49 protein-coding genes and 4 pseudogenes (1 of these 53 only partly in view) are annotated in these 56,379 nt (G+C 69.0%); 19 read left to right on the forward strand and 34 right to left on the reverse strand.

The genetic code is table 11. The annotated features are described in order from the left end of the window. The 5 genes and pseudogenes from ACIQ8J_RS31260 to ACIQ8J_RS31280 form a co-directional block, all read right to left on the reverse strand. Window positions 1–731, reverse strand: a pseudogene (locus tag ACIQ8J_RS31260) (hypothetical protein); the annotation flags it as partial. Continuing rightward, the gene (locus ACIQ8J_RS31265; RefSeq protein ID WP_403277343.1) at window positions 724–1,116 is read right to left on the reverse strand and encodes a DUF6507 family protein; all 393 of its coding nucleotides are present in this window, start codon (window positions 1,114–1,116) and stop codon (window positions 724–726) included. The gene ACIQ8J_RS31265 and the pseudogene ACIQ8J_RS31260, both read right to left, overlap by 8 nt. Window positions 1,117–1,198: 82 nt before the next feature. After that, on the reverse strand, window positions 1,199–1,510 hold the full coding sequence (locus tag ACIQ8J_RS31270) for a pore-forming ESAT-6 family protein (protein WP_403277345.1): 312 nt from the start codon (window positions 1,508–1,510) through the stop codon (window positions 1,199–1,201). A gap of 20 nt (window positions 1,511–1,530) precedes the next feature. After that, window positions 1,531–1,866 (reverse strand): hypothetical protein, encoded by a 336-nt coding sequence (locus ACIQ8J_RS31275; protein ID WP_403277347.1) that lies wholly within the window; start codon window positions 1,864–1,866, stop codon window positions 1,531–1,533. A 361-nt stretch (window positions 1,867–2,227) separates the two neighbouring features. Beyond that, window positions 2,228–2,440: a DUF4287 domain-containing protein gene (locus ACIQ8J_RS31280; RefSeq protein WP_403277349.1), complete on the reverse strand. Its 213-nt coding sequence runs from the start codon at window positions 2,438–2,440 to the stop codon at window positions 2,228–2,230. A 165-nt stretch (window positions 2,441–2,605) separates the two neighbouring features. On the opposite strand from ACIQ8J_RS31280, the gene ACIQ8J_RS31285 reads away from it, so the two are divergent. Then, a complete protein-coding gene (locus tag ACIQ8J_RS31285) occupies window positions 2,606–3,886 on the forward strand; it encodes a hypothetical protein (RefSeq protein WP_403277351.1) in 1,281 nt (426 codons plus the stop codon). A 726-nt stretch (window positions 3,887–4,612) separates the two neighbouring features. Continuing rightward, on the forward strand, window positions 4,613–4,861 hold the full coding sequence (locus ACIQ8J_RS31290) for a hypothetical protein (protein ID WP_403277353.1): 249 nt from the start codon (window positions 4,613–4,615) through the stop codon (window positions 4,859–4,861). Window positions 4,862–4,928: 67 nt separating this feature from the next. Here ACIQ8J_RS31290 and ACIQ8J_RS31295 read toward each other — a convergent pair whose 3' ends face one another. The 9 genes from ACIQ8J_RS31295 to ACIQ8J_RS31335 form a co-directional block, all read right to left on the reverse strand. Further along, a complete protein-coding gene (locus tag ACIQ8J_RS31295; RefSeq protein ID WP_403277355.1) occupies window positions 4,929–5,687 on the reverse strand; it encodes a helix-turn-helix domain-containing protein in 759 nt (252 codons plus the stop codon). Window positions 5,688–5,948: 261 nt separating this feature from the next. Further along, entirely contained in the window at window positions 5,949–6,788 is an 840-nt protein-coding gene (locus ACIQ8J_RS31300) for an extensin (protein ID WP_403277357.1), read from the reverse strand. After that, window positions 6,785–7,720: an NlpC/P60 family protein gene (locus ACIQ8J_RS31305; RefSeq protein WP_403277359.1), complete on the reverse strand. Its 936-nt coding sequence runs from the start codon at window positions 7,718–7,720 to the stop codon at window positions 6,785–6,787. The genes ACIQ8J_RS31300 and ACIQ8J_RS31305 overlap by 4 nt, the downstream gene beginning before the upstream one ends. A 2-nt stretch (window positions 7,721–7,722) precedes the next feature. Next, window positions 7,723–8,691, reverse strand: a complete 969-nt coding sequence (locus ACIQ8J_RS31310) for a replication-relaxation family protein (protein ID WP_403277361.1) — start codon at window positions 8,689–8,691, stop codon at window positions 7,723–7,725. A 21-nt stretch (window positions 8,692–8,712) separates the two neighbouring features. Continuing rightward, window positions 8,713–9,375, reverse strand: a complete 663-nt coding sequence (locus tag ACIQ8J_RS31315) for a TraM recognition domain-containing protein (RefSeq protein ID WP_403277363.1) — start codon at window positions 9,373–9,375, stop codon at window positions 8,713–8,715. Continuing rightward, on the reverse strand, window positions 9,375–11,429 hold the full coding sequence (locus ACIQ8J_RS31320) for a helicase HerA domain-containing protein (protein ID WP_403277366.1): 2,055 nt from the start codon (window positions 11,427–11,429) through the stop codon (window positions 9,375–9,377). The genes ACIQ8J_RS31315 and ACIQ8J_RS31320 overlap by 1 nt, the downstream gene beginning before the upstream one ends. 386 nt (window positions 11,430–11,815) lie before the next feature. Beyond that, window positions 11,816–12,118 carry a pilin gene (locus ACIQ8J_RS31325; protein WP_403277408.1) on the reverse strand — a complete coding sequence of 101 codons (303 nt, stop codon included), beginning with the start codon at window positions 12,116–12,118 and terminating at the stop codon, window positions 11,816–11,818. Between the two features lie 373 nt (window positions 12,119–12,491). Further along, on the reverse strand, window positions 12,492–13,250 hold the full coding sequence (locus ACIQ8J_RS31330; RefSeq protein WP_403277368.1) for a hypothetical protein: 759 nt from the start codon (window positions 13,248–13,250) through the stop codon (window positions 12,492–12,494). A gap of 453 nt (window positions 13,251–13,703) precedes the next feature. Further along, a complete protein-coding gene (locus tag ACIQ8J_RS31335) occupies window positions 13,704–13,925 on the reverse strand; it encodes an IS3 family transposase (protein ID WP_403277370.1) in 222 nt (73 codons plus the stop codon). Between the two features lie 623 nt (window positions 13,926–14,548). On the opposite strand from ACIQ8J_RS31335, the gene ACIQ8J_RS31340 reads away from it, so the two are divergent. Both ACIQ8J_RS31340 and ACIQ8J_RS31345 read left to right on the forward strand, forming a co-directional pair. Then, entirely contained in the window at window positions 14,549–15,955 is a 1,407-nt protein-coding gene (locus ACIQ8J_RS31340; RefSeq protein ID WP_403277372.1) for a protein kinase, read from the forward strand. A 155-nt stretch (window positions 15,956–16,110) separates the two neighbouring features. Next, window positions 16,111–16,691 (forward strand): annotated as a pseudogene (locus ACIQ8J_RS31345) (ISAzo13 family transposase); the annotation flags it as partial. Window positions 16,692–16,765: 74 nt separating this feature from the next. Here the strand turns inward: ACIQ8J_RS31345 and ACIQ8J_RS31350 are convergent. Continuing rightward, window positions 16,766–17,611, reverse strand: a complete 846-nt coding sequence (locus tag ACIQ8J_RS31350) for a class I SAM-dependent methyltransferase (protein ID WP_403277374.1) — start codon at window positions 17,609–17,611, stop codon at window positions 16,766–16,768. 700 nt (window positions 17,612–18,311) lie between these two features. Between ACIQ8J_RS31350 and ACIQ8J_RS31355 the strand changes: the two genes are divergently transcribed. Next, a complete protein-coding gene (locus ACIQ8J_RS31355) occupies window positions 18,312–19,550 on the forward strand; it encodes a TnsA-like heteromeric transposase endonuclease subunit (protein WP_403277376.1) in 1,239 nt (412 codons plus the stop codon). 367 nt (window positions 19,551–19,917) lie between these two features. Beyond that, window positions 19,918–20,499: a hypothetical protein gene (locus ACIQ8J_RS31360; RefSeq protein WP_403277378.1), complete on the forward strand. Its 582-nt coding sequence runs from the start codon at window positions 19,918–19,920 to the stop codon at window positions 20,497–20,499. A 248-nt stretch (window positions 20,500–20,747) separates the two neighbouring features. Here the strand turns inward: ACIQ8J_RS31360 and ACIQ8J_RS31365 are convergent, their stop codons facing one another. From ACIQ8J_RS31365 to ACIQ8J_RS31380, 4 genes are read right to left on the reverse strand one after another with little or no spacing between them, the layout of a single operon-like run. Further along, window positions 20,748–21,728, reverse strand: coding sequence for a C40 family peptidase (locus tag ACIQ8J_RS31365; protein ID WP_403277380.1), 981 nt, complete (start codon window positions 21,726–21,728; stop codon window positions 20,748–20,750). A gap of 19 nt (window positions 21,729–21,747) precedes the next feature. Then, window positions 21,748–22,221 (reverse strand): poly-gamma-glutamate biosynthesis protein PgsC/CapC, encoded by a 474-nt coding sequence (locus ACIQ8J_RS31370; protein WP_403277382.1) that lies wholly within the window; start codon window positions 22,219–22,221, stop codon window positions 21,748–21,750. Further along, window positions 22,218–23,420 carry a poly-gamma-glutamate synthase PgsB gene (pgsB, locus tag ACIQ8J_RS31375; protein WP_403277410.1) on the reverse strand — a complete coding sequence of 401 codons (1,203 nt, stop codon included), beginning with the start codon at window positions 23,418–23,420 and terminating at the stop codon, window positions 22,218–22,220. Before pgsB ends, ACIQ8J_RS31370 begins: the two co-directional genes overlap by 4 nt. After that, entirely contained in the window at window positions 23,420–24,517 is a 1,098-nt protein-coding gene (locus ACIQ8J_RS31380) for a HAMP domain-containing protein (protein ID WP_403277384.1), read from the reverse strand. The genes pgsB and ACIQ8J_RS31380 overlap by 1 nt, the downstream gene beginning before the upstream one ends. 164 nt (window positions 24,518–24,681) lie before the next feature. Between ACIQ8J_RS31380 and ACIQ8J_RS31385 the strand changes: the two genes are divergently transcribed. The 5 genes from ACIQ8J_RS31385 (at window position 24,682) to ACIQ8J_RS31405 (ending at window position 28,392) form a co-directional block, all read left to right on the forward strand. Beyond that, window positions 24,682–25,359 carry a winged helix-turn-helix domain-containing protein gene (locus ACIQ8J_RS31385; RefSeq protein ID WP_403277412.1) on the forward strand — a complete coding sequence of 226 codons (678 nt, stop codon included), beginning with the start codon at window positions 24,682–24,684 and terminating at the stop codon, window positions 25,357–25,359. Then, complete coding sequence (locus ACIQ8J_RS31390; RefSeq protein WP_403277386.1) at window positions 25,356–26,615, forward strand: sensor histidine kinase; 1,260 nt, start codon at window positions 25,356–25,358, stop codon at window positions 26,613–26,615. The genes ACIQ8J_RS31385 and ACIQ8J_RS31390 overlap by 4 nt, the downstream gene beginning before the upstream one ends. A 109-nt stretch (window positions 26,616–26,724) precedes the next feature. Further along, window positions 26,725–26,964: a DUF6461 domain-containing protein gene (locus ACIQ8J_RS31395; RefSeq protein ID WP_403277388.1), complete on the forward strand. Its 240-nt coding sequence runs from the start codon at window positions 26,725–26,727 to the stop codon at window positions 26,962–26,964. 346 nt (window positions 26,965–27,310) lie between these two features. Next, window positions 27,311–27,826, forward strand: coding sequence for a hypothetical protein (locus tag ACIQ8J_RS31400; RefSeq protein WP_403277390.1), 516 nt, complete (start codon window positions 27,311–27,313; stop codon window positions 27,824–27,826). A gap of 89 nt (window positions 27,827–27,915) precedes the next feature. Continuing rightward, window positions 27,916–28,392 (forward strand): hypothetical protein, encoded by a 477-nt coding sequence (locus ACIQ8J_RS31405; RefSeq protein WP_403277392.1) that lies wholly within the window; start codon window positions 27,916–27,918, stop codon window positions 28,390–28,392. Between the two features lie 91 nt (window positions 28,393–28,483). Here the strand turns inward: ACIQ8J_RS31405 and ACIQ8J_RS31410 are convergent. Both ACIQ8J_RS31410 and ACIQ8J_RS31415 read right to left on the reverse strand, forming a co-directional pair. Continuing rightward, window positions 28,484–28,818, reverse strand: a pseudogene (locus ACIQ8J_RS31410) (YnfA family protein). A 65-nt stretch (window positions 28,819–28,883) separates the two neighbouring features. Continuing rightward, the gene (locus ACIQ8J_RS31415) at window positions 28,884–29,657 is read right to left on the reverse strand and encodes a MerR family transcriptional regulator (protein WP_403277394.1); all 774 of its coding nucleotides are present in this window, start codon (window positions 29,655–29,657) and stop codon (window positions 28,884–28,886) included. Between the two features lie 179 nt (window positions 29,658–29,836). On the opposite strand from ACIQ8J_RS31415, the gene ACIQ8J_RS31420 reads away from it, so the two are divergent. Further along, the gene (locus tag ACIQ8J_RS31420; RefSeq protein WP_403277396.1) at window positions 29,837–30,079 is read left to right on the forward strand and encodes a hypothetical protein; all 243 of its coding nucleotides are present in this window, start codon (window positions 29,837–29,839) and stop codon (window positions 30,077–30,079) included. A 796-nt stretch (window positions 30,080–30,875) separates the two neighbouring features. Here ACIQ8J_RS31420 and ACIQ8J_RS31425 read toward each other — a convergent pair. From ACIQ8J_RS31425 to ACIQ8J_RS31435, 3 genes are all read right to left on the reverse strand, one after another. Continuing rightward, complete coding sequence (locus tag ACIQ8J_RS31425) at window positions 30,876–33,101, reverse strand: hypothetical protein (RefSeq protein ID WP_403277398.1); 2,226 nt, start codon at window positions 33,099–33,101, stop codon at window positions 30,876–30,878. A gap of 92 nt (window positions 33,102–33,193) precedes the next feature. After that, complete coding sequence (locus tag ACIQ8J_RS31430; RefSeq protein WP_403277400.1) at window positions 33,194–33,487, reverse strand: hypothetical protein; 294 nt, start codon at window positions 33,485–33,487, stop codon at window positions 33,194–33,196. A gap of 214 nt (window positions 33,488–33,701) precedes the next feature. Beyond that, the gene (locus tag ACIQ8J_RS31435; RefSeq protein WP_403277402.1) at window positions 33,702–35,102 is read right to left on the reverse strand and encodes a putative Ig domain-containing protein; all 1,401 of its coding nucleotides are present in this window, start codon (window positions 35,100–35,102) and stop codon (window positions 33,702–33,704) included. A 223-nt stretch (window positions 35,103–35,325) separates the two neighbouring features. Between ACIQ8J_RS31435 and ACIQ8J_RS31440 the strand changes: the two genes are divergently transcribed. Continuing rightward, the gene (locus ACIQ8J_RS31440) at window positions 35,326–35,577 is read left to right on the forward strand and encodes a hypothetical protein (protein ID WP_403277404.1); all 252 of its coding nucleotides are present in this window, start codon (window positions 35,326–35,328) and stop codon (window positions 35,575–35,577) included. A 919-nt stretch (window positions 35,578–36,496) separates the two neighbouring features. Here ACIQ8J_RS31440 and ACIQ8J_RS31445 read toward each other — a convergent pair. Together ACIQ8J_RS31445 and ACIQ8J_RS31450 are read right to left on the reverse strand one after the other, a co-directional pair. Beyond that, on the reverse strand, window positions 36,497–39,172 hold the full coding sequence (locus ACIQ8J_RS31445) for a glycosyl hydrolase (RefSeq protein ID WP_403608023.1): 2,676 nt from the start codon (window positions 39,170–39,172) through the stop codon (window positions 36,497–36,499). An 803-nt stretch (window positions 39,173–39,975) separates the two neighbouring features. Next, entirely contained in the window at window positions 39,976–40,269 is a 294-nt protein-coding gene (locus ACIQ8J_RS31450) for a hypothetical protein (RefSeq protein ID WP_403277899.1), read from the reverse strand. A 365-nt stretch (window positions 40,270–40,634) separates the two neighbouring features. On the opposite strand from ACIQ8J_RS31450, the pseudogene ACIQ8J_RS31455 reads away from it, so the two are divergent. Further along, window positions 40,635–40,877 (forward strand): annotated as a pseudogene (locus ACIQ8J_RS31455) (HAD family hydrolase); the annotation flags it as partial. A gap of 409 nt (window positions 40,878–41,286) precedes the next feature. Further along, window positions 41,287–41,616 (forward strand): hypothetical protein, encoded by a 330-nt coding sequence (locus ACIQ8J_RS31460; protein WP_403277900.1) that lies wholly within the window; start codon window positions 41,287–41,289, stop codon window positions 41,614–41,616. A gap of 199 nt (window positions 41,617–41,815) precedes the next feature. Here the strand turns inward: ACIQ8J_RS31460 and ACIQ8J_RS31465 are convergent, their stop codons facing one another. Both ACIQ8J_RS31465 and ACIQ8J_RS31470 read right to left on the reverse strand, forming a co-directional pair. Further along, a complete protein-coding gene (locus ACIQ8J_RS31465; protein WP_403277901.1) occupies window positions 41,816–42,460 on the reverse strand; it encodes a hypothetical protein in 645 nt (214 codons plus the stop codon). A 230-nt stretch (window positions 42,461–42,690) separates the two neighbouring features. Continuing rightward, on the reverse strand, window positions 42,691–43,896 hold the full coding sequence (locus tag ACIQ8J_RS31470; protein WP_403277902.1) for an MFS transporter: 1,206 nt from the start codon (window positions 43,894–43,896) through the stop codon (window positions 42,691–42,693). Between the two features lie 109 nt (window positions 43,897–44,005). Between ACIQ8J_RS31470 and ACIQ8J_RS31475 the strand changes: the two genes are divergently transcribed. Both ACIQ8J_RS31475 and ACIQ8J_RS31480 read left to right on the forward strand, forming a co-directional pair. Next, on the forward strand, window positions 44,006–44,908 hold the full coding sequence (locus ACIQ8J_RS31475; protein ID WP_403277903.1) for a LysR family transcriptional regulator: 903 nt from the start codon (window positions 44,006–44,008) through the stop codon (window positions 44,906–44,908). A gap of 494 nt (window positions 44,909–45,402) precedes the next feature. Then, on the forward strand, window positions 45,403–45,837 hold the full coding sequence (locus ACIQ8J_RS31480; protein WP_403277904.1) for an SH3 domain-containing protein: 435 nt from the start codon (window positions 45,403–45,405) through the stop codon (window positions 45,835–45,837). Window positions 45,838–46,389: 552 nt separating this feature from the next. On the opposite strand, the gene ACIQ8J_RS31485 is transcribed toward ACIQ8J_RS31480, so the two are convergent. After that, window positions 46,390–46,920 carry a hypothetical protein gene (locus tag ACIQ8J_RS31485; protein WP_403277905.1) on the reverse strand — a complete coding sequence of 177 codons (531 nt, stop codon included), beginning with the start codon at window positions 46,918–46,920 and terminating at the stop codon, window positions 46,390–46,392. A gap of 244 nt (window positions 46,921–47,164) precedes the next feature. After that, window positions 47,165–47,524, reverse strand: a complete 360-nt coding sequence (locus ACIQ8J_RS31490; RefSeq protein WP_403277906.1) for a DUF664 domain-containing protein — start codon at window positions 47,522–47,524, stop codon at window positions 47,165–47,167. A gap of 1,232 nt (window positions 47,525–48,756) precedes the next feature. Between ACIQ8J_RS31490 and ACIQ8J_RS31495 the strand changes: the two genes are divergently transcribed. Then, window positions 48,757–49,329, forward strand: a complete 573-nt coding sequence (locus tag ACIQ8J_RS31495; RefSeq protein ID WP_403277907.1) for a hypothetical protein — start codon at window positions 48,757–48,759, stop codon at window positions 49,327–49,329. Between the two features lie 79 nt (window positions 49,330–49,408). On the opposite strand, the gene ACIQ8J_RS31500 is transcribed toward ACIQ8J_RS31495, so the two are convergent. From ACIQ8J_RS31500 to ACIQ8J_RS31515, 4 genes are all read right to left on the reverse strand, one after another. Then, entirely contained in the window at window positions 49,409–49,726 is a 318-nt protein-coding gene (locus ACIQ8J_RS31500) for a hypothetical protein (protein WP_403277908.1), read from the reverse strand. Between the two features lie 60 nt (window positions 49,727–49,786). Next, window positions 49,787–51,040, reverse strand: coding sequence for an alpha/beta hydrolase (locus ACIQ8J_RS31505; RefSeq protein WP_403277909.1), 1,254 nt, complete (start codon window positions 51,038–51,040; stop codon window positions 49,787–49,789). 290 nt (window positions 51,041–51,330) lie between these two features. Then, entirely contained in the window at window positions 51,331–52,863 is a 1,533-nt protein-coding gene (locus ACIQ8J_RS31510) for an FG-GAP-like repeat-containing protein (protein ID WP_403277910.1), read from the reverse strand. An 82-nt stretch (window positions 52,864–52,945) separates the two neighbouring features. Beyond that, window positions 52,946–53,299, reverse strand: a complete 354-nt coding sequence (locus ACIQ8J_RS31515) for a hypothetical protein (RefSeq protein WP_403277912.1) — start codon at window positions 53,297–53,299, stop codon at window positions 52,946–52,948. Between the two features lie 618 nt (window positions 53,300–53,917). Between ACIQ8J_RS31515 and ACIQ8J_RS31520 the strand changes: the two genes are divergently transcribed. Further along, window positions 53,918–56,379: the 5' portion of an ALF repeat-containing protein gene (locus ACIQ8J_RS31520; RefSeq protein WP_403277913.1), read on the forward strand. The gene runs 784 nt beyond the window's last position; only the first 2,462 of its 3,246 coding nucleotides appear in the window; it begins with the start codon at window positions 53,918–53,920; the stop codon falls past the right edge of the window.

Consider the following 56,379-nt stretch of genomic DNA (forward strand, 5'->3'; position numbering starts at 1 on the left):
CCCTTGCAGCCGAGCAGGATGTCTATGCCGGTGACCGTGCCCCAGATGCCGTCGACGATGAAGCCGTCCCACACGAGGCTCTTGCCCTGGTGGTACAGCCAGCTGAGGCCGGTGTATTCGGGCTCCGCGTAGCTGCCCCAGGGGGCGTTGTCCAGGTGGCTGAGGTCGTCGGCGCTGGCTCCGTAGGCACTGGTGCCGTTGGGCAGCAGCTGTCCGCCGCTGAGTTTGCCCAGGACCAGGGTGGTGCCGCCCACCAGTGCGGTGATCTTGTTGTGGCAGGTGATCTCGGCTTCGTAGAACGCCTGCAAGGTGGCCTGGACCTCGTTCTTCAGGCCGTCGTTGCGGTCCCGCTTGGTCTCGTCGCGCCGCCAGTGGTCGTCGCCCTCGATGCTCGCGGTGAACGCAGACGCCTGGTGTTGCAGGTCTTCGAGCTTCTTCGCCAGCGGCCGCACTTGCTGGCTGTAGGCGCTCAAAGCACCGGACACCTTCTCCAGGTTGTCCGCGAAGGTGGCGGTCTTCGCGGCCACCGGCGCGGTCGTGGCGAACAACTGGTCCGCCTCCGGCGCCTTGTAGAACGCCGCCACACCCTGGAAGTTGGAGTGAATGCCCGCCCCCGCATCGCGAAACGCCCCGGCCTCCGTGCTCAGGAGCAGCGTGTCGATGTCCAGGCTGTCCAGGTCGCCGGTGAACTGGGGGATACCCGAGGGCACGATCGCTTCGGGCTCACTCACTGATGGTCTGCTTCCCCGAGAACCCCGGCGGAACAGGGGTCGGCTCCTGCGCCGCCGTGTGCTGGGCCTGCGCGGCCATCTTCAGATCGCCCTTGACGTACTCATTGGTCGCCTCCACCGCCCCGGTCAAGGACCTGCCCGTGCGCTCCACGACGTAGCGAAGGTCCTTCTGCCAGTGCTGCATGAACTCACCCAGCGCCGCCGCCACCGGACCCGTCGCCAGCGCCGGCCCGGTATACCCGGACGCGACCGTGCCCGCAGCAGTCGCCGTCCGCGGCAACGTGTCACTCAGATTCGTCCCCGCCGTCGACAACTCCCCAGCCGACACCGCCGTCTTCTGCAACGCACCCTGCACACCCGACGGACTCACATCCCACCCCGTCACCGCAAACTCCCCGCTCCCCGTTGCCCCAGCCCCCGCGCCCCGAAAGGCCCGTCCTGTCTCTACGTACGTCGCTTCTGTCGTGTCAGCCGATGGCGTCGACGGCGGCCTTCGCCTTGGACAGCGTCGACTGCGCGGTCCCGTCGTTCAGCTCCAGCGTGCCGCGCACGAGCCGGATGATGTCGCGGACCTCGCCCGCGGCCTTGTTCCACCGCAGTTCCTTGCCGTGGTACTCATCCGAGACACCGTCGGCGGTGAACTCGGCCATCGCGGCCTTCACCGCGCGGTCGCGGTCGGTGAGGACGCGCTCCAGGTGGCCGACGATCCCGGCGAGGCCGCCCTGGACCTCGGTGGAGGCACCGGTGTCGTAACTGCGCCGGTCCTGATTCTGACCCATGATGCTGTGTCCCCCTGGGGTTAGTGGCGTGCGCCGAAGCGGGCCGCGTCGAAGTTCGCCGACGACATGTTCTGGTGCGCGTTCGACTCCTGCTCGTGGTCACCGGACCCGAACGCGGAGTCCATCCCCGACTGGCCGCCCAGAATGTCCTGCAACGACCCGTTCAGATCATTGGTGATCTCGTCCGCGTGCGTCTTGAACGTGTCGAACGCGGCCTTCCCCGCCCCGTTGAACTTCCCCTCCAGCGGATCCGCCGCAGCGATCAACTGCCGGATCAGCACCCCGAGATCACCACTCGACCCCTCGGTGCTCTTCCCCAGATCGGACAGAGTCGTAGACCCCATGTCGAACTTCACGCACACACCCCCGCATCGTCATCTCCAGCGGGCCGGGCTTCCGCGAGCTGCCCCCTGCGCCCCATACGCCCCACAGGTCAAGGTCAATTTCTATCGAACGGGCGTTGCAGACGCAACGCGATTCCGAGCCAAGGCCGCGAAGTCAAGCTGCGATCCCGTGCCGGGCTCGCGAACTGGCCCCGTCGCTGGTGGTCATCGTGACCTCCACTTCGATGATGCCGATCTTCAATGCCCCATGCCGTCGTGGTGCTGCCTCGCCATGCGCCCCGACAAACCGGCCATCACCCGTCAGATCGCACTCCACCTCGTCGGCATCCTGATCTGGGTCCGCAGTTGACCGTAGATCCGGACGCCAGAACGTCTACTTGCCGCTGGCCTCCGTGAGGGTGTGGGCGACGAGGGCATTGGCGTGGCCGTGCCCCAGGCCGTGTTCGGTCTTGAGCCAGCCGACCAGCTCCATGTGCTTGGTCAGCAGTGAAGTACGGATGAGGTCCTTCCACTCGGCTATCGACCGGCCGTACTTCTTCTCGATCGACGGAAAGTAACTGGCAGGGCCCTTCACAGGTTCAGTCATGGCTGCAGTCTGGCACCCACCACTGACAACGCAGCCTGCCCAAGCATGCTCCTGTAGAACGGGGCTGCTGGCCGGACAATGGAGTCCCGCGTAGTCCCGTGGAGTCCAGGAAGGGCGGGGGTGGCGACGTGGCGAAGACCCCGGCGCTTACGGACCTGATCCGTCGTGCTGCCGAAGCGCGCGGCTGGGGCCCGAGCGATCTCACCCGAGCGGTCGGTGTCGCCGAGAGTCCTGTCGGAAGCCTCCGCAGGATGGCTCAACGAGACGGCCAACACGCTCACCACCGCGATGCAGGGCGCGGCGGACGATGCAAGGCAGCAGGGCATACAGGTGTGGTTCTCCGACCCGACGGCCGACGTCGCCGGCCAAGGAGTATGCGGTAATCCGGAGCAGATCCACGGACTCGTGAAGACCCTCACCAACTCCGACAACCCGATCAAGGACTGGTGGATCCTCAAGAAGTTCGCCTACGGGCTCTCCGCCCAATCGTTCCACCCGAAGATCGGGGCGCGCGCCTCTACGCCAACTCTCTTGAACGGACGATGGCGGGCATGGGCCTGTAACCAGAGACACCCGCAGCCGGGGGCGCCCCACCAGGAGCGCCTCCGGCCCCGCATGAGTACCTGCACGGATAGACGCCGCCAACTGCGCCACCAGAATGGATACATGACTGTGAAGTGGGCACTGCCCGCGTTATCCGCCGTGAGTGACGCCCTCGCACGAGCCCTCGGGCTCCTCCTCATCCTCGTACTCTCGGCATGCTCCTCTCAGGACCGCGCCACAAGCGCGGAAGAGGTACGCAAACTCGCGGGCAGCCCGCAGTCCCAACAGGCCCGGAAGGCAGCTGAGGAGCGGCTTTGGGCCGTCGTGAACGTGTACGCCCAGCACACCCCTCTTACCCTTGGCCTCGTCACAGTGAGCGACATATGTGCTGGAGGGAAAGCACGGGAATTGTTCTTCCAGACCGGCGACGACCAATACAAGGTCCGGTGCGATATGCGGATCACCGCCTACTACGGGGGCGACCCGCGCCATATCGGTGACGTCCTGGACGGCATCCTCACCGCCGGCGACCACGCTTCCTCCGACAGCGGCCTCAGCAGCGCCCTTCCGTTTCACCACAGGAACGGGAGCAGCCCCCTCGTTGCCTACTACCGAGGCAACGGACCGAACCCCAACGGCCCGAACTCGCCGGAACCAACTGTGCTGTTCGTCCCCGGGCAGACCCTGTCATGGGACAGCGTACGCAGCAGTCAGAAGACACTCATTGGGGAACCGGATGCGTGTCTTCTAAACAACTCACCCGTCACCCGCTGTCTGCGCGAACCGGCGTCGAAGACGGTGGCGGACCTCCGAAAACAGCATGGAATGGTGTTCAAGCCAGAAATCCCGGCAGTTACCTACTATCGGGTCTATAAAGACGGAAAGACCTCAGTCTCGCAGTAGCGGTAGCACCTGGCCGGCAACAACCGCAAGAAGCCTCCCCCGGATCAGCCAGCCCCTGCCTGGCCTACGCCGCCCGGCTCCTCACCGCCCAGGCCCGTCGACCCCAGCGGACAGCAGCTCCAGAGACATCGCTGCCGGAAGCATCCAGAAGGACCCACTTCAGGACTACGGCCACCGCTCCCAGGCCCCGGCCATGTCGGGGCCGCAGGTATGCATCCGGATTGAGGGACGCAACGGATGGAACGGCGTCACGGCGATCTGGGTCAATCCGCCGGGATCGGTGAGGACTCGGGCGGTCAGCCTCATGCTGAACGGTCATCAGCTTGGCCGGGCGGAGAGCGCCCGGCGCGTGGGGAAGACGATCAGCTACCACTGGACGGGGCTTCGAGACGGGCATTGGCACGAACGTCTGCGTGCGATTCGCCCAGATCAACCGGGTGGCCTGCGACACGACCAAGTACATCGGCAACCGGGCCTCCCTATAGGGATACTGAAAGGTCCGGAGCCGAGGCCGGTGCTGCCGGGCTCCCGCACCCCCACTGCTACGGCAGTCGTCGGGATGACTCGCCCCCGGCCCCCGGTCACAGCGCGGGAGGACCGCCTCGCCGCGCACGGTCACCCGAAGCGGTGGAACCCGGCCGGAAGCAGATCGTGGCTGAGCTGTAAGGGAAAGACTGGCGGCATCCGCAGCCTCACCTCGTCGAAATCCTGTGGAAGGAACGTCAGTTGTCCCGACGCTCCATCTCGCTGCTCACCATGGGCATGGTCGCTGTCCCGCTGGCCGGTCTGTCCGCTTCGGCGGTTGCTGCCGCGTCGCAGCATGCCGCTCCCACGCATGCGGCCAGCGCGGACTTCTGCCGGATCACTGGCTCCTCGGCAACGGTCCGTGCCGAGCCCCGCACTGGTGTCACGGGCTATGTGCTCTCGTCGCTGGTGGCCTGGCGCAAAGAGGATTTGACCGCGACCGGCCGGTGATCGCGTTGCATGACCGACGGTAGTCGGGCTGGCCCCTTCAGGGGCCAGCCCGACTGCGTGGTGGTTGCTACTTGGAGTCTGCCGCCGGGGTGGTCAGCCGGTAGGTGCGTGGTGTGTCGCTCGCCTGCTCGGCGATCTGCTGCTTGACGAGGGTGGTCAGGCAGTTGGCGATGGCGCCCGAGCTTTTCTCGATGGCCCGGCTGATGCGGGTTGCCGTGAAGGCTTCGTCCGGGTGAGCTGTCAGGTGGTCGATGACCATCTGCCGCAGGCCGCCCGGCGCGAGCCGCACCTTCTGTCCCGGGGCGGGGGCGGGCTGCTGTACCGGGGCTTCTGCCGGTGAGTTGCTCTCTGGAGCCTCTTCCGGTGCATCGCTCGCGGGCGCCGGTGCGTCAGGGGTGTCGGAGGCGGACGCGTCGGCCTCTGCCTCCGATTCCGGGGCTGTGTCCGTGGCGTCCCGTGTCGAGGCCTGGGTGGCCTCGGGCTTGTCACTCGTGGGCTCCCCATCCACCGGGGTCTCGGTGTCAGTGTCGGGGGTGGGGTTGGTGGTGGGGGTGGTCTGGACGCAGTGCCAGCGGTCGGGGGTGCGGCGGGGGCCGTCGTGTCCGCCGGGTTCGCGGAGGGCCAGGCCGTGCTCTTCGAGGGTGTTCAGTGCTTTGCTGGCGGTGGAGCGGCCGAGGCCTGCGGCGAGGGCGAGTTCGGCGGCGGTGGCCGGTTCGGTGAGACCGGCGAGCTCGGTGTAGACGGCGGCGGGTGCTCCGGTGAGACAGGCCAGCGGCTGAGGTTCGGGGACGGCGTGCAGTGTCCGGGTGTTGGTGGTGTCGGACATGGTGGGGCCTCGTTCCGCGATGGTGGTGGTTTGGTGAAGTCCCCGGCCGGGGTGCAGCCGCTGGGCGGTTGCGGGGGTGGCGGGCCGCGTGCGCAGCGCGGAGCTGTCCCGCCGGTCCGTCCGTCGGGCTTCGGGATCTGTGAACCCATGGGCTTCCGGGCGGACCACCATGGACGCTCTGGTTGCCGATGAAGTCAAGCCGCTCACGACGCTGTTCGGACCGGTTGCCAAGAGCGCCGATCGGATGCTGATCGGGGCTGGTCATGAGGGCGGTGGCGCGCCGTGGGGGCGGCGCTGGAGGAGCTGGGCGTGGATCTGCTTGGCCCGGTCGGGGCCGAGGCGCAGCTCGGTGCGCAGCCGCCACACGCTGGCCGGCCCTCCGGTCGCGGCGCGTACGGTGTCGTCGATCGCCTGGGCGTGTGCCCACAGCGCGGCGTCTGTCGCACCCGCCGTATCGCCGGGGCCCGTGGGCGCCGGCGGTGCCATGACGGGCGGCCCGTCGGCGACGTAGGGCCGTGCACCAACCATGACTTCGTGGTGATGGGTGGGCAGCGGCTTCAACCTGGCTGGCGGTGTTGCCGATTCGCTGGTTCGGTTGGATCTGTCGGGTTGCTCTTCGGGCGGTCTGGGTGCGGTTGTGGGATCGGCGGTGCCGATTGGGTTCAGGAGGGGGGTGATGGTTCGCCGGTAGGCGGCGATGGTCTCGGTGAGCAGGATCAGCAGAACGGTCGGGACGCCGTGCAGGACGATGCCGGCTGGATCTGGGTGGATCGGGGCGCGGATCTGGGCGTTGGGCCAGATCGAGTCCCAGATGTTCATCAGGGTGGCGGTGATGGCGGTGAACCAGCGCAGTGCCGCCGACCAGCGCGGTGGGGCGATGCCCCAGGCGGCGAGGCGGGCATCCGCGTAGAGGATCGCGGCGAGTGCGAGGGCGACCATGGGGTCGAGGAGGATGGCGATGGTGGGGTCGACGCCGCGGCTGGTGGCGAACAGGGTGACGTTCACGGCGGTGAAAGCGAGCGCGAGCATGCCGACTGAGGCCAGCGCCCGGGTCAGCGCGCTCAGCAGGGAGCGTGCCTCCGCCGGGGTCGGGTCGGTCACCCGGCACCTCCCCGGTTCGCGGGCCGGGTGGCGCCTTGGAAGTCGGCCCGGTGGCTGATGTCGATGGGGCGTTCGTGCACGACTGCTCCGGGGTGGGGTGCGTCGATCATGAGGCCGGGGCCGCTGTAGATGCCGACGTGGGTGACGTTGCCGGGGCTGGTGCCGAAGAACAGCAAGTCACCTGGTGCGAGCGGGGCGTTGGCGGGGATGTGGGGCCCGGCATCGTGTTGGGCCTGGGCGACGCGGGGGATGGGGATGTTGGCCGCGTGGTAGGCGGCCTGGGTCAGTCCGGAGCAGTCGAAGCCGCCCTCGGCCGGTCCGTTGCCGCCCCACACATATGGTGTGCCGAGCTGGCGGCGAGCGAAGGCAACTGCGGTTGATGCAGCCTGAGTTGGGGCCGGAGCGGCAATGGCGTACTGGCTGGCGATGCGCAGTACTTCGGCGGCGTACTGCTCGGAGTGGTTGTAGGCGAGTACGGCGCGGTGCAGGTCTGTGCCGTTGTGGGCGCCGTTTGTGCACAGCATGCGGGCGGCGGCGTAGACGGCGTCGATGGGGTCCCAGGGGGTGGGTGGGTTCTGCCCGCCGGGTGGGACCGGGTGCGCGTAGGCCGTGAAGGTGGAGGGCAGTAATTGCATCGGGCCGACGGCGCCTGCTGTGGAGACCATGGTGGGGTGGCGTGCGTGGTCGGTCTCGACTTTTCCGATGGCGGCCAGGATGGTCCATGGCAGGCCCGGGCATTCGGGGGCGGCCCGCTGGTACAGGGCCAGCATGGCCGGGGGGATGTCGGTGAGCGCGTGGCTGCTGGGTGAGGCTGCGGCGCCGCCGCTGGGCATCAGTGAGCTGAGCAGAGCGGCGACGATGAGGGTGGCGAGCAGCGGCAGGGCGAGGACAGTACAGCCCACTCCTCCCGCGGTTTTGGTGAGCGTGCTCACGCTCAGGCCGCTGGGGGCTGGGGTGGGACGGGATGCCAGGGCAAGGTGGTGTGGCGGCCCGGCTGCGGCATGTCCGTTTCCGGTGTGAACGCGGGGGTGAGGCCACTCCAGTGGGCGGCGAGCTGGGCCGGGGTGAGCCGTGTGCTCGGGGTGGGGCCGAGGGGGAGCCAGGCGGCGCCGGTCGGTTCGGCGAGCTGGGAGTTGCCGGTGGCGACGGGCAGGTCGAGGCGGTCGGCGCTGTCGGTGAGGCGGCGTCGCAGGGCAGTCTCACGGGCTGCGGTTGAGGTGTGGATGAGCAGTGGGGTGCGGGTGGCGGTGGTGGTGGCCAGTGCCGCGTAGCCGGGGAGTTTGGCTTCGAGTCGGGCGAGGTTGTAGGAGCCGGTGTCGTACTCCAGGAAGAACGGCAGGAGTTGGCCGTTGCCGCTGGTGTGGTGGGCGTAGGCGTCGGGGTGGATCCAGTCGCCCCACAATCGGGTCGCTGAGCGTTCGGACAGCCACACCGGCAGTCGTCCGGTGGAGGCGAAGTGGACGAGGAGGGTGTTGACGCCGAGGGTGTGCTCCAGGGTGGGGGAGAAGGCGGTGCGGGCGGCGTTGTCCTTGCGCCAGCCGGTGGCGGCGAGGTCGGTGCCGGCGCGGGCGGCGAGGAGTTCGGCTCCGGCTTTGCCGAGGGTGTAGTGCTCGGGGGCGGAGCCGGTCTGGCGCAGGGGGCGGAAGGAGTCGAGGACTCCGAGGAAGTACAGCTCGCGCAGGCGGCGGTTGGCGGTGCGGTGCCCGGTGAAGGCGAGATGGGTGATGTGGTGGGAGGTGAGGACCTTGTGTTCGTGGAGCATCTCGATGAGCCAGAGGTCGCGTTCGGTGAGGCGGGTGGCGAGGTGGGCCAGGTCGGTGCGGGCCCGGCCGGGTTGGACGGGTCGGCGTCGGCGTACGGCTGCGCGGGGGACGTATCCGGGGTTCGGGCTGGACGTGGGCACGACCTTCGCCTCCAGTAGGGCCTATAGGGGTAGGTGGGCGGAGCGGCTGGTGGTGCCGCCGACGCGGCGGGCTGCTGCGGCCCGTAGTTCGGCTGAGCGACCTGGCACGGGTGGGGTGAGGGGGCGGGTGGTGAGGGTGAAGGCCGCCGATTCGGTGCCGCCTGTGAGGAGGTGGGCGGCGGCCTGGTAGGGGCCGAGGTGGGAGAGGTCGTGGGCGGCGAGGGTGGGCAGGGTGTGGCGTTCCAGGGCGTTCGCGTCTTCGGGGGAGGTGTTGAAGAAGACCTTGTTGCGGGCGTTGGCGGAGATCCCTTCGCGTAGGTCGCGGGGGAGCTGGGCGAGGTGCTGGTGGGCGAGGACCATGGACAGCCGGTAGCCGCGGGCCTCGGCGAGCATGTCCTCCAACGGGTAGGGCAGGGTCAGGAAGTTGTGCGCCTCGTCGATGTAGAGGGAGGCGTCGATGCGGTCTTTCTCGGGGGTGCGGGCGCGGGCGGCGGCGGCCTGCCAGGTTTTGGCGACGATGAACGAGCCGAGGAGCCGGCAGGTTTCCTCGCCGAGGGCGCCTTTGGGGAGGCGGGCCAGGAGGATGCCGCCGTCGAGGATGTCGGGCAGGTGGAAGGTGGATTCGCCGGAGGCGATGGCCTGGCGGGCGAAGGAGCGCAGCAGGAATGCGCGGAGTTTGTTCATCACCGGGCCGACGACGGCGGCGCGGGACGGTTCGGACAGTGACTCGTACCACTGCCAGAACCCTTGAGGACGGGGTCTTTGATGGTGGGGATCATGCGCAGGCGGTAGGCGGGTTCGCCGAGCAGGCGGGGAATGTCGGCGAGGGTGACGAGGCGGTGGGTGGCCTGTGCGTGGCGCAGGAGGGTGAGGCAGGCGGCGCGCATGATGTCGTCGGTCCTGGGTCCCCAGAAGGCCTGGAAGATGCGGCGGAAGATGCCGGTGATGTTGTCGACGACGACGTCGATGTCCGCGCCGTCCAGGACGTTCAGGCAGGGCGGTGTGTGGACGTCGTCGGGGTCGATCACGACGAGACGCTCCGCGCAGGTGGCGGGGAGGCGGTGCAGGAGGTCGGCGACGAGGTCGCCCTTGGGGTCGATGACGATGGCCCCGCGGCCGGCGTCGACGTCGTCGAGGACCAAGTTCCCGATCAGCGTGGACTTGCCGGACCCGGTCGCTCCCATCAGGTGCAGGTGGTGGCGGGCATCGGGCACGGTGAGTCCGATGCCGCGGCGGATGCCGGTGTTTGCGGATCCGAGCGGTTTGGTGCCCGGGCCGGGCTGGGGGACGGCGGGCGGTGGGGCAACGGAGCGGGCACCCGCGCGGGCAAGACCTGGGGCGTCCGCGTCGGTGGGCAGGTGGGCCAGGGCAGCCAGTTCGGGCACCGAGAGCAGGTCGCCGCGGCCCGCGAAATACCGCTGGGCAAGCAGGGGGTGAGGGGTGCGCAGGCGGTGGCGGGCCAGCCAGTTGCGCGCAGCGTAGAGCGCGAAGGAAGAAGCGACGGCGTGGGCTCTACCGCGCAGCCTGGCCTGGGCGCCCTCCGTCTTCGGCGGGGAGGCGACGGCGTAGCGGATGCGGATGTCCCATTGGGGGCCGGTGAGTTTGCCGACGCTCTGACGTACTTCCGCGCCGTGCGCCGGATCCACAGGGGTGGCGGAGGTGCGCTGTGGGGCATGGGCGAAGATGCGGAAGACCGCCGATGGACGCGGAGCGGTGCGACCGGCCTTCAGGCGGCGGGCGGATCTGCGCGCCGTGCGCAGCCGGGCGCCGGTCGTGGGCCGGGCCAGGACCTGAACCAGGATGTGCTCGCCGTCCGTTAGACCGGTGGCTGCCTGGAGCAGGGCGCGCAGCGGATCACTCTTGTGATCGGTCCGCAGCGGCAGGACTTCCGGGCGAGCCAGCCGCAGACTGCCCGCCGTGCACAGGTGGGTGGCGGGGAAGGGGGTGGCGCGGAAGACGACGCGCAGGCACCAGCCGGGGATTTTGAACAGGAGCCAGAACAGGGCGAGTCCGGCGAGCATCGTGCCGAGCTGGCTGGGCTTGGGGAAGCCGAGCAGGGTCGCGCCCGGGGCGAAGAACAGTTTCAGCGCGACGATGAACGTCATCGACTGAGCGACCTGGATCGTCAGACAGCCGGCCAGGGCCCGCCACCACAACCGGGCCACCGGATCGGTCACCGGGTGCGCGTGGCAGGACAGTGCGAGCGGACCCGAGACGGCGATCACAGCGATCACCGCAACGCGCACGATGTAGCCGACCAGGACGGCCAGGGCCAGCACGATCGTCAGGATCACGATGAACAGCCCGTACAGCTTCAGCCCGGAAACACCGAACAAGGCGAACGGGATGACCCGTTCCACCAGGCCCTTCCCGGCATCCGAGGCATCGGTGCCCATCACCGCGTACGAGAGCGCGTTGGCCAGCGAGATGGCCTTGCCCATCACGGTCAGCGAGGTGGCGGCGGCGATGATGCCGATCAGCAGGCGCGGTGCGATCTGCTTCACCGCATAGCGGCTCTGCACGGTCTCGTATCCCATGACCGTGACGCCGCCCGCGGTCACGAACAGCACGTACATCCCGACGGCGATGGACAGGGAGCCGGCCCACAGGCGTTTGATGTCGGCCTGCTCGGTGACGTCGGGGGTCGACAGCAGGGTGTCGCCCAGCAGTTCCCGCAGCGGCTGCGTGATCTGGTCGACGAGCATCCCGAGGAACCCGGTGATCGCATTCACGACCATGGCGGAGACGTCGAGAAGCGTCCCGAAGCCCCAGGTGGTGCCTTTGTCACAGGGGAAGCCGGCCACCTCGCAGGCAGGAGGCATTAGACCCGGTGCCGGCTCGGGCGAGGAAGGGTGTTCCGGTTGGGGACTGGGGCGGTTCGGTGTGAGGGTTGGTCTGGGGGTGGGCTCGGGCTTTGGTTGCGGCCCGGGGGCTGGGAATGGCGCGGCGGGGCCGGGAGCAGGGTGGGGCTGGGGTTCGGGTTCGGCCGACTGCGGGGCAGTAGGGGGCCGGGCTGCCGTGGGCGGTGTGTGGGCCGAAGAGGACGGGGCGGGCAGCAGGACCAGGATGAGGATGGCCAAGGCGAACAGTGGGGGCAGGACGCCCAGGAGGCGCCGGGCGCGGGTCACTGCCCGCTCCCGCTGCCTGCGCCGACGATGCCCTGCAGCACCGTGACCAGGACCGGAGCGAGGATCGCCAGGCCGTAACCGATGGCGGCGGCCTTCAACGCCCGCTTCGCGGACTCGACTTCCCCCGGGTCGCCGCCGGCCATCAGATAACGCAGCCCGCCGAAGGTCAGGAACAGGGTCGCGAGACCGGCCAGCAGGCCGACGATCCAGTTCCGCAGATTGTTGATCACAGTCGGCACATCCGCGACCGCCCACGAGACCGGGGGATCGAACAGCAGCGTGGAGACCGCGACGACCATCACCAAGAACACCCGGACGCCGATGGGGTGCCGGGCCAGTCGGCGGTTCCCTGCCCGTAGCGGGCGCAGAGGTACGGGCACGGACACACCTCCTGGACAAGGCGCAGACGGCAGGCGAATGAGGAGAGGCAGCAGGATGTTGGGCGCCCTGTCCCCGGGGGTTCGGGCTGGCCCGCAACAGCGCTTCACCTCCTTACACAGGGAAGGCGAGCCGCTGAATGCGGGAGGGGGGTGGGTTCGAGTGTCAGCACGAGACGCCGTGCCCGAACCCCCAGGGACTTCAGGGGCGCGAGAGCAGTTACGGCACTGGAGGTGGCGCGAGCGCTCTCACTGTCCTAAGGAGAAAAACGGGGCCCGACCGTGCCACCAGACCTCAGAACTCCTGCATGGCCAGAGCAGCGGCCAGGCGCTGCTCGGCCGCTGCCCGGCGGCGGAACGCGGCGCGCACGCTCATCCCCACCGTCGCTGCGGCCTTGGCCATCACCTGGCGCTCCAGCCGGGTCTGCGCGATGAGTTCGGCCTCCTCATCGGCCAGGATCCCGGCCCGCACCGCCCGCTCCAGCACCGCGAACACCTCCGCCATACCGCGGACGGGAAGCGGCTGCGGCACCGCGTTCTCATCCACCGGCATGGCCTCGGTACGCCGGGTGCGCTGCGCGGCGTACAGCAGACGGTGCGCGGCCCGGTCACCGGCCCGCACCAGCCGCAGCCCAGCCTGCGGCTCATCCACGGTCAGGGCCGTGAGTTCGGCGGCAACCGCCGCCAGCACCTCCTGCTCCAGCTCGCACGCCTCGACCTCCGCCAGCCGCGGCAGCCGGGACAGCGTGCGCCGCAGCGCGGGAATGGTGAGGCCGACGGCGACGGTGCCCCACGGCTCCCCGTACAGCGCCCGACGGCGCAGGACTTCGCCCCACACCCGGGCGCGGTCCTGCTCGGTGCAGCTGGGGTGCACCATCCGGGCACGGACGAGAGAGACGGACAGTGAGTCCGTGACGTCCGTGCCGGCGGACAGCGTCACCGGCACGGTGAGTGGACTGGCCCCTGCGGCCAGCGACAGGAAAGCGGACTCAACCTGATCCAGGGGCGAGATGGACCAGAGCGAGCGGTGGGGACGAAGGGACGTGGGGCGCATGGCGGCTCCTTGCCTCGATGCGGCGGAACTGGGTCACCGCCCATCGCGCCAGCCACTCCTGCCACCGCCGTGCCGCCGCAGCACCCCGGCCCAGCCAGGCAACAGTCGTCGCCCTGCCCTGAGTCAGCCTTGCCGTGGCAGATCTGGCGCTGACCAGCACTTTGTTTCTCTGCTCGGCGTCAGAGAAATCACTGAAGAATTCTTTGAGAAGGTTCTGGCCCTGCCGTTGTCCTGCGCAGGCACGCCCGCGAGGCGCTGCGTTCACAAAACCTCCGCCCCACCTCACACGGTGGTGCTACCCCGTGGCAGATCGCGTGCTGACCAGCGCCCTTCCCGGCGCCCAACACCTGTTACAGGCGTGGGCGATACGAACAGGTCGCCGATCCCTCACCTTGCCCATGTCGTGGTAGCCCCATCACCGTTGAGGTTCCCCCGTTGCTCGGGAGGTGCTGATCAGCTGGTCAGAGCGGATTGACGGGTGTTCAGGTTCGCTTGTTCGGCCGTCGCCTGCTCGGTGTACTGCTTCTCCTCGAACTCGATCGGGCTGAGGAAGCCGAGCCGTTCCTGGATGCGCCGGGAGTCGTAGAAACCGTCGATGTACTCGAAGAGTGCGAGGTTCGCCTCGGCACGTGTGGCGAAGACACGCCCTCGCACGCACTCGGTCTTGATGAGCATCCAGAGATTCTCCGCGAGAAGACTGACAGTCGTAACTGTCCCCGACGGAGCCCATGGATGCCCCAACTCCAGCTCTTAGCAGGCGGGTTGTGAGCTTGATGGGCGTGTATTGCCCGCACTCAACCGGTCGTCGCAACATCGGTTCGTTGATCCAAGTGTAGGTGCTCACCGAGGACTTCTCCCGGCGTCCTCCAGCCGAGCGTCTTGCGTGGCCTGCTGTTGAGCGAGGCTGCGACTGCCCCAAGCTCCCTCTCGCTCCAGCGGGAGAGGTCAGTGCCCTCGGAAGTACAGTAGGTTCGTAAGACAGATGTCCCTTTCTCATTGCCGGTGGCCCGTGTCCGGCCTATGGGACACCCATGTGAGACAGACGCTGGCATTTTGTCGCGTTGAAGCAGTCAGGTTCTCACTGGCTCTCGTTCGTGCCGGCGGATTGACTCGTGGCAAAGACTGTCGCACGTCTACGAGACGGCAGGCCCGTGTGCGGATCGGACGGAAGAACTGGAACGTCGCCTTGCTGTTCGGAATCGCCGCCGCTATGAGGAACAGCTGACACGGTCCCCCAGCAGGCGCCCTGGTCCGCAAGCCCTGCCCTGCAACTACCAGGCAGCACTAAGGTGTTCGACGTGACAGAAGTGAACGGGGAATTGATCGGCGGCCGGTACCGACCGATCGAGCTGATAGGCCAGGGCGGCATGGGCCGCGTCTGGCAGGGTCGGGACGAGACGCTCGGGCGGGATGTCGCCGTCAAGGAGGTAATGCTCCCGCAGGGCATCACCGCCGAGCAGCGAGACGTCCTGCTCCAGCGTGTGACACGGGAGGCGCGCGCCGCAGCACGGCTCAACCATCCCGGGATCATCACGGTGCATGACGTGGTCGAGCACCGGGGCGCGCCCGTGATCGTCATGGAGTACGTGACCGGCATCTCCCTGGCTGCGTCGATCGCGCAGAGCGGAGGGCTGCCGGTCCGTACAGTCGCCGAGATCGGCGCGAAGATGCTGCAGGCGTTGAACCGCGCCCACGCATCCGGCATCGTCCATCGCGACCTCAAACCGGACAACGTCCTGCTGATGGACGACCGGGTCATCATCACCGATTTCGGCATCGCGCACATGGCGGACTCGACCCTGGCGCTCACCCACACAGGCACGATCATCGGCACACCGGCCTACATGGCGCCCGAGCAGTTGGCGGGCAAGACGCCCTCGGCCGCCACCGATCTGTGGGCGTTGGGGGCCACGCTCTACAGCGCCGTCGAGGGTCAACCCCCCTTCAGTGCCGAGACCTTCACCGCGCTGGTACTCGCCGTGGTCACCGAGGACCCGCGCCCTGCGCTGCGTGTAGGGGGCCTGGGGCCGGTTCTTGCGGCCCTGCTGACGAAGGATCCGGCGCAACGTGCCACGGCCGCGCAAGCGCAGGCCGCGCTGGAGCAGGTGGCACGGACCGGAGCGGCCGTTCCCGTTCCGATTCCCACTCAGGTCGAGTCCGCGCCGTCGCCGGCCTTCGCCCCCACGCCCGACGCCTTCACGGTCACCGCGCCTGCCCGTCCCAGCGCTCCGCCTCGCAGCAGTTTCCCGCCGCCGGCGGGGTCCCCCTACCCGCAGAGCACCGCTCCTGTCGGGCCCGGCACCCGAACGCTTCCGGGCCCTGCCGTGGCGCGAATCTGGCGATTCGTCGGCTGCCTCGCACTCCTGTGGATCACGGGCCTCGCGCTGCCGTGGAACGACCTGGCCAACACAGTGCGGTTCGGGTATCTCTCGCTGGACATCGTCTTCACGCTCGTGATCGCCCTCGTCCACGCCTTGCCGCGACCGGGCTGGCGCCCCGGGGCCTGCTGGGCGGCGGTCGTGGTCCTCGACACGGTCCTGCTCTTCCTCACCAAGCAGTTCGTCGCCCAGTTGCTCGGAATGCGACCGGAACACGTCACGATCGGGTTCAGCCTCGCGCCAGTGCCCCTCATCTTCAACGTCCTGATCCTCGCCACCGGCGCCTGGCTCCTGTGGTGGAAGGTCCCCGGCAGCCGCCCCGCCTGAGATCGCCCGCCCCGGTAACGCAGGGCGGCTTCCTCGCGAGATTGCCCTCCCTGCCAAGATCAACGCTCATGCACGGCGGGGGGTCCCCACCCCCAGGGAGCTGTCGATCAATAACTCGTTTATTTCTTGGGGTAGTTGACCCGTAGGGTTTGGGTGTGACGGAGGGGAACGAGGCCGGGCCGGCGGAGGCGTTCGGGCTGTTGCTGCCGCATCTGGATGAGCGGCAGCGGCGGCTGGTGCTGGGGGCCGCTGCCCGTGTGTGCGGGCACGGCGGGAGTCGCCGGGTGGCTGGTGCCGCGGGGGTGGCGGAGTCGACGGTGCCGCGCGGGCTGCGTGAGCTGGAGCGCGGTGTGGAGCCCGATGGCCGGGTTCGGGCGGCGGGTGCGGGTCGCAAGCGGCTGCGGGACGTTGACCCGGATCTGGTTCCGGCGTTGCTGGCGTGGTGGAGCCGGACCAGCGGGGAGATCCTGAGTCGCCGCTGCGGTGGACGGTGAAGTCCACCCGTGTGCTGGCTGCGGAGCTGTTCCGCCAGGGGCACCGGGCCGGCCACGACACGGTGGCCGCGCTGCTGAAGGCCGAGGGGTTCTCCCTGCAGGGCACTTCGCGCACCACCGAGGGGGCCCGCCACTCAGACCGGGACGCCCAGTTCCGCTACATCAACGACCAGGTCACGGCGTATCTCGCGGACGGGCAGCCGGTCATCAGCGTGGACACGAAGAAGAAGGAGACCCTGGGAGCTGTACTCCTCTGCCGTACCTTCACCGCCTGGCCCTCGAAGAGGGTGAAGTTGCCGGACGTGGCTGCGTTCGCTCAGGTGACCCGCGCGGCCACCAGGGTCTCGAAGGTATAGGGCCGCAGCCCATCGGTACGGCCGGCGAAGTACCGCTGCTGGAGGTCTGCACGTGCGGGATGGTCCACGACCTTCAGCCCGCACCGGCTGATCAGCCTCTCGATCTCGATTACCGGCCAGCCGGGCTGAAGAGGCTCGCCGGCAGAAGCCGCGATCGGCGTGTAGATCCGGGCGAATTCCGTCCCCACGTCGTCCAGCACACAGTCCTCGGCCCGGTAGGAGAACACCACCTCAGACCCGGGAGCAGCCGCCGCGATCGTGCGCAACGTCGACTCGATCGCCTGCGCCGTCAGATAGGGAGCGACACCCGTCCAGCAGAACATCGCCGGCTGCGCCCAGTCGAACCCGGCCGCGCCCAGAACACCCTGAACCGGTTCGGCCTCGAAATCAACCGGCACGAACACCCGCGAGTCGCTGAGCGGCAGGCCGAGCACCCTGACCCGCTCGAGCTTCCAGGCCTGGGACGCAGGATGATCAACCTCGAACACCGTCAGCGAGCCGAGCAGATCCGGCTGCCGCCACGCGAACGAGTCAAGCCCCGCGCCAAGAATCACGTACTGCGTGAAGGCGCCAGCAGCCAGCCGGTCCTCGGCGTACCGGCTGCGGGTGCAGACAGCCGCGCGGGACTCGCGACGGACCGGGCCGGGGAACAGCGGATCGAACCGGTCTCGCAGCTCCCGCCATACCGGGCCGACAAGCACCAGGGCCAGCGCATCATCCAGTACCCACGGTGACGCCGTCTCCAGGCGAAACAATCCACGCGACACGGCCGCAAACATCGCCGTCCTGCTCGGCGCGCTCTCCATGCATTCCTCCTCGCCGGCCAGAACCCACGCGCGCCCACTCTGCGCACTTCACAGGATGCGCCTGAAGCGCCCTGACGGCCACAGCCAGATCGCCTGCCGCCACGATCTGCTCGCCATCGGGATCCTCCAAAACGGCCGGGCACACCACCATCACAGCGCCCTTGCAGGCACCACACCCGGGACGCCACCAGGACCCTCGAGACCCTCCGACTCGACCCAGCATGAATAGAACGGACATAACGCGACTACGCCGAGGCCTTGCCCCAACCCCTGCCTTCGTGCTCGTGCAGAGAGTCGCTCAACACGGTAGAGACGGCGGCCTGAGGTGAGATTTCCCCGCCCAGCCCAGAACCGGGCAACGAGACGCTCCAAGGGACAAGAGCACGAGACAGATCGGCGTGGCCCTTGGATGAGACAGCCAAGAGAACCGCAGGTCGTCGTAACAGAATGGGACATTTCGAATGTGAACCCACACTATTTGTAGGTTCGCATTTCGCGTGACCCTTTCTCATTGACGATGGCTCTCGTCCGGCCCAAGGGACAACGCGGTGAGACGAACTCCCGTCTGATCGTTCACTCGTCGTAGTGCATTTCCCGGTCCCGTTCTATGCAGCGGTCTCCTCCCACCCGATCGTGGAGATGTCGCAGCTGGTCGAGATCGGGAGCCCTGCGCCCCGCTCTGGCTGCTCGGGGGTGGGGCATGTCGCGTGTGATTGGCGAAGTCTCGATGAGTCTGCGTCGTACGGACGGGAAGATCGACGAGGACCTGGTCTGGTCGGCGTCGGGCACGGATGTTTTCGAGCTCTCGATCCCGTGGCGTACGTTCCGCTGGCGCAACCGGCAGAAGCACTACTCCGGCACGTACTGGTCTTCCACGATGCGGGACTACGTCGTCTACGAGTCGCGGCTTGAGCTGACACGCCTGCTTTACGCCGACTTCGACCAGGACGTGACGGCCATCTACGCCCAGCCGTTCCTCCTGACCACCACAGTGGACGGACGAAAGCGTCGTCATGTCCCGGACTACCTTGTGCTGCGCGAGACGGACGTTCCACTGGTCGTGGACGTCAAACCGCGGCACCTGCTCACCCGGCCGAAGGTGAACTTCGCGCTCGCCTGGGCTCGTGAGGTCGTCCTGTCGCGCGGCTGGGACTTCGAAGTGTGGTCCGAGCCGCCGGAAGGCGAGTTGGCCAACCTGCGCTTCCTAGCGGGCTATCGCCGCGACTGGCTCTTCGACAAAGACCTGCTCACCGAGATTCGGGGGACGGATCTGCACGGGGCGACCCTGGGCGAGGTATTTCACGCCTTCCCTCGACATCCCGCCTGGAAGGTACGGGCCGCCGTGCTGCGGCTGTTGTGGACCCAGCACTTCGTGACCGGCCTGACGGAGGTCTTGTCCCAGCGGCATGTCCTGGGCCAGGGGCCGGCCGCGGTAGTCGGCTCCGGCCGACGCGACCTCCCCCACCCCATTGACGAGTCCGAGCTCGACGACGGTGACGACGAACCGGTCTATCGAATGCGGGGATCTCGTTCGGGAGGACATGTGAACGGAGCCGCGGTACGTGTCGGGGTGGGCACGAGGCTGAAGTACGACGGCGAAGTCGTCGTGGTGGAAGAGATGTTCGGCTCGGCCGCGGGCAACGAGCTCCTGGTCTGCGATGGGCCCGGCCGCAGGTTCCGGCTGTCTTTGCGGGTGGCGCTCTCCTCGGGCCGGGCCACGGTCATTGCGACCGGACCGGGGCCGGAGTCCGACGATGGCCGTGAGACGGCCTCGGTGCTGTTCGCTCTGCTCAGCGAGGAGGGGCTTGCCGAGGTCAGGGAGAGGGCCGCCCATGTCAACGAGGTTCTGACCGGCTTTCGTTCGGGCAGCGAGGAGGTACCGGCACCCGGCGAGCCACGGCCGCAGTACGCGGTCACGGTGCCCAAGCTGCAGCGGTAGGCGCCCGCAGGTGAACGCGGTCAATGCGAACGCGTTCAGGAGGGCGACGGCTATGACCGAGTCCATGGCCGGACCATGACCCGCGACCGTCTGCGCGCGTCACGGGCGGGTGGTGAGGGCGTGGCGGGTCGAGTGCCGCATCAGGTCGGTCATCGGGAGCTCGTCGAACAGTGCGGGGTTGTTGGGCCGGGCGCCGGGTGTCCGTGGTGGCGCGATGATCGAGGATCGCCAGCTCGGTGATTGGCGTGCGCGTGCGCCGAGAACCAGACATTCCGCGCCAAGCGTCTCCCGGGGGCGCGTTCTGCCCGCGAGTATTTCCCCGCAGCCCGGCTCGATCGGCCGGGCTCCGCAAAAGGAAGGAACTGTCATGCACACGGCAAGATCTCTTTCCATCCTCGGGGCGGTGTTCGCAGCGGTGGCCCTGTGCCTGGCGATGATCTCGCCGGCGTCCGCCGCGACGTCCCACACCTCGCGCCCCCTGTCACCCGCGACGGCCCAAGGGGTCGGTGTCGGCACCTGGGTGGACAGTGCCCAGACGCTGTACCAGTGCCCGTCGGGTGTGTGTAACCAGGGCCAGGCGTACCCCGGCAACGATCTCGCCGACGTATGCACCTGGAACGGCTGGGAGTTGGTCTACAACCGTGCCAACACCCACAGCGGCTTCATCCCGCGCAGCAGCCTCGGCAACGGCGCCCCCCACTCCGACCAGGACTGCAACAGCGTGGGCCGCGGCGGTGGCGTCACCGCCAACGAATCGATCTACCAGTGCCCCGACGGCGTCTGCAACCAGGGCCAGGCGTACCCGGGCAACGACGTCGCCTCGATCTGCTACATCAACAACGGCACCGGCACATGGGTCTGGGTGCTCAACCACGCCAACGGTCACGAAGGCTTCATCAACCTCGCGAACCACACCCTCTACTGGGACGGATCGATCGCTCCCTGCTGAGGCGACAACCGTGCCCCGGCCCCGCTGGGGGTGCTGACTGTCACAGACACGACCCAACGGCGGGAGTGGTGGCGCGCGAGGGCGCCGCTCCGGTGCGCTGGATCCCATCCTCCTGACCAGCGGCCCACCTGGACGTTCGGCCCGCGCGATGGGGGAGTTTCGCGGATGAGATGTCTCCGAAGCCGGTGATGCGCCTGTGCCCGCTGCTCCCTGACGGCCGCTGCGTGGTGGAATCGGCCCCTTGGCGGTCAGAGCCTCTTGGCGCTGCGGAAGGCGCGGGCGTACAGACCGGTGCCGTCGAGCAGGGACGCGCCACCGTCGTCGCCCAGGGTCGGGCCGTTGGCGGTCTTGCGGCTGGAGACGAATCGGTGGCGGCCGGTGGAGTCGAGGCCGAGGTAGATGCCGACGTGGTCGATCTGTGGTCCCGCGTCGGGGCTGGCGTTGAAGAAGAGGAGGTCTCCCGGTTGCAGTGCGCCGAAGTCGTTGGCCTGGCGGTGGGTGTTGGCGATGACCGTGGCGCCCGGGCCGTCCTCGGCCATCATGACGGCGCGACGTGGCAGTGCCCGTCCGGTCGGCGGCTTGAATTCGAGTGGGTAGCCGGAGCGGTAGCCGTAGACCATGCGGACGAAGCCGGAACAGTCGACGGAGCCGTAGAAGTCGCTGCGCGCCTTGCGGTGGCGTCCGCCCGGGTAGTCCCAGTCCACGCCGAGGTAGTCGTTGAAGTCGGCGGTTGCCCGGCGTTCGTCGTCTTCGCCCATGGGGCCGTAGGCCGCGGGACCGGCGTACCGGGTGCCGTGGGAGTCGCGCTGCTGGGTTGCGCTGGGAAGGTACTGGGCGGCGATGTCCAGGATGTCGGGGTCGTGGCTCGCCCGCGCGGCGGCGAACCATCGCTTGAACCACTCCTCGTCCGCGGCCCCGGCATGCCAGGGCCGCGGGGCGAGCCGGACCACGGCGCGGGTGGTGACCGAGGCCGTGGTCGTGGCGGGTTCGGTGAAGGTGCGTTCCGCACCGGTGAACAGGACGGTGCGGGCGCCGTCGGTGAGGACGGCGACGGCGGTGCCGTCGCCGTCCCGGATGACCGTGCGGGCGGGCCCGTCGAGTCGCTGATAGCCCGGTCCGTCCTCGCGCAGCAGAACGAACGCGATCACCGTGGCCAGAACGAGAAACAGGAGGGCGGCGAGTCGAAGGCCCCGTTTGTGGGCGGTCGGTGACGTGACGTCAAAAGGCATGGGATGGGGATCTCACGTGTCAGACCGCCAGGTGCAGCAGTAGGCCGCTGGCCAGGACGGCATAGGTGAGGCCGGTGACGGCGGTGGTGGCGGTGGCAGTGGCCAGGACCGGCTGCCGCAGGAACTGGTAGGCGATCAGGCCGGGGACGATGAAGCCGAGCGTCTGGTGGCTGAACAGCAGCGGGTACTCCTTGAGCAGGAACAGGGAGAGCGTCATCTGAAGGAAGACGCCGAGCATCACCACGCTCGCGAACAGCCGCTTGCCGTAGAGGATGATGATCTTGCGTGCGCCGGCCGCACCGGCCCAGGTGAGCAGGGTGACTGCGGCGATCAGCAGGAGCCGGGTCCAGTCCTCGACGAGGGTCAGTGCCAGCCAGGCCGGGGTGATCATGCCGCCGGGGGAGAGGTTGGTGGCCAGGTAGCAGCCGAGACCGAAGAGCAGACCGATGGCCAGGCCCAGCGTGGCCACCTCGGTGGAGAGCACGCTGTTCACTGCGCACCCCACTGTGCCGGGATGGCAGGAGCCGACTCCAGATGGTCCAGCAGACGCTCCCCTTGGCCGTGGATGTTGCCGATCGCGACCAGTGAGACGGCGCCGGTGACATGGGTCGTGATGGTGCGCCAGATCTCGCCCGGGTTCCGCTGTGGTCCGCCGAGATCCAGCACGCGGCCCGGCCAGTCGGGGGGTATCGCATCCCGGGCCGACTTGGTCGGGTGGCCGATCAGGACCAGGGTGTCGGTTTCGAGCTCGGGCACGATGCGGCCCATCTGACCGTTGCGCTCGATGCGGTCGGGCCGGCAGTTGATCAGGGTGACGTACGGCGGCTTGAGCGTGCCGCCCGCCACCAGCTGGCGGAAGTTCATGACAGTGGACTCCGGGTCGTTGGCGGCGAAGATGTTCGCGAGCCGCACGGTGCCGTGCTCGGCCGGAATCTCGCGGACGGTCAGCACCCCGGGGTCAGGTGGGGCGGCGTACATCCCGCGCAGCGCGTCCTTGCGGCCGATGCCGAGCTCGTCGGCAACAGCCAGGGCGATCGCCACGTTCTCCTTGAACGCGACGTGCGCGAAAGGGGCCATCTCCTCGTCCGTGACGCTGTTGGGATCGACGACCACCAGCCGGCAGTCACGGCGGGCAGCCTCGTGCTCCAGGACGGCGCGGCGCTGCTGCTCGGCCGTCACACACACACCGCCGTACGGCATGGAACGAGCGAGCGAGCGGGCCACGTCGTCCAGGGTCGGTCCCATCTCCTCCAGGTGGTCCTCGCGGACGTTGCAGAGCACGCCGATCGTGGAGCGGACCAGCATCTGCTGGTTGATTTCCTGGAGCGCCGGCTGGACCGCCATGCACTCCATCACCAGGGCGTCCGGCTCGGCGGCTGCGGCCTGGCGGACGATGCCGATCTGCTCGACGACGTTGGCGATCCCGAACTTGCGGTGCACCGGATCTTCGGTGGTGTCCGGGTGGATGAACCGGGCGGCGGTCCCCGTCGTTTTCGCCACTACTCTCAGCTCGCCACCGCGCAGGGCGCCGGCGGTGAGCCGGGTGATGGAGCTCTTGCCCCGGATGCCGTTGACCAGGATGCGCACGGGTATCCGGTCGAGGTTGCGCTCGTGGCGGCGGCGCTCGACCACGCCTGACAGGAACAGCACGCTCAGGCCGAGGGCGAACACCCCGTACAGGTAAAGGACCATCACCGCACCAGAGTCCGGTCGGAATCCGCGCCGGCCAGCCCGAGGCGGATGCGTTCGAGTGATCGGGCGACCTGGCCCAGCTCGTCGTGGCGGCGGACCTCGACGCCCGTGCGCAGCTCGCCGTCGGCTATGCGCTCGGCGTCACCGACCAGGCGGCGCAGCGGGCGCAGCCACATGACGTAGAGCCAGCCGAACACGGCGACCGCCACCACGGCGACGGCCAGCGCTGCCAGTTTCGCCTGGTCGCGCGCCTGGGTCTCCGGCAGCAGCACCGTGTTGACACTGCGCGCGGTGACCACCCGCCAGGACGGTCCGGGTGTCTTCCCGCCATCGCGCACCGGTGCCGCGGCCACGATCTCCCGGGCGTCGACGCTGCCGCCGCCGGCGAGGGAGACCGCGGGCCGGTCCGAGCCGGCCGCACTGCGCAGTTCAGCCCGCTCCAGCTTCTGGAACACCGTGAAGCCCGCCGTCGAGGCGATCACCTCGCCCTTCGCGTCGACCACCCAGGCCGTGGCCGGGAGCACCGCGTCGAAGGCGTGCTTGAGGTTGGTCAGGTCGAACTCGGCGACGGCGATCGCCCGGCTCCCGTTGCCGTACGTGAACGGCGCGTGCTGCACCACCACGGGCAGTCTGTCGACGGCGAGTGCGTCGGTGCTGCCCGCCCGGACCGGCCGGTCCGGGACCCGCTCGGGGTGCGGCCGGCCGCCGACTTGGGCCACCACGCGCCGGTCGGCGTCGAGCACATAGACGGCGCGGTAACGCCCGTAGCGCTTACGGAAGTCCTTGAGCTGGCCGTCGAAGCGTGCCGTGTCCGTGGCCAGCGAGAGACCCGCCGCGAGCTGGCTGAGGTCGAGTTCGCCGGCCCGGATCGCCCGCCGAACGTGCTGTGCCGCGCCGACGGTGACCTGCTGCTGACTGTCCAGCACCGCCGCCGGGACGGTGACCCCGCCCTGGACCCGGCCACCGACGGCCAGCGCCGCACCCGCGATGGTCAGCAGCGCCAGCACTCCGGCCGCCCACGGCAACCAGACCGAGGACGCGAGCCGTCGGGCGCGACGGGAACCGGCTGTGTCCGGACCGACGCCGCGTCGCGACATGGCACCCCGCCCGGGTAACTCTCCCACTGACCGCCGCACTTCGAGCCCCCTCGCCCTCGACTCCCCAATGACCATGCAGGAGGATTCCGCAAGGAACCTGAGGTTTTGATGAGGGCAGGTCAGGGACCGCGATTCGGGGCCGGGCTATCCTGACCGCCGTGCGGATACTGGTGGTCGAGGACGACGATGATCTGCGGTTCACGGTGGCCACCGCTTTGCGCGGCGCAGGACTGGCCGTCGACGCGGTAGCCGATCTGCCGGCTGCCGACGAGGCGCTGTTCGTCACCGAGTACGACTGCGTTGTATTCGACCGGATGCTGCCCTTCGGAGACGCTGTCCCCTATGTGCGCGAGCTGCGCCGCTCGGGACGGACCGTCCCGGTGCTGTTCCTCACGGCCCGCGACACGGTCACCGATCGTGTCGAGGGGTTCGCCGTCGGCGGCGACGACTATCTGGTCAAGCCGTTCGCGCTGCCCGAGCTGGTCGCCCGTGTACACAGCCTCTGCCGACGGGCCGCGGTAGTGCGGCCCGCCCTCCAGCGCTTCGCCGATCTGGAGATCGACACCGCCCGGCGCCAGGTGCACAGGGGCGGCATCATGCTCGTCCTGACCCGCAAGGAGTTCGCCGTACTGGAGCTGCTGGCCGCCCGGACGGACCAGGCCGTGCCACGCGGCGACCTGATAGCGAAATGCTGGGACGAGATGGCCGAGCCGAGCTCCAACGTCGTCGAGGTACTGATGTCCCAGTTGCGCCGCAAGCTCGGCGATCCGCCGCTCATCCACACGGTCCGAGGGGTGGGCTACCGGCTGGCACCGACCGGCACCGGAGACCACACCGGATGATGACGGCCGCGGCCCGGATCCGGCGGCTGCGCCGGCGACTCACCGCTCTGTTCGCCCTGACCAGCGGCGGCGGGTTGATCGGCCTGGCGGCGTTCGCCATCCACAGCGACGACACCGCCTGGAACCGCCAGCTCAACGACACGCTCAACTTGCGGACCAGCCGCGCGATCCCGCTGCTGGGCTTCGACGACAGCGGGCGCCTGACGATGCAGGACCTCCTGAACGACATGGAGACCGAGTGCCCGCCCCTGACCGTCCTTGCCACGAAGGCCGGTCGGCCCACCATCGCCTACGCGCCACGCAAGCCCTGCATACGGGCCCGGACCGAAGACCTTCAGGCAGTGGCCGCCCGAGCCATGGACGAGGGATCGGCCGTCGTGGCAGATGCCCGCAGCGAGGACGGCCATCCGATCCGACTGCTCGCCGAGCCCTACAGCGGATCTGACGGCAACTCGTATGAGGGTGCCCTGGCCGCCACCGCGGACACCACCGACGACCGGGCCGAGCACAGCAGGCTCGCGTTCCTGCTGGTGGCGGGCTGCGCGGTTCTGGTGTCCCTCTCCGCCGGCGCGGGACACCTGCTCTCCGGGCGAGCGATCCGGCCCGCCCTGACGGCACTTCAGCAGCAGGAGGAGTTCCTCGCCGACGCCGCCCACGACCTGCGCACCCCGGCCGCCTCGTTGCGGAGCCTGGCCGAGACCGCACTGCACGAAGACGTCCACCGCACCGCCGCGTTGGAACGGACCGTACGCCTGGCGACGAGGATGGGTGACCAGATCGATGCCCTGCTCACCCGGGCCCGGCTGATGGCCGGCGTCGTCACGCTCGCCTGCCAGCCGCTGCGTCTGGACCAGCTCGTCGAGACGGTCGCCGACGACACCGACACGGGCGAGCATCGCGTCACCGTCCGCACCGAACCGGCTGTCGTGGTGGCCGACCCGGATCTGCTCCAGCGCGCCGTGGCCAACCTGCTCGGCAACGCGCTCGTCCACGGCCACGCGCCTGGCCGTCCCGCCGAGATAGAACTGACCGTCACCGCCGACGGCACGGTGACGGTCGACGACGCCGGCCCCGGCGTCCCCCAGGCCCTCGCCAACTCGCCGTTCCAGCGCTTCCGCAGCGGCTCAGGCTCCAGCGGCCTCGGGCTGTCCATCGTATCCTGGATCGCCCATGTCCACGGCGGCACCTTCGACCTCAGCACAAGCCCCCGCGGCGGCGCCCGCTTCATCCTCGGCCTTCCCCGTCAGGCGAAATAGGCGGGCCTTGAACGCTGGGCAGGAGCGGTCCGGGCCCGGTGGCTGTCCACAATGGCCGCATGCACATCTGCCGTGTCTCCGTCGACGGCAGGGTTCTCCAACGGCTCAGATGTGGGCCACGAAGGGCGCCTGGCAGGTGAAACACCTGTTCAGGCGCCCTTTTTCGGTGTCTGGAAGAAGCCCAGTTTCTTCGGCGAGTACGACACCAGAAGATTCACTCTTCTACTGGTACGAGGACGGTGAACTACGAACCACCTTCGAAGGGCCTGCAGTTCGCTACGGCAGTACCCCGGACGACCTGATCGTAGTCATGCGTGAGGTGGGCTTTGCTCTCTCCGATCGTCATTGAGGGACCGTTCTTCTCGGGATCGTGACTACCGGCGAGCTGGCGCCGCAGCGCACCGGGCTGTCGGTGTCGCTCCGTCAGAGCGGCTCCACCGGAGATCGGAGACGCTTGCCTGTGTGCGGCGGGCGGGGTGAGCCGTGTACGGCGCTCGTCGACGAGGTGCTCCATCGACCCGTTATAGGGGCACCGTCGTGAGAGGTGCGGAACCCTCGCTGGCTTGCTCCGGAGGGTTTCTGCGTTCAGGGACGGGCCCGGTGAGGCGCTCGACGCGGCCTGGCTGTGCTCCGGCTCGCCGTTTTCGACTACGCGGTGACGACACGTGTGCTGCGCCCGATCCGCAGCACACGGCATGGGAACTTTCCCTGGCGGACGAGGTCGTAGCCCTTCGCCCTGGAGAAGCCGAAAGCCTTGGAGACGTTCTCCACGCTCGCTGTTCCGCTCGCTGCACAACCCCGCCGAGAAGAGCGCCGAGATCCAGAAGGGCGGTACCTCGGATGCGGCCAAGCGGCTGCTGACGCGCAGTGCCGAGCGTGCCGCCGAGGACCGGGTCAGCGAGCTCCCGCAGAAGGTGTGGCAGCAGTTCGACACGGCGATTCGCGACGCCCTGGTGGAGCGCGCCCGGCAGTACAACGAGGAGTTCATCAAGCAGGAGGTCGACATCGACCGCTGGAAGGACGAGTCCTGGCAGACGGCTCTGCACGGCCCCAGCCACTCCCGCGAAGACCGCCAGGAATACCTGGACAAGCTCACCCAGCGCCTCCGTGACACCGACATGCTCCCGCCGGTACTCGACGCGAAGACCCTCGCCCCGGACATCGCCCGCGCACGCGAGGCTCTGGCCACGGCAGCGGGCGGCAGCAGCTGATCACCGGCCCTGCCCGTCGGCCGACCTGCCGCAGCGTAGAGTGCGCAAATACCTGCAAATCCCCTCATGGGAATGATCGAGGTTCCCCCATGGCACACTCACCCCCCTCTCCTCACCGACTCTCCCGCACTGGCGTCCTGCTCGCCGTGATCGGCTTGGGCTTCGTCGTCCTGGTGGTCATCGGACTGATCTGGTCCCGGGAGATCGCGTTCTGGATCAAGGGGCGTACGGCGGGGAGCGCCTGGTTCCTCACTTATGAAGGGGCTGTAGTCAGCGGCGAGCATCGGGCCACCGACGTGCGTTACGGGCACAACCCCGACCGCTACAAGTCGCAGTACGCGCAGGAGCGCGTTGGTTCCGTACAACTCCCTTGGAGTACCCAGGTGTTCGTGAACGTCGGTAACGAGGCGCGGGTGGAGGTGGTTCCCGCGGCGGACGGGGTGGTCTCCTGCCGCATCCTGCTCGATGGGGTCCGGGTGGTCGCCGAGGGGAAGTCCCCGGGCCCGGGCAAGCCCGCCGTCTGCCGGGTGAGCACCCCCTCCACTCCGGAGAAGTGGCCGCGCTAACGCTCCAGCTTGAACGAGGGATTGGGGTCTCAGACGGTAGCCGTGCCGGTGACCCGGAGACCTCGGCCAGGTGCGGCATGACCTTGTGGCATCAGCGGCTGCGGGGCGCGTACATCAGGACGCCGATGCCGATCGGGCAGATGGCGGCGCCGGTGATGTCGTAGCGATCGGGGTGGTGGCCGTCGGCGACCATGCACCGGCGATCGACCCGGCGACGAACACTCCGCCGTACGCGGCGAGGATGCGGCTGAAGCTCCCGTCGGACTGGAGTGTGGCTACGAACCCGTACAGGCCGAGTGCGATGACGCCGGCGCCGATCCAGATCCGTCCCTTGTGCTCGCGCACGCCCTGCCAAACCGGCCAGGCTCCTACGATCTGGAAGAGCGTGGCGACGACGAAGAGGACGAGGGAGCGGGCTACGAGCACGGCGACAGGACTTTCCGTCGGAGCAGGAGCAGGAGCAGGAGCAGGGGAAGTGGTGGTGGGACGGTTCAGGCGGCCGAGCCGAAGAGGTCGGCGAGCAGGGCAGCCCTGTCCGCAGGGGCCCGGACTTCCAGGTGCAGGACGGGGCCGTCGAGGTGGAGCCGGAAGTTGAAGAACGGGCAGCACTGTTGCTCGGAGGAGGCGAGGGTGGCGATGTCCCCGGCCCGGGTGGCGGGCAGGGTGAGCCGCAGCCCGTCCGGGATCGTCTGCCGTACGGCGCCATCGACCAACTGCTGCCACTGCACGGTGCGCTCGCCGATGTCGTCGGGGCTCAGGGAACAGGTCACGGAGGCAGTGCGCCAGCGTTCGGCTTCGGATTCGGCGGCCGTACGGCGTGGTGAGAGCGTGACGGGCACCGTTGTACGGCTCGAAGCGGCAGGGGCGAGGAAGCCGCACGCGGGGTCGCACGGCACGGTCCGGTCGGGCAGGGCGTCGAGGTGCTTCAGCGCGCGGTGCAGGGAGGCGGTGAACGCGGTCAGCTCGGTGATGCGTTGCTCGGCGTTCGTGATCTGGCCGGCGACACGTGGCCGCAGGTCGGCCTTCACCTCGGCGCAGGCGCCGGACTCCCACACGGCCAGGAGCTCGGCGACTTCCTCCAGGGGCAGCCCGAGGTGCTTGGCCGCGTCGATGAACGCCAGGCGATCTACGGCATCCTCGCCGTAGATCCGGTAGCCGGACGCGGTCCGCTCGGCGGGCAGCAGCCCGGCGGTCTCGTAGAACCGCAGGGTTGTGGTCGGCACACCGGTGCGTGCCGCGAGCTGGGAGATCCGCAGGGTGGTCACACCACCGACGGTAGACCTTCGACTCGGCTTGAAGGTCAAGGGCGCGGGGCGCGGATTGCCGACTGCCCGCTTCGTGGGGTCGGGATGAGGGGAGCCGCGCGGTCGGTGTCAGTGGCGGCTGCGGCGTGCGGAGATGAGCAAGTCCGGCCAGGGCGAGGAGCATCCAGGCGGTGCGGTAGGTGAAGGCGGCCGTCGGGGAGATCGCGGGCCACAGGATGTCGGCGATGGCGCTGGCGGCGAGGTCGCCGAGGGATTGGACGGTGGCGGGCATTCCGAACGCCGAGCCGCGCAGGTCCTTCGGGGCCAGAACCGCGACGGCGGAGTGCTGGACGGTCTCGACCGCGCCGCTGCCGACTCCGGCGAGGATGAACGGGACGGCGGGGAAGGCGATGGCGGCGCCTTTGACGGTGAACACCCCGTAGGCGACGGCGAACGCGGCAATGCCTGCGACCAGCACACAAGGGCCGGACCGTGGGTACGGGCTTGTCTGAGAGCCGTCCGGCCGGGACGGAGGCGATCGTGGCGGCGACGTTGCCGACCTCGAACGCGGTGACCGAGCCCAGCAGTTTGCCGAGGTCGCCTTCAGGCGGACGAATTCGGATCTTCAGCGGGACTTTGTCCCGGCTGGTGGGGCGCGGGTCTTGCGGATCGCGTAGATGATCGCGACGGCGGCCAGCAGGCCGGGGATGACCGACAGGCCGATCGCCCAGGTGACGCCGAGGACCCCGCCGCAGGACCGGGCCGCACCGCCAGCGTGTCCGAGACGCCCTCGATCGTGCCCAAGGCTGCGGTGGGGGTGCCGAGGGTAGCCGACGGCAGCAGAGCGGTGGGGATCTCGTGCCCGACATCGGCGAGGGAGCTGGCCGTGCCGATGCCGCGCGCTCCCGGTCATGCCGAGGAGTCTCCCGGGGCGGCGCCAACCAGGGGACGGGAGGATCAGACGATCTCGGCGGCCTGCGGCCGGACGTCTGACGGACCTACGTCGAACTGATGCGGAACGGGGGGAGCCGCGCATTTCCATGAGCTCGGGGATGTGGCCGTGGAGCGTCGCGACGCCGGCCTCGGGGCCCCGAGTTGAGCAGGCGCCCGGTAGTCGGCATCCGACCGCAGGAAGAAGCTGGCGCGCAATGTGCTGGGCGATAGTCCGAACTGACTGCAGGCTCCGGAGCGGGCGCAGCCGAGAGCTTCGGCTACGCCCGCAGGGTTTCAGTGCGGTGTTCAGCGTGCAGTGAGCGAGGGGGCGCCAGCCGGGTTGGTGGCCGGAGTGTGCGCCGGATGGACCGGGCTCTGCTCGGCCCTTACGGTGCCGCCCCTGAGGGCGAGTCCGCCCACCGTGTAGAGGCCCTCGTCGAAGGCTTGGCCGTTGGTGGGGGCCTTGCCGACGGCGAAGACGGAGACGGACTTGCCGTTCACGACGGACGTGGAGATGTAGTCGCCGACCATGCTGCCCTGGGTCGTGCCCGCGATCTGGGACAGGGACATGGGCCCGGCGACGGTCTGCGGGGCGCTCCAGGTGGAGCCGCCGTTGGCGGAGGAGATGAAGCCGACCTCCAACTGGCAAGTGGATGCCGTGCAGTTGGCGCTCGGATAGAAGTAGTAGTAGACGCCGATCTTGGCGGTTGCGCCCGACGTGGCCTTGTCCACGCCGATGCCGGGGATGAAGTGGTCGGCACCGGAGGTGACCGGGTCGATCGGCACCCGGGTCACGGCCGACCAGGTCGTGCCGTTGGTCGAGGTGGAGTAGACGATGTCGTTGGAGGGGCAGCCGGAGCGGAAGCGGCAGTCCTGCCAGGCGACGTAGATCTTGCCGGAGGCGTCGATCTCGGCGGACGGCAGGCCGTCACCGCTGCGCAGCCCGCCCGAGACGGTGGCGGAGGAGACGTTGGCGACGAGCGACGTCGCACTCCAACTGGAGCCGCCATTGGTGGAGTTGAAGGCGCGGACCGATGTTCCGTTGGTGGAGTACGGGACCACGACGGTGCCGTTGGGCTGGACGAGGGGCTGGCCGCCCAGGCCGTTCGGGCTGCCGGAGGGGGACACCGGCGCGGACCAGGTGGAGCCGCCGTCGGTGGAGGTGCTCATGATGATGGTGTTGCCGGAGGAGGTGAGGTCGACCTCGATGTAGCAGTTGCCGTAGAAGGCGCTGGCGGACGTGTTGTCGCAGACGATCCATTCCTTGTCGTAGCCCTGGCCGTCGCCTCCGACCGCGAGGACCGGGTTCTGCCAGGTGAGGCCGTCGGCGGAGCGGCTGACGGTGACGCCGGCGCCGTTGACGTTGGCGTCGATGACCAGGGCGGAGACCATCCAGGTGCCGTGCTTGGCGTCGTAGGCGACGGCGGGGTCGGAGACGCGGGCCCAACTGCCGCCGCCCTGGTAGGTGGTGATGCCGGGCAGCATGCCGTGCTGCCAGGTGGTGCCGCCGTCGGTGGAGGTGTTCCAGCCGATGTCGGAGGCGCCGCCGTCGTTGAACCGGCCGACCTGGGAGGAGGCGACGATCGTGTTGCCGTAGGCGAAGGTGTCCGGCTCCAGCTCGGTGGCGTGCTGGCTGGTGGTGTTGGTGAACGGGTCGGTGCTGACCCGGGTGAGGCTGGGGCCTGTGCCGTTGACCGTCAGAGTGAAGGTGGTGGAGTGCGTGGCCGAGGGGCTTGTACCGGTGACGGTGATCGGGTAAGTGCCGGACGGGGTGCTGGTGGCGGTGCTGACGGTCAGGGTGGCGGAGCCGCCGGCGGTGGTCGAGGCCGGGTTGAACGCGGGGCTTGCCCCGGACGGCAGACCGCTCGCGGAGAAGGTCACGGTCTCGGCGGTGCCGGAGACGACCGCCGTGGAGATGGTGGAGGTGGTACTGCTCCCCGCGTTCACCGTGGCTGACGCGGGGCTGTCGGTGATCGAGAAGTCATTGGCCGTCGTGCCCGACACCGCCACGTCGTCGTAGAGCGTGTAGGTGGGGTCGCCCGGGTAGTTGTCGTCCTTGCTGATCAGGGTCAGCGTGTAGGAGTGCCCGGCGGTGAGCGCGGCGGTCTGCTGCTTCCAGCCCTGGTTGTTCGTGCAGGTCTTGGCCAGCGGCGTGGTCGTCGTGCCCGCAGTGTTGTCGGTGAGCGTCGCGGTCGCCCAGTCGTACGTCACGGTGTCCGGGCAGAACACGTCGTACCAGAAGCTGAGCGTGGGGGAGCCGCCCGGAGCGGTGAAGGTCTGGGCGACCGAGGAGTTGCCATTGGTCGGTGAGGTGCCGCCGACTCTCGCCGCGTACGTTCCGCTGTGGGCACCGGAGTTGACGACTGCTGTGGTTCCGGCGGTGGTCCAGCCGGACAGGGTTCCGGTCTCGAAGCCGCCGTTGGTGACGTCGGCCAGGGCGGGCTGGGCGAACAGGACGCTGACGAAAGCGAGGGCGGTGACGCTCGTCGCGGCTATCAGGCCGCGGCGTAACGATGAGCGTGGACGTGGCATGGACGTGTCCCTTGTGTGGGGTGGAAACGGGAAGGGTGGAGCGGGCCGTCAGCCCTCCCGGCAACGGCCCGCCCGCTGAAGGGCCCGGAAGGTCAGGCAGCGGTGGCGTCGTCGTAGCGGGTGCAGGTGAGGTCGCCCGTGTAGGCGTCGTCCTTGCTGATCAGCGTCAGCGTGGACGAGTGCCCGGCCGTGATCGCCGAGGGCACCTGCTGCCAGCCCGCGCCGTTGTCGTGGTGGACGGCCGGGCCGGAGTCGGCCGATTTTGCTGGGCCACGGGAGCGGGGGCTGCGTGGGCGGCGGGCCAGGCGGCCGGGAGCAGGGCCGACGTGGCGGCGAGGGCGACGGCGTTTCTTCGTCTGCCGGATCTGGAGCGTGTCACTGAACATCCTTTCTGGCACCCGGAGTTGGTTCCGGGATCAGGGGGTTAAGGACGTTCACGCAGAAGGTGCAGGCGTGTTCGCAATCCGGGAGTGTCGTCCTGTGCATGACACCACGCAAGAGTGGTGGCAACAGGACGCTGGCGGGAAACCGAGAATTTACGGAGACCGGCGGGACGCCGGTGCCTGCCCGCACCTTGGGGCGCGGGCAGGCACCGGGGGTTCAGGAGACGTTCAGTGCGGTGTCGTCCACGACGAACGAGGTCTGCTTCGTGTAGTCCTCGGCGCCGATGAACTGCACGGTGACCGTCTGCCCCTTGTAGGCCGACAGGTCGAAGGCGTGCTGGGTGTAACCGCCGGCCGCGTTCAGGTTGGAGTAGGTGGCCAGGGCGGCGAGGACCGTGCCCGAGGCGTTCAGGATCTGGACCTTGAGGGTGTCGTACGCCTTGGCGCCGGTCTCGGCGGTGTCGATGTGCAGCCAGAAGCTCAGCTGGGCGCTGCCGCACGCTGGTGGCAGGGCGACCTGCTGGGCGAGGGTGTCGGTGTGGGCCGTGCCGCGTCCGTCGAGTCGGGCATACCAGCTTCCCGTGTGCGGAGGTTCGTTCGCGCTGTTGCTGATGACACCGGAGGTCGCCGTCCACGGCGCAGCGGTTCCGGTCTCGAAGCCGGGGTTGCCCAGGACCTGGCCCGGTGCGCAGGTGCCGGACGGGCTGACCGTCCAGGTGAATGAGGCACTGCCGGAGGGGCCGGTCGAGTCGGTCGCGGTGACGGTGACGCTGCTGGTTCCGGCGGTGGTCGGTGTACCGGAGATCAGCCCGGTGGAGGAATTGATCGCCAGCCCGGCCGGGAGGCCGGTCGCGGAGTAGCGCAGCGTGCCGCCCGCGGTGTCCGTGCTGGACATCTGCAGCGTGGCGGCGGCGCCGACCGTGCCGGTCTGGTTGCCGGGCGCGGCCACGGTGACGCTGCCGCCACTGGCGGCACCGAACTGGACGTCGAGTACGGAGTGCAGCTCGATTCCGTTGGGTGCGACGCCGGTCTGGCCATGCTTGAAGTCGAAGAACCCGACTCCGGTGACCGTCACCGGCGCGTTCGCGGTCTGGAAGCTGCCGGTGGGCGTGTACTTGGCGTTGAACTCGCCGCGCGCCTTCTGCACACTGGCCAGCAGCGGGCTGGTGGAGCCGACGCAGGCCGGGTCGGGTATCTCCGCGATCATCGTGTGTCCGGCCTGGTCGTCCAGGACGAGGTGGTAGTCCGAGTCGGCTTCCAGTTTGTACTCGGTCAGTGTCGTCCGGAGCCGGAACACGGTGGTCTCGGTGGGCTGTACGCGGTTGTTGGCCGGCAGTGTGCCCGGAGCGGTGATCGCGCCGAGTGAGCTGATCGACGTCGCGGTCGTGGCCTGGAGGTTGATCAACCCGGCGTCCGTGTCGGTTCCGGTTTTCACCGACCACCGCTCCACACCACAACTGCCCGTGACGGCCTGGCGGTTCGCGACTACCTCCTCGTGCTCCTCGGCATCGGGTGTGGAGTGGTAGCGGGCGCCGGCGTTGGTGACGGTCACGGCCAGGGCAACGGCGAGCACGCCAACGGCGAGCGCGGCCAGGTACTTCCACCATTTCTTGTGCACGAGCGCCTCCCGGTGGGGCGGGGACAGTCCGGCGACCCAGGGACCGCGTGTGATGGCGGCCGCCGGTGAGGGTCTGATGCGTGCTGTGCGGTGGGGACTTGGCGAGCAGTGTGATGCCGTTCCGGTTGACGCGCATAGACCAGGCGCGTAAACGGTTGGTGATGCACGGTCAAGGTTTGCCTTGCACACGGTCGGGAGGTGTCCTGGAACCGACGCCCGCGGCTTGGCGTCCAACGGGGACATTGTGGTCTCCCTTACCGGCCGGGGCTCCTACCGCTGGGCGCCCGTCACCAGCTCGACGCCGGCCGTGGTCGCCGTCACCGGCAGCGATACCGAGCCGGGCGGCGTCACCATGACCACCCTGAGCGCACTGCGTGCTGGGACAGCCACCCTCACGTCTGCGGACTCCTTCACCCTCGACCCGCACGGGCCGCCCCCGCACGGCTGGAAGCTGATCGTCCGGGTCGGCCCGTGAGGTCAGGACCCGACCCGCACGCGCCACAGCAGGGTCTCGTAACCCTCCGTCTCGTGCAGGACGATGCGGATTGCGTCCCCACGACGACGCTCACCTCCGAACTGCGTGGATCGCCAGGGTGGGGGATATCGACGTGTACGGTCTCTTCCCCGCTGTTGGCCATGCGTCCGAGAACGCGGATCCGGAGTTCGGAACCGATCGCGGATGTGGGGCGTCGGAGCTCCGAATCCACTGAAAGGGGAGGCTGCCGTGGCCGGTATGACGCGACAGAGACACCGACTCCCCCTGCCATGGATGCTTCCCGTCCTTGCCGTTCTGGCCTGCACCGTGACGGCCTGCTCCACCAGTGGCGGCTCGCACCCGGGCACCCCGCCCCAGGATGCGTCGGCACCAGCCTCCGTCGCACACCCCACCGGCACCGAACTGCCCACTGCCACAGGATCGCCCTCACCCGCCATCTCGCCGCCGCCGACACCCTCGTCACCCGCCCACCACACGACAGCGCCGGCACCCACCACTTCGCCGACGCGTTTCGACTGCGCCATGGGTCCGGTCACGGTTACCCTGCGGCCCGGGGAATTCGCCGCGCAGCGGCTGTGCGTGCGGGTCGGCACCACTGTCACGGCCGTCGTCCCGCCCGGCCCCTGGCCGGGCCCCCGTTCCAGCAGCCCGATGCTGGCGACGATCACCTCGTCGACGACCGAGGTGGACGGTACCGCCCACGTCACGATCCGGGCCGCCCGGCCGGGAGAGGCCACGGTGACCTGGGGGACACAGGGGGCGAACGTAATCACCCTGCGACTGGATGTGGCGGCCTACCCAGTCCAGTGAGGCCGCCGGGCCGCCTCAGCATACGCGACGGCCGGTGTGCGCCCCGTCGCAGATCGGGGCGCACACCGGCCGTCAGATCAGAGGCCGATCAGCCGTTACGGCCCTTGAGGCGCCGTACGTCGAAGGACCAGATGCCGCGCCCGTGGGTGGCGGCGTACAGGTTGCCGTCAGGGCCGAGCTTCAGCTGCATGACGGCAGTGGTGGGCAGGCCCTTGCCGAGCACCTGCCAGTCGCCGCCGACGGCGGGCCGGTAGAACGTGGCCAGGTCGGTGCCGAGGGCGAGTCCGCCATTGGGCAGCAGTTTCACCGTGTTGGCGGGGACGTCGGGCAGGTTCGCCGAGATGTCCGTCCAGTCGGCTCCGCCGTTCTTCGACTCGAAGATGTGGCCGACACCTGCGCCGGGGCCCTCGGTCCACTTCCGCGAGAAGCCGTTCACGGCGACGTAGACGTGCTGGGCGTTGGCCGGGTCGATGTCGAAGCCGGAGATGTAGCGGTTGGGGATGGTCCCGTCGGCGGGGAGGTTGAGCTGGTGCCAGCCGGTGCCGTCGGTGTTGCCGACCGCGATGCCCCGGCTGAAGCCCTGGTTGTTGCAGGGCCCGCACCAGCCGACGTAGACCGTGCCGCCCGACGACGCCACAGCGGTGGCCACATGCCCGTCGCCGAGGTCGTAGGCGCTCTTCCACTCCGATCCGGAGCGGATCGCGAAGCCCTTGTTCTGCACCCACACGTGCCGGCCGCCCGCGACCCAGGTGTTGGTGTCCTTGGCGTCCGAGGTGATGGGCGCGATGAAGCGGGCGCCCGCGCCGCCGAGGTCCTTGTCCGGAGGGGCGACCTCGTACTCGGTCGCCTTGGTCGGGTCAGTGGCCCAGGCGCCGTTGTTCACGCCGCAGTTCTGGGTGACCCACATGTCGAGGTAGACGTACTCCTGGGCGATGTTGCAGCCGTTCGCCGGGTCGGTGATGGTGTCGCCGCCGTCGCCGCCGAAGTTGGAGCCCATGACCTTGTCACGGCCGCGCAGGATCGACTGGCCGTTGTCCTGCAGGCCACCGGTGACCGAGACGCCGCCGAAGGCCAGGTCCTTGCCGACACCCACCGAGTAGTACTGGAGCGTGTCGATGGTGCCGTCGTTCAGCGACTGCCAGTCCTTGGCATGGCCGCCGGAGTCGACCGCGCCGTTCAGCGGGCGGCGGTAGAGCCCGCCGTCATTGCCCACATAGGCATAGCTCTTGCCCTGGTAACTGCCGATCGCGACCGCGTGCTGGTCGGAGTGGGTGGTCGGGGAGCAGTCGCCGGTCTGCTTGGCGGGGTCGATGCTCCAGCAGGGGAACGGGAAGTTCCAGTACGGGCCGGGGGTGATCCAGCTCGTGCCGCCGTTCTTGGTCTCGAAGACCTCTTCCAGGCCCAGGTAGACGTGGTCGGCGTTGTGCGGGTCGACCTGGAGGAACTGGTTGTACCAGGACTGGATGCCGGGCATGTAGCCCGCGCCCTGGAGCGCCGAGCCGGATGCCTTCAGCTTGGTGTAGTCGGCGATCAGCGTCCACGGCCCGAACGGGGAACCGGACTTGGACACGTACACACCCTTCAGCCCGCTGTCCGGGTTGGACGCCATCTGCGCCGGCGACTGGTCGACGGCGTACAGACGCGAACCATCGGCAGCCGCGCCGAACGTCACATTGCCCACGTCGGCGCTGCTGGTCGGCAGGTCGCCGAGTCCCGTCGCGGGCTTCCAACTGCCGTCGCTCTGCTTGGAGTAAAGGCCGTTGTACGTGTCGCCGCCGCGCCAGCCCACCGCGAGCAGGACCTTGGACGGGTCCTTCGGGTCGACGGCTATGTCGTTGGCGATGTTCTTGTACGGCGCGCTGGGATCGGATGCCTTCGAACCGCCCGGCAGGTAGTCGGGGTTCGGGGCGAACTCCAGCTTCCACGGACCCGAGAGGGCGGTGGTGGAGTGCGACCACACACCCCGGCTGGTGGCCGCCCACACCGTGGTCCCGGCGAAGCGCAGGGCGTGGATCGTGGTGCTTTCCAACTCCGCGCCGCCGACCCGGCCACCGGGCTGGAACTGCCCGTGCTGCGGGTCAGCCAGGACGTAAACTCCCGTGCCGACGTAGGAGGTTGCTCCGGTGTTGGACTCGCCGGTGGCGTACCAGAGGCGCTTGGTGCCATCCAGTGCGAGGGTGCCCGTGGACAGTGAGGGTAGCTTGTCGGCGATGGGCTGCCAGTGGCCGCCGCCGGTCTTGGAGCGGAAGACCCCGCCGTTGGCGCCGCCCGCGTAGACGTAGCCCTGGTCGTCGGCGGCGATGCCGGTGATGCGGCCGGTCACGTTGCCGGAGCCGCCGCTGGAGTTGGAGTTGATGTCGCGGTAGCGCGGGTCGTCGGAGTTGTACGCCTTCCGCGTGACGTGGTCCCAGCCGCCGTTCGTGTGCTGCATCGACTGCAACTGGGCCCAGGCCGCCCCGTACGCGCCGGGCGCGACCACGCCGGGTGCGGTGCGGGCCTCGGTGTACTGGGCGGTGCCCTCGGCGGAGTTCTCGGCTTCGTCGGAGCCGCCGTCGCCGTTCCCCGACGCGGCGAAGGCCGACTTGCCGTGTTTGGCGTTGACCGCCTTGGTGTGCTGGCGGCCGATGTCGGCCTGGTGGCGTGCGTTCCAGGGCCGGGGTCTGGTGTCACCGGAAGCCGCGAACGACTGGCTGCTCACCAGTCCGAACGCGGCGCCCACGACGGTGCAGGTTATGAACCGCCGCCGATGCCGTTGAGGCATCATGCGCTCTCCTCCCTCAGGCCGGGCATCTGGATGTAGCCCGACGCTGGGGAGATCTTGGCGTGGCCGCGACAGAATGGGGAAGAGGGGGAAGGTCAATTCACTGCCAATACACACCAGTTCATTCCGGATCAGGCTCCCTGCCGAATGCCCGCTCCACGGGCAGGGAGATGCAGACGGCCCGCCGGAGAGGTTGAATCGCCCGAGCAGCGTGTGCGCCCGCCGCTTGACGTCAGGTCTTCCGATCTCGGTGGCAGGCGTTGATGCGAGGGGTACCCAGGAACGGGCTCCTGTCGACTGTGCCTTGGGCGTGGCTGTGGCTCAACGCTGGCGCTGTAGTCCGTCGGAGAATCGGCGCCGGTCGCCACTGCCAGCCCCCATCGTGCGGGTGCGCGGGGTGACCTTGTCGGGTCCAGCAGCTGCGAGGTGGCGCCGGGGTGGCAGGTGCCGGTGCTGGCTCAGAACAGTGCCAGGCCCTCGCCGTTGGCGTCCGCGATGACGGGCCGGGGCCGGTCGGGGAGGCCGTCCAGGCGGTCGAGGCCGTCTCTTCGCGGTACGGGACTTGCACCAGGACGCGGTGCTCGCCGGAGGGGCAGAAGTCGACGGCGACCGTGAACAGGCAGGAACCGGGCGCGTTCTGGCTGCCGGTTCAGGGCACGCCCCCGTCCAGCACGCCTGCGCCATAGCCAGCAGCGATGCCGTCGAATCACCTACGAAACCCGCGAAATTCGAGAGGGGGCTTTCCGGCGACATAAATGCCTCGGTGCCCCGGCCTGTGGCCGGGCCACCGAGGCAGGTGGTGACTGTTACTTGCTGAAGGCGGTGTTGTTGCAGCCCATGTTGGAGCCCATGGAGGTCTGCTGCGAGCTCGGGTTGCCCTCGCCGTTGAGTCCGTTGCCCAGCAGGCCGTTGAGGATGCCGACCTGGCCGAGGACGTTGAGGTTCAGGTCGTGCGACCTGCAGGTGGTGCTCTGCCCGATGTTGAAGCGGTCGCCGCCCTTCCCGTGGCCTCCGTCGTGTGCCTGGGCTGTGCCGGTGGCCAGCATTCCGAGGCTGCCGAGGGCAGCGACCAGGACGGCGGCCTTGCGAAGCTTGTGCATGTCATCTCCGTTAGAGTGAAGTGGTCACGATCTGCGACAGCTCGACTTCGTGTAGTTACAGAGGTAATGCGACGTATCTTTGAAACGCCCCGCGGCGCGCCGAATTCGGGGAACCCTCACTACCTTGGTCGATTGCGGGACATAACCCGCGCCGTGAGTGCTGAGGTTGAATTCGTAGGCGCGGGTGGGTCGATTGGTTCGCGTTGAGGGTGAGGCCGGTCTGGGCGAGGCAGTCGTCGATGAGGTCGGGCCGGTACGCGACCCGTTCAGGCCGCATCGGATCACCTGGATCAGGTGGTCGAGTCCCGTAGCGGCCAGGTTGGCTGGCGCGCCGCGACGGATCGTGGACCAGATGCCGTCCACGGGGTTCAACTCCGGTGCCCGCCGGGATCCTGCCGCAGGGCAAGGTCGAGGCGGTACGCCGCCTGGAGGCCCGTTGTGGCCGCAGGGTGCTGGTCATCGGCGACGGTGTGAACGACGCCCCCGCGCTGGCCGCCGCCCACACCGGCCTCGCCATGGGACGCGCCGGCTCCGACCTCGCCCTGGCAACCGCCGTCGTCGTCGCCCTGTCCCGCGCAGCCCGCCGTCTGGTGGCGCCCACGCTGCTTGCGTTGTCGGGGAACCGTCAGGTGTCCGCGCTTATCCACCGAGCGCGCTTTGATCCCGAGACGCGGGTGGGCGCCGTTCCTGTCGATTCTCGAAGCTGACGCGGAGCATCTGGGCCTGGCCAACACATCGGGCAGTTCGATGTCACCCCCGACAGGGACTGTTCCACAGCACACACGCAATCTCAATCGCCCCGGGACCGCATCCGAGCCATGCAGGCCACCAAGGGTTTCCCGGTTTGCCCATCGCGGAGGAAACGGGGAAACCCTTCAGCCCGGCGGCCTGCGCCGTGCAGCATCCGTGGTGTTCCTTTCGTCGGCGGCCGGTCAGCGCCGACTGGTCACGGCCAGCGACAACTCGCTTGCTAACAACGGCAGTTCCCATCACCGAACACCATCAGGGGAGAGCTTCTTGTCATTCAAGAAGAGCGCGAAAATCTCGACCACGCTCGCCGCGGTGGCGCTGTTGGGAGCCATGACCGCTCCCATGGCCTCCGGCCAGACGGCGCGGAGCCTTGCCGCCGGCGGATGCCGCGAAACCGGGGTCTCGGGCCAGCACGGCTGGGGCAAGGGCTGCTGGGCCAACGGCGGAGCGCAGGTCCGGCTCGCCACCGACTGCAACGGCGCGTCCGGGGAGCAGTACAGCGAGTGGAAGAGCGGCGACGAGATGGACCTGCAGACAAGTGACTGCAGCTTCTGGTGGAACGCCAGGTACACCCGCGTGGAAGTCCGCCAGCCGTAGGTTCGCGAGCTCAAGGGAGCCGTACGGGGCCGACGGCCTCGTACGGCGCCTCACCCGCCGCCCGGCGCTTCTTCCTCAACCCGTTCCAGTCGGCCGCCCCCTGAAGGTGCCTCGCATGCTCAAGAGGTGATCTTCAAGGCCCCACGGCTGGAAGGGTGGGGGCACGCCCGTGCCGGGCGTGCCCCCCTTCTCGCTCGGGTCAGCCCTCCACGCCGTAGTACTGCGCGAGGAATCCGATCACTTCGTCCGCGTGCGGGAGCAGTTCCGGCAGGTGGGCGGCCAGTGCGTCGCGTACCGCCGCCGAGAGCGCGGGCAGGCCGGTGGCCGCGCCCTTGACGTACGGATCGAGGCGCCGGCGCCGGACGAGCTCGTAGTTGCTCTCCACGTCCAGCTGCCGCATGGTCTGCTCCAGCGGCGCGGCGTCCGGCGCCGCCACCGGCGGCAGGAGCCGGCTGACGAAGGTGACGCGGTGCATCACGCGCCAGCACGGCGGCTTGCGGTCCGACTGACGGGCCTGGCGCAGTGCGGCCGCGTTCGGGTCGTGGGCGCCGTCCAGCCAGGCCGGGTCGACGACCTTGTGGAAGAAGGTGTCGAAGTGCTCGGTGTCCTCGCCGAGGTAGAAGCTGAGGAACCGGTACGCGTCCGCCTTGCCCGGTGCGTTGACCGGTCGGCCGTCCGCGTCGTAGACGGGCTTGCGGCCCGCGTCGTACTGCTGGAGGTTGCCAGACGGTGAGTAGGCGACGTTCAGCCCGAAGGAGCGGGTCGCTTCCTTGCCCCGCGCCCGGGTGGCGGACATGCCGCCGCCGATGGACGCGTCGAGCTGAGCGCTGACGCCGATGCCCATGACGTCGAGGGACGTGCCGATTGTTCACTCCCGCGAACTTGCGGAAGGTATTCCGGGAGCCCGGCTGGCGACGCTGGACTGCGGTTGACCACCGCGGGCGGTACGGGCAGCAGGCCCGCCCGAGCCGTCCGGACCGTCCCGAGGCGTCGGGCCGGTCGTGGGCACGGCGCCCGGCCCGCCGACCCCGGGATCGGGGTGGCACGGCCCGGGGGTGGGCGCCGGGCCCGGTCTCAGAAGCGCCCGGACGAGGGGGCCTTGCCCAGCGCCGTCACCGCGAGGGCCGCGACGGCGAGCCCGCCGCCCAGCCACATCACCGCAGTGACCCCGGCGCCGTCCGCGGCCAGCCCCCCGGCCAGCGCGCCCAGGGCGATCGCCCCGTTGAAGACGCCGACGAACAGTGAGGAGACGGCCTCCCGAGTCTCGGGAGCCGAAGCCAGCAGCCAGGTCTGGGTGCTGACCGACACGCCGCCATAGGACAGGCCCCAGACGGCGAGCAGCACACCGGCGGTCAGGACAGAGCCGCCGAGCACCGGTACCAGCGCGACCGTGGCCGCCAGCACCGCGCTGATCACCAGCAGGGTGGAACGCGGCGACCGCCCGGCGCCCGCGCCAGCCGCGAAGTTGCCCGCCACGCCTGCGACTCCGTACACCAGCAGCAGAGTGCCGATCATCCCGGCGCTCGCCCCCGAGACCTCCTCCAGCACGGGGCGCACGTAGGTGTAGGCGGCGAAGTGACCGGTGACCAGCAGCGCCACCACGGCCAGTCCGGTCCGCACCCGCGCCTCGCCGAACAGTCGCATCACACCGCTGAGCCGCACGTCCTGCTCGGCCGGCAGCCGCGGCAGCAGGACCGCCAAGGCGACCAGTACCACCAGCGCCAGCGCGCCCACCGTCACGAACGCCGTCCGCCAGTCGGCCAGTTCGCCGATGTACGCACCCGCCGGGACGCCGAGCACCGACGCCACCGCGATACCGCTGAAGATCAACGAGATCGCGGAGCCGATCGACTTCGGCGGCACCAGACGTACCGCCAGACCCGCAGCGATCGCCCAGACGCCACCCATACCTATGCCGACCAGGACGCGGGCGGCCACCATCACAGCGAAGTGCGGCGACCACGCGGCGAGCAGGTTGCCCACCGTCAGGACCGCCATCAGCGCACACAGCACCGTCCGCCGGTCGAACCGCCCCAACAGCGGTGTCAGCAGCGGCGCCGACACCGCACCGACCAGGCCGGTGACGGTCAAGGTCAGGCCGGCGGTGCCCTCGGTCACCTTCAGCGCGTCCCCGACGGGCGTCAGCAGGCCCACGGGCAGCATCTCGGACGTCACCACCGTGAACGTCGCGCTCGCGACGGCCGCGACGCCCAGCCAGCCGCGGGTCGCCGAGCGCTCCGGCACCCCAGTGGTGCCTGCAAGTTCCTCAGTCTGTGCCATGCGACCAGCCAACCTGTCCCGACCTGCGGGAACAACAGCCGATCCCTCATCCTTCGATAAGCAGGACTACTCGATCGGCCGCACGGAGCGGCGGTGTAGAAGGGGAACCATGAGGAGTGTCGAGATACGCGAGCTGGAGACATTCCTCGTACTCGCCCAGGAGTTGCACTTCGGACGGACGGGTGAGCGGCTGTACGTCTCCCAGAGCCGGGTCAGCCAGCTGCTGCAATCCCTGGAGACCCGCATTGGCGCCCCGCTCGTCGAACGCACCAGCCGCCGGGTGCGCCTGACCCCGCTCGGCGAGAGCTTCCTCGCGAGCCTGCGCCCCGCGTACGACGCCCTGCGCGCCACGGTCGACGAGGCGCGGGCCGCCGCCCGGGGCATGGGCGGGGAGCTGCGCATCGGCTTCCAGGGCACCGTCGACGACTACCTCAGCCGGGCGATCGCACGTTTCGGGGACCGGCATCCCGACTGCGCGATCAACATCGTCGAGATCCCGCTCTCCGACCCCTTCGGACCGCTGCGCCGCCAAGAGGTGGACTGCGCGGTGGTCCTGCTGCCGGTGGCCGAGGACGACCTCGTCCTCGGCCCGGTCTTCTCCCAGCAGCCGCAGACCCTCGCCGTGTCCGTCCGGCACCCCTTCGCCGCCCGGGAATCGCTCTCCGCCGAGGAACTCGCCGACTGCCGACTCATCGGCATCGACGGCGGCGCCCCCGAGTACTGGCGGCGGGCCCAAGCCCCCGGCGTGACCCCGGGCGGCCTCCCCGTGCCGGCCGGGCCCACCGTCAACACCCTCCAGGAAGGGCTGAGTCTGACGGCGGCCAACCGCGGCGCCATGCTGCTGTGCCGTTCCACGGCTGACTACCACGGGCGCCGCGACTCCCTCACCTTCGTCCCGGTGCAGGGCCTGCCCGACTCCGAACTGGGCCTCATCCGCCATCGCCTGCGGCCCTCCACGCAGACGGAGGCCTTCGCGCTGGCGGTCACCGAGACCGCCGGGCCAGCAGCCTGACAGCGAAATCCTCTGCAGAGCGTTGTCACGTTGTTGGTGGTGGCTGGTGTTGTGAGGGGGGTAGGGCGTGTCTTCGCCGGTTCGTCGGCCGGTGTAGGCGGTCGCGGGGCAGTTGGTGGCCTGCCTCCAGGCGGTGAAGCGGTCGGTCATCTCCAGTCGGCAGGTACGCAGAAATCCGAGCCGTCCAGCAAGCCTGGGCCCGGGTAGGACTCACTCACGCAGCGTGATCACATCAGGGCCGCCACAACCGCGAAATTCGAGCACGGACCGTCCTCGTGCGCTTCAGCGAAAGGCCGGGTGTCGGCGAGGAGTTGCAGATCGCGTTCCGCAGGGGCCCTGGGACACAACTCTCACACCCCCGGTGCTGCGGTCGCAGTTGTCACGTTGACGTGTCTGGTGTCTGGTGTCTGGTGTCTGGTGTCCGGAGTCCGGAGTCCGGCACGGAAGAACGGTCTCGCCGGGCACGGTCAGCCGAAGCGGTGGAGCGCTGCCGAATGAAGATCATGGATGGGCTGCAAGGGAAAGACTGGCGGCGTCCTCGGCCTGAGTTGGCTGAGATGCTTTGGAAGGAGTGTCCGTTGTCCCGTTGCCACGTCTCACTGCCCGTGATGGGCTTGCTTGCTGCCCCGCTGGTGGCGTTGTCCGTTCCTGCGGTCGCTGCCGTGCCGCAGTATGCGGCTCCCGGGCGTACGGCCGGTGCGGGCTTCTGCCGGATTGCCGGTTCTTCGGCGACCGTCCGTGCCGAGCCCCGCACGAATGCGACGGCTCTGGGCACTGCGTCCATGGGGGAGGCGTGTGTTGCCTATGGCTGGGTGCATGGCGACGGTGTGTGGGTGAAGGTCACGTTGGACCGCACTGGTGTCACGGGCTATGTGCTCTCGTCGCTGGTGGCCTGGGGCAAAGAGGATTTGACCGCGACCGGCCGGTGATCGTGTTGCATGACCGACTGCGTGGTGGTTGCTACTTGGAGTCTGCCGCCGGGGTGGTCAGCCGGTAGGTGCGTGGTGTGTCGCTCGCCTGCTCGGCGATCTGCTGCTTGACGAGGGTGGTCAGGCAGTTGGCGATGGGTGCGGCAAGAGCCGCACCCGTCGAGTATCAGGCCGCCGACCACCGGTGCCGAGGCCTCCGCCTGCGCGCGATGACCTCGGTCAGCCGGGCGGTGCAGTCTGAGATTCGCTGGCATCGGTGAGCAGAGTCGGCAGCAGCCCGTCGCTGCTCAGTTCGCGGGTACGCGAGTGCGGTGTGAGCCTGGAAGCATGGGGTGGGCTTCGTGGACGACGGTCAACGTTGTTGCCGGACGGGGACGGGGCGTGCACGGTGGAAGCCGGCGTGATCACAGGCGAACTCGCCGTGCACACCACTTGGAGCGACGGCGAAGCTCACGTTGCCATCCAGTACCACGGGGATCACCTCAGTCGCGTACCGAACCCAACTCGACGGCCGGGTGCGCCCAGGGCCCGCAAAGGCCCAGCGGCCGGAGGTCAGCTCAGACCGACGGCGGACAGCGCGGTGGTCCAGTCGGTGGCGATGGCCTGCTGTGCCGGAGCGAGCTGAACCGTCCCCGCGCAGACCGCTTGATACAGCTTGTATTCCACGGTGTCCTTGTCGCTCGCTGTGTAGCCACCGACCGCGTAGCGCGGCTGCGGCCACAGGTTTTGTGGGCTGCGCGGGTTACCGCCGAGGGAGAGCGGGATCAGGTGGTCTTCCTCGTAGTCGGCGGTGTTCGTGTCGCTGTAGCCGTACTCGCCGATCTGCTGCACCTTCAGTGCGTTGGTGTAGCTGACGGGCGGACGAATGGAAGAGCTGTAGCCGGAGACGCAGATCGTGTCGTTGATGGTGTCCTGCGTGACATCCGGGTTGAGCGCGCCGGGCTGGCAGGAGGAGTCCTGCAACGGCAGGTAGCCCTGCGAGCAGGAAGTGGCGGCGTGCGCGGTACCGGTACCGGCAATCGCGACTCCGGCGACGAGGATCAAGGAGGAGGCGGCGACGGCTAGTTGGCGCAGACGAGGCATGGGGGGGGCTCCGTTGGTCGAGGCTTCCCCGGCAACTACCGGGGTGACATTAACATGACAACATTCAACGGTCTATGCGGGTAGACCTCGGCGGTGAACTCCTCATGACCAATGCGTAACCATGCCCAGGCTCTGACATCGGCTTGGCAAATCCCTTACTGCGCCGCCCAGTTACTCAGGTCGAACCCGCGATGTCGGCGGTTGGGGCGGTGCGGTGATCAAGCAGGTCTTGGCCGGGCGGCACTCACCAGCCGTGGGTACCGTCGGTCAACTCGCGTAGCAGGTCGGCGTGTCCGGCGTGCCGGTGCGTCTCAGTCACCAGGTGGGTGATGGCCCAGCGCAGTGTGCAGTCGCTGTCGGCCTGGGTGCCAATGGAGTCCAGGTCCAGGGCGACGATGACCTGGTCGCTGGTGGCGCATGCCTCGCGGTAGCGGCTCACCAGGTCTGTCACTTCAGCATCGCCGGTGCGCCAGTCGCCGTCGGGGTCTTGAGGGCCGAACGGCATCGGAACGGTGCCGCCATCGAGCCGGTTGGCGAACCAGTCGTATTCGACGCAGGTCAGGTGGCTGAGGATACCGCCGTCGTTCACAACCTGTGCGGGCAAGGATTGCAGATGGGTCAGGGCCCCGGCCGGCGGATGTCCGGCAGGGGCCCTGCTCGTGTCCGCTGGGGCGTCGGAACGGGCTGTCCGACGAGAGCGCCGCGGAACGGTTCTGCACGGGGTCCGGTGCCCGGCGGTGGCAGCATCAGCCGGACACTCGGGCCACCCGCCGGGCGCTGTCAGTATGAGTGATCGCCCCCTGGCCCGGGATGGTGGCTGCTACGGTGGGCCGTCCTTGGGTTTCTTCGCCAGCCCAACGGGCCCTGCACACACGACGGTTGCCAGCCAACCCGCAGCAACGCTCTGCCCGGCTCCACCCGACCGTGACATGCTGCGCTCGCCCCGGGGCAGGCGACCGGCCCTATGCCGGCGTGACGGAACGCTGCGTCCCGGGGCCACAGGCCCAGGTGCACCCCCAGGCCCTGTCGTCGAACTCCTGCCTGCCTCGCGACCCTCAGGGGCACCGTCCGTGCGGCGGTGGCCGAATTGCAGTCCCTCCTCTGCCCCTTCCTGCCCCTCTGGTGGCCTTCCCGCCCCCCTCTCGTGGCATTGGCGGCAGGTTTCGGCCAGGCGAACATTCCCAGTGGGGTGTTCTTCGGATTGGCCGGCGATGCCCGTCACGTTCGCTCTCGTCCACAACGCGTAGGAGTCAGGGGAGGCACATCATGGTGCGGGATTTGATGAACCGGCAGAGGCATACGGGTCGGGGAATGCGAGTCGGCGTAGGCGTGGCAGTGCTGGTGGGCGGACTCCTCCCACCGATGGTGGGCGCTGACAGCGCGGCTGCGCAGCCGAACCAGCAGACGAGCTTCACGAATCCCGGCAGCTACACCTTCACGGTTCCCGGCAGCCCCACTGACGTGAAAACCCTGACCATCAGAGTCTGGGGCGCCGGGGCCGGCGGGAGCGGCGGAGCAGGTGGTGGCGGCGGTGGCGGCGGGGGAGGCGGCGGCAACGCCCTTCTTGCGCTGGGCGGCGGCGGTGGTGGCGGGGGCGGTGGCGGCGGAGGAGCTGCCAGCGGCGGGGGTGGAGGCTCCGGCAGCTATGTGAAGTGCACCGACGTAGCTGTCGGTGGTGTGACCTTGACCGTTGTGGTGGGAGCGGGGGGAAGTGCCGGCGGCGCGGGGACCGGTGGCAATGGCGGCAGCGGCGGCAGCGGTGGCGGTCCCTTCGGCGGCGCTTCCGGCAGTGCAGGCAGCTCCAGCGTCCTCGGTGGAGCCGGCCAGGACAGCAGGGTGACCCTCGTCACGGGGGTGGACCTGGCCTTCGCCCCCGGCGGCACCGCCGGCACCAGGGCCGCGACCGGCGGCAGGAGCGGTTTCGGCGGCGCTCCCGGCGGGCTCGGCGGGGCCGGCGGGCTCGGCGGCGGCGGTGGGGGCGGCGGAACCATCACCGGTTCCGGCGGTACCGGCGGCCGAGTAGCACGCTGTGTGGTGATTCCCAATGACAGAGCGGACGGCAATGACGGTAGTGCCGGCGCCGTAGGCAACTCCGGTACGTCCGGCGGCAGTGGCGCGAGCCAATCGAGCGGCACGGGCGGGGCCGGTGGCAGTGGTGGTGCCGGCGGCAACGGCGGCAGCGGGGGGACCGGTGGCGCCGGCATTACCGCCGACGGGTTCACCTTCGGGGCCGGCGGCAGCGGTGGCGGTGGTGGCAAGGGTGGCGCCGGTGGGGCTGGTGGCGCCGGCGCCACCAGCGGCGGTGCTTCCGCCGCCAACGGGTCTGCCGGTAGTGCCGGGGACAACGGCGTGGCCGGAAACGTCGGCGGAAACGGGGCCGTCGTCATCGACGTGATGCCGGTTCCCTGACCCTGAGACCGGGTGTCCGCCCAAGCAGCCGCCACCCTCGAATCGCCGCTGATGCGGGCCTGACGTTTGACGACAACTCCTAGGACAGCCCGAAGTCGACCACCACCGCGTCGTCGTCCTCGGCCGCGCCCTCGTCGTGGGTGTCCCGCATGCGAGACAGGCTCTCCGGGGCCGCGCCGGTGACGGCCGCGCGGATCACGCCAGCCGCACGGGCGATGCCAAGCAGCCGGTACGCCTGCGCTCGGCTGATCCCGAACTCCGCCTCGCAGTACGCCGCCCACGACGGCTGCGCCAGAACAACCCGGACACGGGCCCCATGCGCGGCCCCCACCCGCTCGGCAAGCACCGCCACCGAACGCCGGACATCACCGATCGCCTCCCGGACACCGGCCGTCATCACGCGGGCCGCCGCCTCACTGCCGTCCGAATCGTCGGCGGGCTCGACGTCCCGCCCGGTTCACTTCGCGCCGGGCAGGCCGAACTGTTGGGACAGCCAGGGCAGGGCCTGGGTGAAGGCCGCCGCGCCGAACTGCCAGGTGTGCTGGCCCGGCTCCACGACGACCTGGGTGACGGCGCCGTCCTTGAGGGCCGCCCCGCTCAGCAGCCGGGCCTGCTCGATGTGCCGGCTCTCCTGGTCGCCGCTCTCGAACCAGCCCGAGACGTGCCGGTACTTGGCGTGGTGGGCCAGCACGGTCATCGGGTCGTGGGCGGACCAGGCCGTCGCGTCGCCGCCGTACAGCTCGCTGATGGTCCGCTGCTTGTCGCCGATGTTCGGCCCCATGTCACCGGAGATGTCCTCGAAGTGCGCGAAGACATCGGGGTGTTCGAGCGTCAGGTCCACCCCGCACGTGCCGCCCATCGACCAGCCGACCACACCCCACATGCGGGGGCTGGCGGCGGTGTGGAAGGTCTTCTCGACGTACGACGGAATGTCCTTGACCAGATGGTCCTCGGACCTGCCGTGCGGGCCGTTGACGCACTCGGTGTCCACCTTGAACCCGCCGGCGGCATCGGCGAAGACCAGGACCGGGGCGAAGCCGTGGTGCTTCTGCGCGTACGCGTCGGCGGTAGCGACAGCGTTTCCGGCCCGGGGCCAGTTGTCCGGCGAAGAGAACTCGCCGCCGATCATCTCCAGGACCGGAAGCTTGGGCCGGGTCTTGCTGCGGAACCACGCGGGCGGCAGGTACACCAGTTCCTGGCGCGGTCGGAACCCGCTCGGCGAAGGGATGCTCACCTCGACGATCCGGCCCGTCCTGGTCTTTCCCGTCACCATGCAGAGCTGGGCCAGGGTGATCTGGTTGGGCAGGGCGGAGTCGGCGAGTTCACCGATCGCGTCGTCCAGCGTCGGGTAGTAGCCTGTCGACTGGTTCAGCGCGTCGGCCGCCGAGAACAGGGCGAGCAGCATCGCGACCGGCGCCGCGAGCCGACGCCACCAGCGGGCGGTGCGCCAGCCCATGAACAGAGCGGCCACCGCGGTCACCGCGACGCCGGTCCAGATCCACAGCATCAACGGCAACGGGTCGGTGATCCCGGCCAGTTCGACCACTGCCAGCGCCAGGAGTGCGGTCAGCGCGCAGGATGCCACGATGACCAGCGGCGCCCGGCGGGAGCGCCATATTCGGTCGCGCCAGCCGATGGCGACGAGGCACGCCGCCGAGGTGGCGGCTTCGACGGTCCAGGGGAACCAACCGTCGATGAGTGAAACGTCCATGGTCGGAGCGTAGAGACGTTGGCCAAGGCTTCAAGCCCCGCAATGAAGTCGCCGGACGACCGTGCACGGACCGAAACAAACCCGTAGGTGCGGGCAGTGGTTTGCGTGCCCCGGCCCCTCGGCCGCCCCCGGGCTCCGCTCCGACGGCGCACGGCCTGCCACCGGATCAGAGAATCCCGAGCAGCCACCCCAGGGTTCTACCGAGCACGAGATCGCGCAGCTCGCCCTTGCCGGGTCCGGGGAACTCTCCGGGCCCGGCAACGGGTTGCCCATCTACCGAGGTGTGTGGGTCAGGCGAGCTGGAGCATGGTCTTCCAGCTGGTGCCGCCCCACATGGCGGTGCCGTTGGTGATGCCGCCCTGGCCGTCGCCCTTGTAGAGGTGGAGGGTGCCGTCGGCCCACACCGCCATCAGGTCGGCGATGCCGTCACCGTTGAAGTCGCCGGCTGTCAGGTGCCTGACCGTGTCCCAGGTGTTGCCGCCGACCGGGACCGGGACCTGGTTGCCGATCTGGCCGGTGCCGTCGCCCGGGTAATAGTGCAGGGTGCCGTCGAACCAGACCGCCATGAGGTCGGCGATGCCGTCACCGTTGAAGTCGCCGCCGGGCAGGAGCTTGACGGTGCCCCAGGTGTTGCCGCCGGTGTTCACCTTGACCTGGGGCTCAAGCTGACCGTCGCCCTTGCCCTTGTACAGGTGGAGGGTGCCGTCGTTCCAGACGGCCATGAGGTCGGCGATGCCGTCACCGTCGTAGTCACCGGCGGTGAGCTGCTTGACAGTGCCCCAGGTGTTGCCACCCTGAGTGACGGTGACACCGTCGGCGATCCTGCCCTTGCCGTCCCCCTTGTACAGGTGGAGGGTGCCGTCGCCCCAGATCGCCATGATGTCGGCGATGCCGTCGTTGGTGAAGTCGCCCTTGGCTATGTGCTTCATGGACTTCCACGAAGTGCCGCCCAACTGGGCGGTGTGCGTGCCGGCCAGGCCATTGGTCTTGTCACCGGGGTAGAGGTGCAGGGTGCCGTCACTCCAGATCCCGGCGAGGTCGGCGATGCCGTCGCCGGTGAAGTCGTCCTGGACGCGGAAGGCGGTCTTGCGGATCCAGGCGCTCAGGTCGTCCACGCGTACGTCTGCGGCGTTGGTGCGGGTCTCCTTCTCGTCGGTGCCAAGGCAGCCGCCCTGCCAGGAGCGGTTGTTGACGGCGACGAGTTCAGGGGTGCCGTTCTTGACGCGCAGGGCGGGGCCGCCGGCATCCCCCTGGCAGATCACGGCAGTGTCCGAACCGTTGAGGTTGACCGTGCTGCCGGTCACGGAGGCGACCGTGAAGGGGGCGGAGTGCAGCTTGTTGGGGACCCAATCGGTCTTGGTGCGGCCGAAGCCGGTGACCGTCAGCTGATCACCGGCGGCCGGGGCCGTGGTGGCGAGGTTGACCGGGGCGATGCCCAGTGCGCGGCGGGCGAGTTTGACCATCACCACGTTCCGGTCCGCGTGCGGCACCAGCTCGACCACCGCCAGCTCCGCCCCGCCCGTCTGAGTCAGGTCGCTCCGTCCCACGGTGACGGTGGCCTTGGAGGCAGGCTTGCCTGTCTGGACGGGCTTGCCGTCTTTGGCGAAGCAGTCCTTGGCGGTGAGCACCCACTGCGGGTCCACCAACACGCCCGAGCAGGCCTGCTGGTCGGCGACGGAGATCTTCGCGGTGAACGCGTATCCGTCCTCGGCCTCTGCGCCCTGCAAGGCGGTCGCGGGGGCGGCGGTGACAAGACCGCTCGTCAGGGTGGTGGCGGCGAGCAGACCTGTGGTCCACGCGGCGGGTGAACGCCTTCCAGGCATGTGTATTCCTTGATCGATGTTCATGGGTCTCGGGGTGTGCCGCGGGCGAACTTGGAGCGCTGGGCGGCTGGTGAGGCAGGCTCTACTTCCCGGTGACGATCTCTACGAGGACGTGGTCGCGCCCGGCCGGGTCGGTGGTCTCGCCGATGCCCTGCCACTTGTTCTTGGGGATGTCGTAGGACTTGGTCTTGTCGTCAACGGTCATCTCGACGTGCGCGGTGTGGTCCGTGGTCTGCACCCCGGTCACTGCGGGGACTTCGAGGCTGAGATACCCCTTGCCGCCCGTGACGCGGAAACAGAAATTGTCCCGGTCCCGGGCAATGAACTGCATCAGATTCGGTTCGCTGCCGCATTCGGCGAGCATGATGTGCCCGTCCCCTCGCTTCAGCTTCAGCCCCTTCTCCGCGAGGATCTTCGCCGAATCCGGATAGGACAAGTCCTCAACCGCGGAAGGCATTTCGACTGCCGCGGACCGTGCCGACACGGAGGGCGAGTCGGAGGAATCGGCCGCGCCGGCTATCCCGGCCGCCAGCAGGGGGGAACCTGCCAGCACGGGAACCAGAAGCTTCCATCGCATACGCATCACAGAGCGTCTCTCTTCCAGGGAGAACATGGGCATGAGGGAACCGCCCGCGTCAGCGGCCCTGATCAGGGCACTACTTGGGGACCGTTACTAGATCCTCATCGGATTCTCATGGGTAGCACCGCGCAGGGCAGAGCAGCAAACTTTTGACGCTGTGATCAATGTCCTTCGGGTGCATCTGGGGAGTGCCACCGCCTGGCGCACGGGACTAAAGTCCCGCCCTAATTCGCCATGGATTCAAGAGATTTGACGACTCGGGTTACGCGCGGCCGGACCGTCAGGGACTTAAGCCCTTGCTTTACTGTCGCTTTACATGTGGTGGGGTGTACCCCGTTGAACCGTGGTGCGGCTCGCGTCGGCACCCATATCCCCTCTGTTTCCTGGTGCGTTCAAGGATGGTGACCCCTCGTCGTGAAATGGCCGCGACAGCACATACGTACAACACTCCACGGCAGAGGCCGACTTGCTGCAATGACGGCGCTGGCCATGTCGGCGATCGTCTTCGGCACCACGGTCTCCCAGGCGGCTCCGGCTGAGCCGCCCTCCGCGGACGGCCGGGCACGGGCGGTCGAGGCGTGGATGGGCGGCGACGTGGGGGTGAAGAGGGCCGCCGCGAAGGCTCTGACCGGCAGCGAGGAGGACCTGCGGGCCTTCCTGGCCACGGGGCTGCACCGGGCAACCGTCGAGGACGCGCGGATCGCGATCCTCAAAATGTTGCCCACCTCGGGGAAGGGAGTTGTGGATGCCGGGCAGAAGGCTCTGTCCGGCAGCGACCAGGACGTCCTGGACTTCGTGAAGTCCGGCTTTGAAAGGCCGCTGCAGGACGACCGGCGTGTCGCGGTCCTGCAGGCGATGAACGAAGGGGGCAGGGGCGTCCAGCGAGCGGGCCAGAAGGCGCTGGATGACGGCAGTCCCAAGGCACTGGACGAGTTCCTGGGGAAGGGCTGGCCCAAAGCGGCCCACGAGGACAACCAGGTCACGGCCCTGGCTGTGATGAACTCCGGTGGTCCGGCGGTCCAGGAGGCCGGCCAGCGCGCGATGAGCGGCAGCCCACAGGATCTGGTCGCCTTCTTGGAGACGGGCCAGTACCTGGCGCAGGCACGCGACCAGGAACTGATGACCGTCACTCAGCTCGCGAAGGTCGCCACCGCAGCAGGCAAGGAAGCCAAGTCCGCCACGGACCAGGCCAAGGATGCTGCGGCCAGGGCGGACAAGGCGGCCTCTTTGGCGAAGGAATCAGCCGAGAAGGCCGCTAAGGAGACTGCCGACGCCAACGGCGACGCGGACAAGGCGGGAGCGGCCGCCGGCCGTGCTGCTGCCGCCGCCGAGGGTGCCGCAGCAGCCGCTCGCACTGCGGTCGATGCGTCCAACATCGCGGTATCCGCGGCCCGTACGGCTGCGCGGGCGGCCTCCAACGCGGCGGCTGCGGCCTCCGCGGCGGGTCAAGCTGCCACCAAGGCATACCAGTCGGCCAACGCTGCCATTCAGGACCGGAACAAGGCAGGCGATGCCCGCAGGGCCGCTGAGGTAGCACGCGATGCAGCGGCTGGGGCCAAGGACGCGGCAGCGGCTGCCTTGCGCGCTGCTGATGCCAGCGCTGAGGCGGGAAACTCGGCTGCGGCCGCCGCTCGGGCCGGGCAGAACGCTGCCGCGGCAGCTGAGGCTGCCGCCCAGGCGGGTCAACAGTCCGGGGTTGCCGCCGGCGAGGCCAAGCGCGCCCGCGAGGCTGCTGCTCAGGCGCGGGCTGCGGCGAGCCGGGCAACAAGTGCTGCCCAGCGCGCCCAGCGTCTCGCAGCCCAGGCTGCCACCGCCGCGCGGGAGGCTCACACCTTCGCCAACTCCTCAGCTGACCACGCAGCCGCTGCGGCCAAGGCGGCCGAGGACGCGGCAGCGCACGCGGGTGAGGCGGACGCCGAGGCGAAGAAGTCCACGGCATACGCCGAGGCCGCCCTGAAGGCAGCCGAGACGGCCGGCAACGCGACCAAGCAGGCGGAGGACGTAGACAAGATCGCACGGGAGGCCGAGCAGTACCGCCTGGACCAGGAGGAAGCGTCCGCCACTGAGGACGCCGAGCAGCTCAAGGCCCTTGACGCGGAAGGCGAGGCGGCCAAGGACTCTTTGCGGACTCAGGCAGCCCGAATGAGTGCCGAGACCAAGAAGTTCCTTGCCGACGCGGAGGAGAAGGTAAAAACGGACAAAGCCGCAGGCCTCACTCTTGCACGCAAGGCCGCCGTCAACCTGATGGGCAGCGACGGGTCCTGGACACGCAAGGCTGCCGGCAACGCCCTGTCCGGCAGTGACGTGGACATGCTCGCTTGGCTCAACTCCGGCCGGCTCACCGCACAGCAGGAGGACGACCGGGAAACGGCACTCCACATCGCCACCGTCGGTACACCCAAGACCGCTGCCGCCGCCCAGACCGCCCTCGCAGGCGACGCCCGAGCCGTAGAGGCGTTCCTGACCGATGGCGTCCTGGAAGGGCAGCTGGATGAATTCCGGGTTCAGACCCTGCGCCTCATGGAGGGGGCCGGCAAGGCGGTGAAGGCCGCCGGCACCGAAGCACTCAACGACGGCTCAGCCAAGGCTCTGCACACCTTCCTCACTGTCACGTACACGAAGGAGCGGGCCGACGACGACAAGGTCGAGACCCTGCGCATCATGGAAAAGGGTGGCCCTCAGGTCAAGGCCGCCGCCAGGATCGCCCTCGCAGGCCCCGCCTGGATGCCGACCGTCTTCGTTACACGGCTCCAGTACAAGGCCGCGCAAGCCGACCAGGACACCTACACCCACGTTGCGGCCGTCCGCACGCAGGTCAGCGCCGCAGCCAGAGCTACGGCCGAGGCGTTTGAGAACGCCAACACCGCTGCCGAAGTGGCCTCCTACGCTCGGGGCCGGGCCCAGGACGCCGCCAAGTACGCTGCCGCTGCCCAGAA

Source organism: Streptomyces sp. NPDC094147, assembly GCF_044764265.1.
Taxonomy (GTDB): domain Bacteria; phylum Actinomycetota; class Actinomycetes; order Streptomycetales; family Streptomycetaceae; genus Streptomyces.

Coding starts and splice junctions, on each gene's coding strand:
- ACIQ8J_RS31425 (WP_403277398.1), bottom strand. CDS start 33,101: ATGCCACGTCCACGCTCATCGTTACGCCGCGGCCTGATAGCCGCGACG.
- ACIQ8J_RS31295 (WP_403277355.1), bottom strand. CDS start 5,687: ATGTCCGACACCACCAACACCCGGACACTGCACGCCGTCCCCGAACCT.
- ACIQ8J_RS31475 (WP_403277903.1), top strand. CDS start 44,006: ATGAGGAGTGTCGAGATACGCGAGCTGGAGACATTCCTCGTACTCGCC.
- ACIQ8J_RS31400 (WP_403277390.1), top strand. CDS start 27,311: ATGGGAACTTTCCCTGGCGGACGAGGTCGTAGCCCTTCGCCCTGGAGA.
- ACIQ8J_RS31395 (WP_403277388.1), top strand. CDS start 26,725: ATGTGGGCCACGAAGGGCGCCTGGCAGGTGAAACACCTGTTCAGGCGC.
- ACIQ8J_RS31365 (WP_403277380.1), bottom strand. CDS start 21,728: ATGCCTTTTGACGTCACGTCACCGACCGCCCACAAACGGGGCCTTCGA.
- ACIQ8J_RS31355 (WP_403277376.1), top strand. CDS start 18,312: ATGTCGCGTGTGATTGGCGAAGTCTCGATGAGTCTGCGTCGTACGGAC.
- ACIQ8J_RS31330 (WP_403277368.1), bottom strand. CDS start 13,250: ATGCGCCCCACGTCCCTTCGTCCCCACCGCTCGCTCTGGTCCATCTCG.
- ACIQ8J_RS31485 (WP_403277905.1), bottom strand. CDS start 46,920: ATGCCTCGTCTGCGCCAACTAGCCGTCGCCGCCTCCTCCTTGATCCTC.
- ACIQ8J_RS31465 (WP_403277901.1), bottom strand. CDS start 42,460: ATGGGCATCGGCGTCAGCGCTCAGCTCGACGCGTCCATCGGCGGCGGC.
- pgsB (WP_403277410.1), bottom strand. CDS start 23,420: ATGGTCCTTTACCTGTACGGGGTGTTCGCCCTCGGCCTGAGCGTGCTG.
- ACIQ8J_RS31390 (WP_403277386.1), top strand. CDS start 25,356: ATGATGACGGCCGCGGCCCGGATCCGGCGGCTGCGCCGGCGACTCACC.
- ACIQ8J_RS31350 (WP_403277374.1), bottom strand. CDS start 17,611: ATGGAGAGCGCGCCGAGCAGGACGGCGATGTTTGCGGCCGTGTCGCGT.
- ACIQ8J_RS31325 (WP_403277408.1), bottom strand. CDS start 12,118: ATGGTCGTCGCGGTCTCCACGCTGCTGTTCGATCCCCCGGTCTCGTGG.
- ACIQ8J_RS31505 (WP_403277909.1), bottom strand. CDS start 51,040: ATGGACGTTTCACTCATCGACGGTTGGTTCCCCTGGACCGTCGAAGCC.
- ACIQ8J_RS31270 (WP_403277345.1), bottom strand. CDS start 1,510: ATGGGTCAGAATCAGGACCGGCGCAGTTACGACACCGGTGCCTCCACC.
- ACIQ8J_RS31280 (WP_403277349.1), bottom strand. CDS start 2,440: ATGACTGAACCTGTGAAGGGCCCTGCCAGTTACTTTCCGTCGATCGAG.
- ACIQ8J_RS31450 (WP_403277899.1), bottom strand. CDS start 40,269: ATGCACAAGCTTCGCAAGGCCGCCGTCCTGGTCGCTGCCCTCGGCAGC.
- ACIQ8J_RS31480 (WP_403277904.1), top strand. CDS start 45,403: ATGAAGATCATGGATGGGCTGCAAGGGAAAGACTGGCGGCGTCCTCGG.
- ACIQ8J_RS31405 (WP_403277392.1), top strand. CDS start 27,916: ATGGCACACTCACCCCCCTCTCCTCACCGACTCTCCCGCACTGGCGTC.
- ACIQ8J_RS31500 (WP_403277908.1), bottom strand. CDS start 49,726: ATGACGGCCGGTGTCCGGGAGGCGATCGGTGATGTCCGGCGTTCGGTG.
- ACIQ8J_RS31470 (WP_403277902.1), bottom strand. CDS start 43,896: ATGGCACAGACTGAGGAACTTGCAGGCACCACTGGGGTGCCGGAGCGC.
- ACIQ8J_RS31320 (WP_403277366.1), bottom strand. CDS start 11,429: ATGGTCGTGAATGCGATCACCGGGTTCCTCGGGATGCTCGTCGACCAG.
- ACIQ8J_RS31335 (WP_403277370.1), bottom strand. CDS start 13,925: ATGCTCATCAAGACCGAGTGCGTGCGAGGGCGTGTCTTCGCCACACGT.
- ACIQ8J_RS31430 (WP_403277400.1), bottom strand. CDS start 33,487: ATGTTCAGTGACACGCTCCAGATCCGGCAGACGAAGAAACGCCGTCGC.
- ACIQ8J_RS31445 (WP_403608023.1), bottom strand. CDS start 39,172: ATGATGCCTCAACGGCATCGGCGGCGGTTCATAACCTGCACCGTCGTG.
- ACIQ8J_RS31380 (WP_403277384.1), bottom strand. CDS start 24,517: ATGTCGCGACGCGGCGTCGGTCCGGACACAGCCGGTTCCCGTCGCGCC.
- ACIQ8J_RS31510 (WP_403277910.1), bottom strand. CDS start 52,863: ATGCCTGGAAGGCGTTCACCCGCCGCGTGGACCACAGGTCTGCTCGCC.
- ACIQ8J_RS31315 (WP_403277363.1), bottom strand. CDS start 9,375: ATGAACAAACTCCGCGCATTCCTGCTGCGCTCCTTCGCCCGCCAGGCC.
- ACIQ8J_RS31360 (WP_403277378.1), top strand. CDS start 19,918: ATGCACACGGCAAGATCTCTTTCCATCCTCGGGGCGGTGTTCGCAGCG.